The 57,377-nt window shown below is 59.4% G+C and carries 52 protein-coding genes and 1 tRNA gene (1 of these 53 cut by a window edge); 22 read left to right on the forward strand and 31 right to left on the reverse strand.

What is annotated here, in order from left to right; translation table 11 throughout:
• Window positions 1–16: 16 nt before the first annotated feature.
• Both HEP89_RS26220 and HEP89_RS26225 read right to left on the reverse strand, forming a co-directional pair.
• Window positions 17–772 (reverse strand): SDR family oxidoreductase, encoded by a 756-nt coding sequence (locus tag HEP89_RS26220; protein ID WP_209014850.1) that lies wholly within the window; start codon window positions 770–772, stop codon window positions 17–19.
• A 44-nt stretch (window positions 773–816) separates the two neighbouring features.
• Window positions 817–2,343, reverse strand: a complete 1,527-nt coding sequence (locus HEP89_RS26225; protein WP_168693404.1) for an altronate dehydratase family protein — start codon at window positions 2,341–2,343, stop codon at window positions 817–819.
• Between the two features lie 205 nt (window positions 2,344–2,548).
• On the opposite strand from HEP89_RS26225, the gene HEP89_RS26230 reads away from it, so the two are divergent.
• From HEP89_RS26230 to HEP89_RS26240, 3 genes are all read left to right on the forward strand, one after another.
• The gene (locus tag HEP89_RS26230) at window positions 2,549–3,262 is read left to right on the forward strand and encodes a GntR family transcriptional regulator (RefSeq protein WP_168693405.1); all 714 of its coding nucleotides are present in this window, start codon (window positions 2,549–2,551) and stop codon (window positions 3,260–3,262) included.
• An 81-nt stretch (window positions 3,263–3,343) separates the two neighbouring features.
• The gene (locus HEP89_RS26235; RefSeq protein ID WP_168693406.1) at window positions 3,344–4,396 is read left to right on the forward strand and encodes an aldo/keto reductase; all 1,053 of its coding nucleotides are present in this window, start codon (window positions 3,344–3,346) and stop codon (window positions 4,394–4,396) included.
• The gene (locus HEP89_RS26240; protein ID WP_168693407.1) at window positions 4,386–4,817 is read left to right on the forward strand and encodes an RbsD/FucU domain-containing protein; all 432 of its coding nucleotides are present in this window, start codon (window positions 4,386–4,388) and stop codon (window positions 4,815–4,817) included. The genes HEP89_RS26235 and HEP89_RS26240 overlap by 11 nt, the downstream gene beginning before the upstream one ends.
• 50 nt (window positions 4,818–4,867) lie before the next feature.
• Here HEP89_RS26240 and HEP89_RS26245 read toward each other — a convergent pair whose 3' ends face one another.
• The gene (locus HEP89_RS26245) at window positions 4,868–7,225 is read right to left on the reverse strand and encodes a 1-deoxy-D-xylulose-5-phosphate synthase N-terminal domain-containing protein (protein ID WP_168693408.1); all 2,358 of its coding nucleotides are present in this window, start codon (window positions 7,223–7,225) and stop codon (window positions 4,868–4,870) included.
• A gap of 110 nt (window positions 7,226–7,335) precedes the next feature.
• Between HEP89_RS26245 and HEP89_RS26250 the strand changes: the two genes are divergently transcribed.
• Window positions 7,336–7,818 (forward strand): Lrp/AsnC family transcriptional regulator, encoded by a 483-nt coding sequence (locus tag HEP89_RS26250; protein ID WP_168693409.1) that lies wholly within the window; start codon window positions 7,336–7,338, stop codon window positions 7,816–7,818.
• A 206-nt stretch (window positions 7,819–8,024) separates the two neighbouring features.
• Here HEP89_RS26250 and HEP89_RS26255 read toward each other — a convergent pair whose 3' ends face one another.
• Window positions 8,025–9,227, reverse strand: coding sequence for a methionine gamma-lyase (locus tag HEP89_RS26255; RefSeq protein ID WP_168693410.1), 1,203 nt, complete (start codon window positions 9,225–9,227; stop codon window positions 8,025–8,027).
• A 113-nt stretch (window positions 9,228–9,340) separates the two neighbouring features.
• On the opposite strand from HEP89_RS26255, the gene HEP89_RS26260 reads away from it, so the two are divergent.
• A complete protein-coding gene (locus tag HEP89_RS26260) occupies window positions 9,341–9,799 on the forward strand; it encodes an Lrp/AsnC family transcriptional regulator (RefSeq protein ID WP_055659083.1) in 459 nt (152 codons plus the stop codon).
• Between the two features lie 16 nt (window positions 9,800–9,815).
• Here HEP89_RS26260 and HEP89_RS26265 read toward each other — a convergent pair whose 3' ends face one another.
• The 7 genes from HEP89_RS26265 to HEP89_RS26295 form a co-directional block, all read right to left on the reverse strand.
• Complete coding sequence (locus tag HEP89_RS26265) at window positions 9,816–10,766, reverse strand: branched-chain amino acid ABC transporter permease (protein ID WP_022997697.1); 951 nt, start codon at window positions 10,764–10,766, stop codon at window positions 9,816–9,818.
• Window positions 10,766–11,656 carry a branched-chain amino acid ABC transporter permease gene (locus HEP89_RS26270; RefSeq protein ID WP_022997698.1) on the reverse strand — a complete coding sequence of 297 codons (891 nt, stop codon included), beginning with the start codon at window positions 11,654–11,656 and terminating at the stop codon, window positions 10,766–10,768. The genes HEP89_RS26265 and HEP89_RS26270 overlap by 1 nt, the downstream gene beginning before the upstream one ends.
• Window positions 11,653–12,372, reverse strand: coding sequence for an ABC transporter ATP-binding protein (locus tag HEP89_RS26275; RefSeq protein ID WP_022997699.1), 720 nt, complete (start codon window positions 12,370–12,372; stop codon window positions 11,653–11,655). Before HEP89_RS26275 ends, HEP89_RS26270 begins: the two co-directional genes overlap by 4 nt.
• On the reverse strand, window positions 12,369–13,142 hold the full coding sequence (locus HEP89_RS26280; protein ID WP_022997700.1) for an ABC transporter ATP-binding protein: 774 nt from the start codon (window positions 13,140–13,142) through the stop codon (window positions 12,369–12,371). Before HEP89_RS26280 ends, HEP89_RS26275 begins: the two co-directional genes overlap by 4 nt.
• A gap of 17 nt (window positions 13,143–13,159) precedes the next feature.
• Window positions 13,160–14,362: an ABC transporter substrate-binding protein gene (locus HEP89_RS26285; RefSeq protein WP_022997701.1), complete on the reverse strand. Its 1,203-nt coding sequence runs from the start codon at window positions 14,360–14,362 to the stop codon at window positions 13,160–13,162.
• Window positions 14,363–14,436: 74 nt separating this feature from the next.
• On the reverse strand, window positions 14,437–15,525 hold the full coding sequence (locus HEP89_RS26290) for a cupin domain-containing protein (protein WP_168693411.1): 1,089 nt from the start codon (window positions 15,523–15,525) through the stop codon (window positions 14,437–14,439).
• A gap of 30 nt (window positions 15,526–15,555) precedes the next feature.
• Window positions 15,556–16,263: a GntR family transcriptional regulator gene (locus HEP89_RS26295; RefSeq protein WP_209014829.1), complete on the reverse strand. Its 708-nt coding sequence runs from the start codon at window positions 16,261–16,263 to the stop codon at window positions 15,556–15,558.
• 243 nt (window positions 16,264–16,506) lie between these two features.
• Between HEP89_RS26295 and HEP89_RS26300 the strand changes: the two genes are divergently transcribed.
• Complete coding sequence (locus HEP89_RS26300) at window positions 16,507–17,640, forward strand: aminotransferase class V-fold PLP-dependent enzyme (protein WP_168693413.1); 1,134 nt, start codon at window positions 16,507–16,509, stop codon at window positions 17,638–17,640.
• A 360-nt stretch (window positions 17,641–18,000) separates the two neighbouring features.
• Here HEP89_RS26300 and HEP89_RS26305 read toward each other — a convergent pair whose 3' ends face one another.
• From HEP89_RS26305 to HEP89_RS26325, 5 genes are read right to left on the reverse strand one after another with little or no spacing between them, the layout of a single operon-like run.
• Complete coding sequence (locus HEP89_RS26305) at window positions 18,001–19,551, reverse strand: indolepyruvate oxidoreductase subunit beta family protein (RefSeq protein WP_168693414.1); 1,551 nt, start codon at window positions 19,549–19,551, stop codon at window positions 18,001–18,003.
• Window positions 19,551–21,701: an indolepyruvate ferredoxin oxidoreductase subunit alpha gene (locus tag HEP89_RS26310; RefSeq protein WP_062489304.1), complete on the reverse strand. Its 2,151-nt coding sequence runs from the start codon at window positions 21,699–21,701 to the stop codon at window positions 19,551–19,553. The genes HEP89_RS26305 and HEP89_RS26310 overlap by 1 nt, the downstream gene beginning before the upstream one ends.
• Before the next feature lie 23 nt (window positions 21,702–21,724).
• A complete protein-coding gene (locus HEP89_RS26315; protein WP_022997707.1) occupies window positions 21,725–22,219 on the reverse strand; it encodes a MarR family transcriptional regulator in 495 nt (164 codons plus the stop codon).
• Window positions 22,216–23,772 (reverse strand): NAD(P)/FAD-dependent oxidoreductase, encoded by a 1,557-nt coding sequence (locus HEP89_RS26320; RefSeq protein ID WP_168693415.1) that lies wholly within the window; start codon window positions 23,770–23,772, stop codon window positions 22,216–22,218. The genes HEP89_RS26315 and HEP89_RS26320 overlap by 4 nt, the downstream gene beginning before the upstream one ends.
• A gap of 11 nt (window positions 23,773–23,783) precedes the next feature.
• A complete protein-coding gene (locus tag HEP89_RS26325; protein WP_031268066.1) occupies window positions 23,784–24,575 on the reverse strand; it encodes a cyclase family protein in 792 nt (263 codons plus the stop codon).
• 120 nt (window positions 24,576–24,695) lie between these two features.
• Here HEP89_RS26325 and HEP89_RS26330 point away from each other — a divergent pair, with 120 nt between their 5' ends.
• The 9 genes from HEP89_RS26330 to HEP89_RS26370 all read left to right on the forward strand — a co-directional run bounded on the left by HEP89_RS26330 (window position 24,696) and on the right by HEP89_RS26370 (window position 34,393).
• Window positions 24,696–26,255 (forward strand): NAD(P)/FAD-dependent oxidoreductase, encoded by a 1,560-nt coding sequence (locus tag HEP89_RS26330; RefSeq protein ID WP_168693532.1) that lies wholly within the window; start codon window positions 24,696–24,698, stop codon window positions 26,253–26,255.
• A gap of 50 nt (window positions 26,256–26,305) precedes the next feature.
• Window positions 26,306–27,835, forward strand: a complete 1,530-nt coding sequence (locus HEP89_RS26335) for an ABC transporter substrate-binding protein (protein ID WP_031268068.1) — start codon at window positions 26,306–26,308, stop codon at window positions 27,833–27,835.
• Window positions 27,836–27,935: 100 nt separating this feature from the next.
• Window positions 27,936–28,946, forward strand: a complete 1,011-nt coding sequence (locus tag HEP89_RS26340) for an ABC transporter permease (RefSeq protein ID WP_022997712.1) — start codon at window positions 27,936–27,938, stop codon at window positions 28,944–28,946.
• Entirely contained in the window at window positions 28,939–29,790 is an 852-nt protein-coding gene (locus HEP89_RS26345; RefSeq protein ID WP_062489309.1) for an ABC transporter permease, read from the forward strand. The genes HEP89_RS26340 and HEP89_RS26345 overlap by 8 nt, the downstream gene beginning before the upstream one ends.
• Window positions 29,787–30,665: an ABC transporter ATP-binding protein gene (locus HEP89_RS26350; protein ID WP_168693416.1), complete on the forward strand. Its 879-nt coding sequence runs from the start codon at window positions 29,787–29,789 to the stop codon at window positions 30,663–30,665. The genes HEP89_RS26345 and HEP89_RS26350 overlap by 4 nt, the downstream gene beginning before the upstream one ends.
• On the forward strand, window positions 30,662–31,465 hold the full coding sequence (locus HEP89_RS26355) for an ATP-binding cassette domain-containing protein (protein ID WP_022997715.1): 804 nt from the start codon (window positions 30,662–30,664) through the stop codon (window positions 31,463–31,465). The genes HEP89_RS26350 and HEP89_RS26355 overlap by 4 nt, the downstream gene beginning before the upstream one ends.
• Window positions 31,466–31,732: 267 nt before the next feature.
• Window positions 31,733–32,287, forward strand: a complete 555-nt coding sequence (locus tag HEP89_RS26360; RefSeq protein ID WP_168693417.1) for a thioredoxin family protein — start codon at window positions 31,733–31,735, stop codon at window positions 32,285–32,287.
• A complete protein-coding gene (gph, locus tag HEP89_RS26365) occupies window positions 32,284–32,946 on the forward strand; it encodes a phosphoglycolate phosphatase (protein WP_168693418.1) in 663 nt (220 codons plus the stop codon). Before HEP89_RS26360 ends, gph begins: the two co-directional genes overlap by 4 nt.
• A gap of 115 nt (window positions 32,947–33,061) precedes the next feature.
• On the forward strand, window positions 33,062–34,393 hold the full coding sequence (locus HEP89_RS26370; RefSeq protein ID WP_168687880.1) for a tetratricopeptide repeat protein: 1,332 nt from the start codon (window positions 33,062–33,064) through the stop codon (window positions 34,391–34,393).
• Between the two features lie 44 nt (window positions 34,394–34,437).
• Here HEP89_RS26370 and HEP89_RS26375 read toward each other — a convergent pair whose 3' ends face one another.
• From HEP89_RS26375 to HEP89_RS26410, 8 genes are all read right to left on the reverse strand, one after another.
• Entirely contained in the window at window positions 34,438–37,080 is a 2,643-nt protein-coding gene (locus HEP89_RS26375) for a hypothetical protein (RefSeq protein ID WP_168693419.1), read from the reverse strand.
• 2 nt (window positions 37,081–37,082) lie between these two features.
• On the reverse strand, window positions 37,083–37,910 hold the full coding sequence (locus tag HEP89_RS26380; RefSeq protein ID WP_168693420.1) for a hypothetical protein: 828 nt from the start codon (window positions 37,908–37,910) through the stop codon (window positions 37,083–37,085).
• Entirely contained in the window at window positions 37,907–39,616 is a 1,710-nt protein-coding gene (locus HEP89_RS26385; RefSeq protein WP_168693421.1) for a 4Fe-4S dicluster domain-containing protein, read from the reverse strand. The genes HEP89_RS26380 and HEP89_RS26385 overlap by 4 nt, the downstream gene beginning before the upstream one ends.
• Window positions 39,617–39,628: 12 nt before the next feature.
• A complete protein-coding gene (locus HEP89_RS26390; RefSeq protein WP_168693422.1) occupies window positions 39,629–40,648 on the reverse strand; it encodes a cytochrome c family protein in 1,020 nt (339 codons plus the stop codon).
• A gap of 52 nt (window positions 40,649–40,700) precedes the next feature.
• Window positions 40,701–41,975: a 2Fe-2S iron-sulfur cluster-binding protein gene (locus HEP89_RS26395; RefSeq protein ID WP_168693423.1), complete on the reverse strand. Its 1,275-nt coding sequence runs from the start codon at window positions 41,973–41,975 to the stop codon at window positions 40,701–40,703.
• 43 nt (window positions 41,976–42,018) lie between these two features.
• The gene (locus HEP89_RS26400) at window positions 42,019–43,416 is read right to left on the reverse strand and encodes a hypothetical protein (RefSeq protein WP_145903751.1); all 1,398 of its coding nucleotides are present in this window, start codon (window positions 43,414–43,416) and stop codon (window positions 42,019–42,021) included.
• Between the two features lie 116 nt (window positions 43,417–43,532).
• A complete protein-coding gene (locus HEP89_RS26405) occupies window positions 43,533–45,815 on the reverse strand; it encodes a multiheme c-type cytochrome (protein ID WP_168693424.1) in 2,283 nt (760 codons plus the stop codon).
• Between the two features lie 420 nt (window positions 45,816–46,235).
• Window positions 46,236–46,325, reverse strand: a tRNA-Ser gene (locus HEP89_RS26410).
• Window positions 46,326–46,662: 337 nt separating this feature from the next.
• Here HEP89_RS26410 and HEP89_RS26415 point away from each other — a divergent pair.
• Together HEP89_RS26415 and HEP89_RS26420 are read left to right on the forward strand one after the other, a co-directional pair.
• Window positions 46,663–47,457 carry a DUF1796 family putative cysteine peptidase gene (locus HEP89_RS26415; RefSeq protein WP_168693425.1) on the forward strand — a complete coding sequence of 265 codons (795 nt, stop codon included), beginning with the start codon at window positions 46,663–46,665 and terminating at the stop codon, window positions 47,455–47,457.
• A gap of 162 nt (window positions 47,458–47,619) precedes the next feature.
• Window positions 47,620–48,399: a DUF930 domain-containing protein gene (locus tag HEP89_RS26420; RefSeq protein ID WP_168693426.1), complete on the forward strand. Its 780-nt coding sequence runs from the start codon at window positions 47,620–47,622 to the stop codon at window positions 48,397–48,399.
• A gap of 112 nt (window positions 48,400–48,511) precedes the next feature.
• Here HEP89_RS26420 and HEP89_RS26425 read toward each other — a convergent pair whose 3' ends face one another.
• Complete coding sequence (locus tag HEP89_RS26425; RefSeq protein ID WP_022997753.1) at window positions 48,512–48,781, reverse strand: hypothetical protein; 270 nt, start codon at window positions 48,779–48,781, stop codon at window positions 48,512–48,514.
• A gap of 538 nt (window positions 48,782–49,319) precedes the next feature.
• Here HEP89_RS26425 and HEP89_RS26430 point away from each other — a divergent pair.
• The 3 genes from HEP89_RS26430 (at window position 49,320) to HEP89_RS26440 (ending at window position 50,761) form a co-directional block, all read left to right on the forward strand.
• On the forward strand, window positions 49,320–49,742 hold the full coding sequence (locus HEP89_RS26430; protein WP_022997754.1) for a DUF2147 domain-containing protein: 423 nt from the start codon (window positions 49,320–49,322) through the stop codon (window positions 49,740–49,742).
• A gap of 115 nt (window positions 49,743–49,857) precedes the next feature.
• A complete protein-coding gene (locus HEP89_RS26435) occupies window positions 49,858–50,331 on the forward strand; it encodes a DUF2147 domain-containing protein (RefSeq protein WP_022997755.1) in 474 nt (157 codons plus the stop codon).
• Between the two features lie 31 nt (window positions 50,332–50,362).
• Window positions 50,363–50,761 carry a DUF4440 domain-containing protein gene (locus HEP89_RS26440; RefSeq protein WP_168693427.1) on the forward strand — a complete coding sequence of 133 codons (399 nt, stop codon included), beginning with the start codon at window positions 50,363–50,365 and terminating at the stop codon, window positions 50,759–50,761.
• Between the two features lie 4 nt (window positions 50,762–50,765).
• Here the strand turns inward: HEP89_RS26440 and HEP89_RS26445 are convergent, their stop codons facing one another.
• The 6 genes from HEP89_RS26445 to HEP89_RS26470 all read right to left on the reverse strand — a co-directional run bounded on the left by HEP89_RS26445 (window position 50,766) and on the right by HEP89_RS26470 (window position 56,145).
• Window positions 50,766–51,242, reverse strand: coding sequence for a GNAT family N-acetyltransferase (locus HEP89_RS26445; RefSeq protein WP_168693428.1), 477 nt, complete (start codon window positions 51,240–51,242; stop codon window positions 50,766–50,768).
• Between the two features lie 35 nt (window positions 51,243–51,277).
• Window positions 51,278–52,822: a glycosyltransferase family 39 protein gene (locus HEP89_RS26450; protein WP_168693429.1), complete on the reverse strand. Its 1,545-nt coding sequence runs from the start codon at window positions 52,820–52,822 to the stop codon at window positions 51,278–51,280.
• A 108-nt stretch (window positions 52,823–52,930) separates the two neighbouring features.
• A complete protein-coding gene (locus HEP89_RS26455; RefSeq protein WP_022997759.1) occupies window positions 52,931–53,719 on the reverse strand; it encodes a transporter substrate-binding domain-containing protein in 789 nt (262 codons plus the stop codon).
• Window positions 53,720–53,758: 39 nt separating this feature from the next.
• The gene (locus HEP89_RS26460; RefSeq protein ID WP_168693430.1) at window positions 53,759–54,469 is read right to left on the reverse strand and encodes an amino acid ABC transporter permease; all 711 of its coding nucleotides are present in this window, start codon (window positions 54,467–54,469) and stop codon (window positions 53,759–53,761) included.
• Complete coding sequence (locus tag HEP89_RS26465; RefSeq protein WP_062489369.1) at window positions 54,466–55,146, reverse strand: amino acid ABC transporter permease; 681 nt, start codon at window positions 55,144–55,146, stop codon at window positions 54,466–54,468. Before HEP89_RS26465 ends, HEP89_RS26460 begins: the two co-directional genes overlap by 4 nt.
• 387 nt (window positions 55,147–55,533) lie before the next feature.
• Complete coding sequence (locus tag HEP89_RS26470) at window positions 55,534–56,145, reverse strand: TetR/AcrR family transcriptional regulator (protein WP_082809785.1); 612 nt, start codon at window positions 56,143–56,145, stop codon at window positions 55,534–55,536.
• Between the two features lie 100 nt (window positions 56,146–56,245).
• Here HEP89_RS26470 and HEP89_RS26475 point away from each other — a divergent pair, with 100 nt between their 5' ends.
• Together HEP89_RS26475 and HEP89_RS26480 are read left to right on the forward strand one after the other, a co-directional pair.
• Entirely contained in the window at window positions 56,246–56,983 is a 738-nt protein-coding gene (locus HEP89_RS26475; RefSeq protein ID WP_168693431.1) for a 3-oxoacyl-ACP reductase family protein, read from the forward strand.
• Window positions 56,983–57,377, forward strand: the 5' end (the start) of a protein-coding gene (locus HEP89_RS26480; protein ID WP_168693432.1) for an MFS transporter. The gene runs 772 nt beyond the window's last position; the window shows 395 of its 1,167 coding nt (coding positions 1–395); the start codon lies at window positions 56,983–56,985; the stop codon falls past the right edge of the window. The genes HEP89_RS26475 and HEP89_RS26480 overlap by 1 nt, the downstream gene beginning before the upstream one ends.

The following is a 57,377-nucleotide window of genomic DNA, read 5'->3' on the forward strand; positions in this document are numbered from 1 at the left end:
GCGACAGGGGCCACCGTCAGATGGTGACACCTCCATCGACCAGAAGTGCCTGCCCGGAAACGAACCGGCTTTCGTCGGACAACAGGTAGACGATCATCGGCGTCATATCGTCGACGGTTGCCAGACGGCCCATGGGCTGCCGGGCGATGAAATTCTTTTCCGCTTCCACCGGATCCGGTGCAGAAGCAATGCGGCCGCGCAAAGACGGAGTATCGACAGTGCCCGGGCATAGCGCGTTGCAGCGGATGCCTTCCTTGACGAAATCCGCTGCGACGCCCTTTGTGAGGCCAATCACGGCTGCCTTGGTGGCGCCGTAGGCCGTGCGCATCGGAAAGCCTTTGATGGACGATGCCATCGACGACATGTTCAGGATCGATGCCGTGCCGGTCGCCTTGGCGCGTTCGCGCATGCCCGGCAGGAAAGCTTGCGTCATCCGGTACATGGAGGTGACGTTCAGCTCGAAGCTGAAGGCCCAGTCATCTTCGGTGATATCGAGGACAGAGCCGTTGTGAACGAAGCCCGCACAGTTGAAGAGCCCATCGAGCGCCGGCAGTTTTTTTGCCAGATCGTCAACGGCTGCGCGATCACAGACATCCAGTTTGTGGATCTCGATACCGGGGCATTCGCCCGGGAGCGTCGACAGCGTTTCCTCGTTGATGTCCGCGGCGTAGACCTTTGCGCCTTCCCTGGCACAGGCAATCGCGCTTGCACGGCCGATACCCTGCCCGGCTGCCGTCACCAATATTGTTTTATCTTTCAAGCGCACTGATATCCTCCCGAAAGTCCGCGCATCGTCACAACTTCTGCCGGATGCGGCTACATCACCGCACCGATCTGCCACGGCACGAACTCCACTCCGCCGAAGCCGAGTTCCTCGCTCTTCGATTGTTTTCCGGAGGCAACGGCTATGATCATTTCGAAGATCTCCTCGCCCTTGGCTTCCAGGCTGACATTGTCGGAGATCACGTCACCGCAATTGATGTCCATGTCTTCCGACATCCGGCCATACATCTCGCTGTTGGTGGCGAGCTTGATGCAAGGGGTCGGCATGTAACCGGATACGGAGCCGCGTCCGGTCGTGAAGACGATTATATTGGCGCCTGAGGCGATCTGACCGGTCACCGAACATGGGTCAAAGCCTGGGCTGTCCATGAAGACGAACCCCTTCTTGTCGACGGGTTCGCCAAACTTGTAAACATCCACAAGGGGGGCAGAGCCTCCCTTGGCCGCTGCACCAAGAGACTTTTCCAGGATTGTAGTCAATCCGCCGCGCTTGTTGCCGGGCGACGGATTGTTGTCCATCTCGCCGCCATTGCGGGCAGTGTAGTCTTCCCACCAACGCACACGCTCGATCAGCTTCTTGCCGACATCGACGGAAACCGCCCGGCGGGTCAGAAGGTGCTCCGCGCCGTAGATCTCCGACGTTTCGGACAGGATCGTGGTACCGCCATGACGGACCAGAAGATCGGAGGCAATCCCGAGTGCCGGATTGGCAGTGATGCCGGAGTATCCGTCCGAGCCGCCGCACTGCATTCCGACGGTGATTTCGGAAATCGGCACCGGCGTGCGCTCAGCCCTGTTGGCAAGTTCGGCAAGCGCCCGCAACTCTTTCAGCCCGGCCTCGATGGTCTTGCGCGTGCCCCCTGTCTGCTGAATGGTCATGTAGCGCAGGTCGCCATCAGGGCGGATCTTGCGGTCACCGACGAGATCGGCAATCTGCATGACCTCGCAGCCAAGACCTATCAGCAGGATAGCTGCGAAATTCGGATGCTGGGCATAACCGGACAAGGTCCGGAACAGCGTTGCGTAACCTTCGTCCTTGCCGGACATGCCGCAGCCGGTTCCGTGAACGATTGGCACGATGCCATCCACATTCGGAAACTCGTCCAGCAGACCGGACTTCTCGGCAGCTTCCGCAATGAATTTTGCGACAGACCCCGAGCAGTTCACCGAGGTCAGAATGCCGATGTAATTGCGCGTGCCTGCTCGCCCCGTTTGCCGGCGGTAGCCGAGAAAGGTGCGCTCTTGCGTTGCGGGCTCAAGCGGGATCGAGGCTTCGGCGTGCTGATAGTCCTGGCTGTGATCGCCCATGCCAAGGTTATGAACATGGACATGCTCCCCCGGCTTGATGTCTGCCTTCGCCTGCCCGATGATTTGACCGTACCGAATGACGTTTTCGCCAGCGGAGATCGGCTTACGGGCAATCTTGTGGCCGCGCATGACCTGCCCGGGCAGCGGACAGTCAACATGGGCAACGCTTGCGCCGGCCGCAATATCCTGAAGGGCGATGACCACATTGTCATCGGCATTCAGAAGGATCGAATTGGCATGAGGCTGCAACACGTCTCTCTCCCCGCTACGGCCGCTTCGGTTGGTCCGCCTTGTCATTTCAAGATGACAAGACCCTTCTCAACCCGCTGACATCAATCAGCTTTTCACTCTTCTCCGAGCTCTCTCCATGGAGCATCGGCACGGCCGGTCTTTCTTCACGATTAGCTTGACAGGGTAACTGTGTCAACTAACATGTTAGCATTCAATCGAGTTGACAATGTCCCTGACCAACGAACAAGATTTTCCCGAGATCACCCTGCCCGACATTGGCAAACTGTCCGGCTCGCTGGCACAGCGTGTCTATGAGGCGCTGCGCTCGTCCATCCTGGCGATGGACCTGCCGCCGGGCACCCTTCTCAGGAAACAAGTCATCTGCGAGCAGCTTGGTGTCTCCCGCTCGCCGGTGACGGAAGCGATCACCCGGCTAGCAGGCGAAGGCCTTGTCGAAGTCATTCCCCAGTCCGGCTCCCGCGTGACCAAATTCTCCATGTCGGAAATCCGCGAGGGCGCCTTCCTGCGGGAAGCCATCGAACTGGCGGCGGTTTCCAAGGTGGCGGCGGAGCGCACCGAAGAGCAGTTGACGGAGTTGAACCGCAATTTGCGGCTACAGACTCTTTGCCTGGAAGATCACGACGAAACCGGCTTCTACCGGGAAGACGAGCGCATGCACGAGCTTATCTTCTCCTTCACCGGCTACCCGAAGCTCCACAACCTGTCTGCCACCGGTTGGATGCAGGTCAACCGGGCACGGCAATTGCTGTTGCCCATGCGCGGCAGAGCCTTTGAGGCCTATGACGAGCACCGGGTCATCGTGGAAGCAATCCGCGACCGCGATCCGGAACGGGCACGCCAGGCAATGCAAAAGCACCTGAGCGAACTTGTCACGCGCCTGGAACCGCTCGCGGAGACCAGGCCGGACCTGTTCGACTGAAAACCTGGCACTTGGCCCGACACCAGACCGCAGATCATGCGGCGTTCAAACTGATCCTGAGGAAACATCCAGAGGAAACACATGACCGCCTTGAAAACACAGCGGCTGAACGGCAGAACCGCAAGACCCATTGACCTGACGGAGATGGGTTTCGGCGGCGCGCCGCTCGGCAATCTCTACCGCAAGGTTTCGGAAGAAGATGCCCAGGCTGCCCTTCAGGCGGCCTATGACAACGGCATCCGCTACTTTGACACGGCGCCGCAATACGGCCTGGGCCGATCGGAAATGCGCTTTGCCACTGCCATCAAGCGTTTTGGCCGCGAGAACATTCAGCTTTCCACCAAGATCGGCCGCCTGCTGCTGGATTGCGAGCCGCACGAGGTGACCCCGGAAGCCTTTGTCGATGTGCCGCAAAAGCGGATCGTCTTCGACTACAGCTATGACGGCGTCATGCGCAGCTACGAGGCAAGCCGTCAGCGACTGGAGGCCGCCAACGCGGACATCCTTTTGGTGCATGACGTCTGCGCCTTTTCGCAAGGCTCTCAGGAAGCCAGCGATGCCCGCGTCCGCGAGCTTTTCGATCTTGGTGGCTACAAGGCGCTTACCGAGTTGAAAGAGGCCGGAGACGTTGCGGCCATCGGCGCAGGGGTAAACGAATGGCAGGTTTGCCAAAAGCTGCTCGGCCTTGCCGATTTCGACTGTTTCCTGCTTGCCGGCCGCTACACGCTTCTGGAACAGGACGCCCTTGAGAGCTTCCTGCCCGTTTGCGAGCAACGGGACGTCGGCATCATTCTGGGCGGGCCCTATAATTCCGGCATTCTGGCAACCGGGGCCGTTCCCGGTGCGAAATACAACTACGCCGATGCACCGCCGGAGATCCTTGAGCGCGTGCGCAAGATCGAGGATGTCTGCCGCAGCCATTCAGTGCCGCTGATCGCGGCCGCGCTGCAGTTCGTGCTTGGACACCCAAGTGTGAAGACCGTCATCCCCGGTGCAGTCAACGCGGCCGAGGTTGAAGCCAATATTGCTCTCTTGAAGACCGATATCCCTGCCGCACTCTGGTCAGACCTCAGGTCTGCTGGCCTGATCCGCCCCGATGCCCCCTTGCCGAGCGAGACCTCCCATGTTGCGTAACCTTCCCCCAATCCTGAGCCCTTCGCTGCTTTATGCCCTCAGAGCCATGGGGCACGGCGACGAGATCGCCATTGTCGACGCCAATTTCCCGGCGGAAAGCTCCGGTCCCGATTGTGTTCGCCTCGATGGCATATCGGCAACAGACACGCTGAAGGCGATCGTGTCGGTTATGCCGCTCGACACGTTCGTCGCCGCCCCCGCCCGGACTATGCAGGTGGTCGGTGATCCGGACGCGGTGCCGGAGATTGTCGCCGAGTTCCAGACCATCATCGATGACACCGCCGACAAGCCGGCCAGGATATCAACGCTGGAACGCCACGCCTTTTATGAAGCGGCCAGCCATGCCTTTGCCGTGGTCCAGACAGGCGAGAACCGCCTCTACGGCAACATCATTCTGACCAAAGGCATTATCGAGCCATGACCTACAGACATCACGTGCCATCCAGCCCCTGCCTTTAGCTTCAGGCGCATTTAGACTCGCCGCCCCGGTGTCAATCCATTCACCTTCTCGATAATCGACGCGGCGTCGATACCGAAATGGCGGTAGAGATCGCCAATCGTACCGGTCTGGCCGAAATGTTCGACACCGAGCGGGATGGTCTGGTGGCCGGCGACGCCGCCAAGCCAGGCGAGCGTTGCCGGGTGGCCGTCAATCACGGTGATCACTTTGCAATGACCGGGCAGATCGCCCAGCAGTTGCTCGATATGGGACCTTGCAGCCGCATTGCCACGAGACCTTGCTCTTTGCGCCGCTGTCCAGCCCGCGTTGAGGCGGTCGGCGGACGTAACGGCAAGAACGCCGACATCCCGCCGGTTACCGGCGAGTTCTCCCGCCGCCTTGATGGCTTCGGGCGCAACGACGCCCTGATAGGCGATCACAACTTCGCAGTTGGGGCCGGGTTTGCGAAGCCAGTAGGCACCGTCAATGGCGCCCTGGCGGAAGGCATCGTCGGCCCGTTTGACGGGCTGTTCGATCGGGTTGGTCGACAGGCGCAGATAGACGGAGCCGCCGGTCTCGTCGCGCAGCCAGGTGCGTTCGTCCGGATCGCCCTCACCGTCGCGTTGCAGGTAATCGAAGGCCCATTCCATGATCACGGCCAGTTCGTCGGCAAAGGCGGGTTCGAAAGCGGCCAGTCCGTCCTGGCTCATGCCGATCAGCGGTGTGCCGATGGACTGGTGTGCACCGCCTTCCGGGGACAGGGTCACACCGGACGGCGTACCGACAATCATGAAGCGGGCATCCTGATAGCAGGCATAGTTGAGCGCATCGAGCCCCCGGCAAACAAAGGGATCATAGACTGTGCCGATGGGGATCAACCTTTCGCCAAAAAGCGAATGAGAAAGACCGGCAGCCCCCAGTAGCAGGAACAGATTCATCTCGGCGATGCCGAGTTCGATATGCTGGCCTTCCGGCGTGAACTCCCACTTCGCAGTCGAGGGAATCCTGTGCTCGATGAAGGCATCCGCCATGGCCTTGCGGGCGAAAAGCTTGCGCCGGTTGACCCAGGGACCAAGGTTGGTGGTGCCAGTGACATCCGGTGAGGTCGTAACGATACGCTCGGCCAGTTTGCTGTCGCCCTTGGAGAGATCATCCAGCACCTTGCCGAAGGCCATCTGGGTGGAAATATCCCGGTCGGAGGCAAGCTCGATGGCAGGTACGGCGATCTTGTCGTCAGAGAAACGGCGGGTGCCTTTGGCAAAGAACGGCACCTGATCCAGAAACGCCTTCAGCGCTCCAACGTCCGGCACTGTCGCGAAGGGCTCCCATTCCTCGCCTTCCGCAACGCCCATGTGTTTCTGCCATTCGGCCATCTGGGTCTTGTTCATCAGGCCGCCGTGATTGTCCTTGTGGCCGGCAATCGGCGTGCCCCACCCCTTGATGGTATAGGCAAGGAAGCAGGTCGGCTTGTCGTGATCGATGGCGGCGAAGGCTTCCGCCATGGTCTCGGTGCAATTGCCGCCGAGATTTTCCATGAGATCTGCCAGTTCATCATCCGAGCGACGGTCGATCAGCGCGGTGACATCGCCCTGATCACCCAAGTCGTCCATCAGGCGTTTGCGCCAGACGGCTCCACCCATGAAGGTGAGCGCGGAATAATCCTGGTTGGAGCAATCGTCGATCCACTGGCGCAGCTTGTCGCCGCCGGGTTCGGCAAAGGCCGCGCGCTGCAAGACCCCGTATTTGACCCGGACCACCTGCCAGCCGAAGGCATCGAAGATTTTCTCGACCCGGTCAAAGAGCCCCTCACGAACGATCCCGTCGAGCGACTGGCGGTTATAATCGATGATCCACCAGCAGTTTCTGAGATCGTTCTTCCAGCCCTCCTGAAGGGCTTCATACACATTGCCTTCGTCGAGTTCAGCATCGCCGACCAGAGCGATCATGCGGCCGAGCGGCTTTTCGCCCGACCAGCTCTTGGCAGCGATATAGTCCTGTACCAGCGACGCGAAGGAGGTAATCGCAACACCGAGCCCAACCGAACCGGTGGAGAAATCGACATCATCGATGTCCTTGGTACGCGAAGGATAGGACTGAACGCCTCCGTAACCGCGGAAGTTTTCCATCTTTTCGCGCGTTTGATTGCTCATCAGGTACTGGATCGCATGGAAGATCGGCGAGGCATGCGGCTTGACCGCCACCCGATCTTCCGGCCGGAGAACAGAGAAGTAGAGCGCTGTCATGATCGAAACCATGGAAGCCGAACTTGCCTGATGCCCGCCGATCTTGATGCCATCCACCTTCGGACGCACGTGGTTGGCATGATGGATCATCCAGTGCGACAGCCACAACAGGCGCTGTTCGATGGTCTTCAGGTGTTCGGTGCTCATGGAGGCGTTCCCGTTAAGTGCGTACTTGCCGTTACTCTAGCTTCGGGCAAGAACCGGTTTCTTGCTATTTCCTAATCTTTTCGGCTAAGTCTTGGAGAGTTTCACCAAGAATGAGGCCTTCCTTGGCGATTTTCGACACGCTCGACACATTTGATATCCAGATCCTGCGGGAGCTGCGCCAGAACGGCAGAATTTCAATTCAGGATCTTTCCGAACGCATCGGCCTGAGTGCGACACCTGCAGCCCGCCGCCTGAGGCACCTGGAAGACCGCGGCATCGTGACAGGATATTGCGCGCTGATCGACGAGGTGAAGCTCGGCTACGAGGTTTCGGTCTTCGTGTCCGTTCAGCTCGACAAGCAGATCGACGTCACCCTGGACCAGTTCGAAGCCGCCATTCAGGCGTTTCCGGAAGTCGTCGACTGCTGGCTGATGACCGGCAACCGGGACTATCTCCTGCGCGTGGCAACCACCGGGCTCGCCGCCTTCGAAACCTTCCTGACCGGAAAGCTGACCAAGGTGCCCGGTGTCGCCAACATCGAAAGCTCCATTCCGCTGCGGCGTGTGAAATCCGGCGTGGCACGGACGCCCTGATTTAGGCTGTCCACCACGTTCCCCGACTCTCATTTCCACCGCTCCCTCATCCCGAGGAGCGCGTTCGCGCGCGTCTCGAAGGATGGGCCACTTGCTCCGGAATGTGGGGCCCATCCTTCGAGACAGCGCTTCGCGCTTCCTCAGGATGAGGTTGAGAGGAGGAGAGGATCTAGTGGTCTTTGGCAAGACTTGGGCGTTGACTGAGCTCAGGCCGCCGCCGCAACAGGTACCTGCGGCATGGCCTGTGCCATGTCTTCCAGGATGTCGTCGAGGTCTTCCAGGCCCACGGACAGGCGCACGAGGCCGTCGCTGATGCCGTGGGCGGCGCGCTCTTCCGGGGTGTAGGTGGAATGGGTCATGGACGCAGGGTGCTGGATCAGCGTCTCGGCATCGCCCAGGGATACGGCTCGCTGGATCATCTTCAGGCCATTCATCATGGAAATACCAGCTTCCAGTCCACCCTTCAGTTCAAAGGCAATCATGCCGCCCGGCTGGCTCATCTGCCTGTTCGCCAGTTCGTGCTGTTCGAAGCTTTCAAGTCCCGGGAAGTAGACCTTTGAGACCGCCGGATGGTCTTGCAGCCATTCGGCGACTTTCTGCGCGGACGCACAGTGCCTGTCCATGCGCAGGGCAAGCGTCTTCAAACCGCGCAGGATCAGCATGGCGCTGAACGGAGCCATCACCGCACCGGTCATGTCCTTCATGCCGACGAGGCGGATCTCCTGGATCTGGTCGGCCCGTCCGGCAACCAGACCGGCCACAACGTCACCATGACCACCCAGATACTTGGTGGCCGAATGCAGAACGAGGTCGGCGCCAAGTTCGATCGGGCGGGTGAGATAAGGCGTGGCATAGGTGTTGTCGACGATTACCGTCGCGCCGGCCTCATGGGCGATTTCCGAAACGTGGCTGATGTCGACAAGGCGCATGTTCGGGTTGGCCGGGGTCTCGAAATAGACAACCCGGGTCTTGTCGGAAATGACGGTGCGCAGGTTTTCCGGATCGGTCAGGTCAACATGGGTGATCTTGATGCCGAACTTGGTCAGGCCATAGCGCATATAGGCAAAGGTGCAGCCGTAAAGGGTTTCGTCGACGATGATCTCGTCCCCCGGTGCTACGAGCGTCCAAAGGGTCGCGGTGATCGCGCCCATGCCGGAAGAAAGCGCGAGACCGGCTTCCGCTCCTTCCAGATCCGCAATGCGGCGTTCCAGAAGATCCAGCGTCGGATTGGAAATGCGGCTGTAGATATGCCCTGCCCGCTCGCCCGCGAACATCTCACCGCCGGCTTCCGCCGTCTCGAACACGAAGGTGGAGGTCAGATGCAGCGGTGGCGTCAGAGATCCCTCGTTTTCAAGTGGATTGTAAGCGAGGTGGATCGCACGGCTGGCAAAACCCTTGTAAGCACTCATGGCTGTCTCCCTGATTTCAGCCTGAGCAATATGATCTAATCATAAGGGTGATAGATTTCAAAATCTGTCAGTGTTAGCCTTCTGATTAGCATAATCTGCCAATCGAGCTTCAAATGGACAAGAAAGACAGACAGATCATCCGTGCGCTGCAGCGGGATGGCCGCATGACCAACCAGGACCTGGCGGAAGCGGTCAACCTGTCGCCCTCGCCCTGCTTGCGCCGGCTCCGGAACCTGGAAGCCTCCGGGGCAATCAAGGGGTTTTCGGTGGATGTGGATGCTGCCGCCTACGGCCTGCCGATCACCGTCTTCGTCCGCATCCGGTTGGAGCGACACAACGAGGAGGATGTGCGCCGGTTCGAAAGTCGGATGCAGACCATCGAGGAGGTTCTGGAATGCCACGTGCTGACCGGCGCGATGGATTATCAGCTGCGCGTGGTGGTGTCGGATCTTGAAGCCTATGAGACCTTCATCCGCAACCGCATTCATCCGATCGGCGGCATTGCGTCGATCGATACCAGTTTCGTTTATGGCACCGTGAAGAAGACGGCGGTGTTTCCACCGCTCGCCTGACCTGACGGCAATGTTGCTATTCCTGCCGGAATTTCACTGGCGGCGATTTCTCCGGCAACAGTCCGGACCGGAAACGCTGCAGCACCACCTGCAGAAGCAGACCCACCAGCAGCATGCGGATGAACGAACTGCGGGTCGCCCATTCCGGCGGCAGGCGGTTGGTGAAGATTTCCGTCACGGACCAAAGCGTCCAGATGGTCAAGGCGCCAAGGATGGCCCCCCTGTTGTTGCCGGAACCACCGGCCATCAGCATCACCCAGACAAGGAAAGTCACCAGCAGCGGATCGGTGGCCGTGGGCGACAGGAAGCGGAAATAATGAGCTGACAGGCCACCGGCGATCCCCATGATGGCGCAACCGATGACGAAGGTCTGGATCCTGAATTTCTCGACGTTCTTGCCGACGGCCGCCGCTGAAGCCTCGTTGTCGCGGATCGCACGCAGGCTGCGCCCCCACGGGCTGTCGTGCAGGCGCGAGGCTGCCAGATAGACCAGCAGCACCACGAACCAGACAAAGCCGAGAAACACGATGTCCCCCATGCGCCCGGTGGTGAGGTCCGCCAAAGGCCTTGGAATGCGGGACAGGCCCAGACTGCCGTTGGTGAGCCAGCTTTCGTTGACGATGACGAGCCGCAGGATCTCGGCGATCCCGATGGAGGCCATCGCCAGATAGTCGCTCTTGAGACGTACGCAGATCTTGGCCACCGCCCAGCCGGCAAGCCCGGCGAGTATCGCAGCCCCGATCAATCCAATCGGCACAGGCAGGCCAAAGCCTCCGAGATGCTTGGACGAGGCCGCGGTTGTCAGGATCGCCGAGGTATAGGCCCCAACACCGTAGAAACCGGCGATACCGGCGTTGAAGAGGCCGCCCATGCCCCATTGTACATTCAGGGCAAGGCACAGGATTGCGTAGATACCGCCCAGGATCAGAAGACTGACCGCATAGAAAAAGAGACCGGTGAGTTCCATCAGAGCAACCTCCCCTTGAAGAGACCCTGAGGCCGGAAGATGAGCAGGCCGATCATCAGGACGAAGGCAACCGCCGTTTTGTAGGACGGGGAGATGAGCGCATCGTCACCGATCCAGTGATAGGAAGAAAGTTCCTCGGCCAGGCCGATGATGAAACCACCTGCCATGGCCCCCATCGGCTTGCCGATCCCACCCAGAATGGCAGCGGCAAACATAGGCATCAGCAGGTTCCAGCCCAGATTGGGGTGAGCACTGGTGTTCAAAGCGGCAAAGGTTCCAGCGATCGCCGCCAGAGCCGCGCCGATGATCCACGTCCAGCGAATGACCTTGGCGGTATCCAGACCGGAAACTTCGGCCAGTTCCGGATCGTCGGCAACTGCCCGCATGGACCGGCCGGTTCTTGTGACGGTCAGGAAGTAGTGCAGAAGCACGGCAATGATCGCTGTCGAGATCACCGCCTGCAGATGCAGCACCGACACCCGAAAGGTATCGAACAGGACCAGCGGCGGTTTAACGCCTGTCGAAAACACCTGGTTTTGAGAACCCCAGACCAACTGAACGATCGAACGGAAGACCAGCGCAATGCCGAAGGACGAGATCACCGTGTAAATGGTCGGCAGCTCGCGCAGTGGCTTGTAGAAATAGCGGTCGACCAGCAGTGCCGAGACAATCGTGAGTGCCATGCCGAAGGGGATCAGCAGAAGCGGATTGACCGGGACGATGGCAGCCATGGCCAGCACACCGTAAGTGCCCAGGGTCATCAGATCGCCGTGTGCAAAATGGGCAAAGCGCAGGATGCCGAAGATCATGGAAATCCCGACAGCGCCAAGCGCGTAGATGCTGCCGATGGCCAGCGCCGGGAACAGATAGAAATTCACGAACTCGATCATGCAGCCGCTCCCCCGAGGAAGAGGCGACGCACGTCTTCATCCGCCAGCAGCTCCTTGCCGGTTCCGCTGGCATAGTTTCGCCCGTTCACCAGAATATGGCCGTGATCGGCAATCTGCAGAGCCTGGCGGGCATTCTGTTCCACCATCAATATCGTGATCCCGGTTTTGCGGATGTCGAGAAGCAGATCGAAGATCCGCTCCAGATAGGCAGGCGACAGACCGGCTGTCGGCTCGTCCAGCAGCACCAGCTTCGGGTCGCTCATCAAGGCGCGGCCCATGGCAACCATCTGCCGCTGTCCACCCGAAAGCTCGCCAGCAGGCTGTTTCAACTTGTCCCGCAGGTCGGGAAACAGGGAGAGCACACGTTCGCGCGTCGCCGCTTTATCCTTTGGTGGAGCTGCATAGGTTCCGACATCAAGGTTCTCGTCTACGGACATGGTCGCAAAGACGTTTTTCGTCTGAGGCACTGCCGATACACCGAGCGGAACAAGAGCGGACGTCTTGCAGCCTGCCAGTTCCTTCGCGCCAAGTTTGATCGACCCGGCGGAGACGGTGGTCAGTGCGAAGATGGTTTTGAGCAAGGTCGACTTGCCGGCGCCGTTCGGCCCGAGAATGACCGCGATCTCGCCAGGCTCAACGGTCAGCGAGACCTCTTCGATGATGGGCGGACCGCCATAGCCGGCGCTGACGTTTGTGACGGAAAGTCGCTCGGTCATAGCTGCGCCTCGTATTTTCCGCCGCCGAAATAGGCTTCGATCACACGTTCGTCGTTACGCACGTCTTCGACCGAACCTTCTGTCAGCAGCGTGCCCTGCGCCATGACCAGCACGTGGTCGCACAGCTTGGAAACGTAATCGAGGTCATGCTCGATGAGACAGAAGGTCAGGCCCCGCTCCCGGTTCAGCATCAGGATCTTGTCCGCCAGCTTGGACAGAAGCGTGCGGTTGATGCCGGCACCGATTTCGTCCAGCAGGATGATCTTCGGGTTGCGCATCAGGGCGCGGCCGAGTTCGACCAGCTTCTTCTGACCACCGGAAAGATTGCCTGCCTTCTCGTCGATGACATGGTCCAGTTCAAGCAGGCGGACAGTGTCCCGCGCGGTCTCATAGATTTCCTGCTCCTCGGCCTGGTAGTGGCCGCGGCGGAAGATCACGTTGAAGACATTCTCGCCTTCCGGCGCCGAGGCAGACGCCATCAGGTTTTCGAGAACCGAGAGATGCCCGAATTCGTGAGGTATCTGGAAGGTGCGTGCGAGGCCTGCCTTGGCCCGTTGATGGGGTTTGAGCGCAGTTATGTCCTTCCCGTCCAGAAGCACCCGGCCGGCACTGGGCCGGATTGCACCTGCAATGACGTTGAAGGCGGTTGTTTTTCCCGCACCGTTCGGCCCGATCAGGCCGGTGATGCGGCCTGCGCCGATCTTGAAGCTTGCATGGTCAATAGCCCGCAAACCACCAAAATCGACGCAGATTTTGTCCAGCTCAATCACGCTGTCGCCTTGTCGGCTTATTCGACAATTTCGACTTGCTTGTAGCCGTCGCCGTCCACGACGAACTTGCCGATGTAGCCACCGACATCGCCGTTTTCATCGAACTCCGCGGAGCCGCTGGCACCGTCATAGTCGATGTCCTTGCCTTCCTTGATCAGCGCAATCGCCTTTGCCCATTCACCCGGGCCGACTTTCTCGCCCGGAGCCATGGCGACTTCCTTTAGGGCTTCGGCAATCTTTGCGCGGTCAGTCGAACCGGCCTTTTCAACAGCCAGCAGGGCCAGGAAAGTTGCGTCATAGGTCTGGTCGACAAAAGCCTTGTCGGCACCTTCGCCAAATTCGGCGTTGAAGGCATCATGCAGAGACTGCTGGGCCGGGTTTTCAGCCGGAGACGTCGGTGAGGAGAAGAACGAGGTCTTCAGGGCATCTGCGCCAACGTTCTGGATCAGCAGTTCGTCACGAAGGCCATCCGTGCCGATGAATTTGGTGAAGAGGCCACCTTCAATGGCCTGACGGACGATCTTGCCGCCGCTGTCGCCGGCATAGGCGATCACAACCAGCGCCTCGGCATCACCCTTGGCCAGGCTTGCAAGTTCCGAACGGTAGGAATCCTTCTTTTCTTCGTGCTTCGCCTCGGCGACGATTTCACCGCCGGCTTCAGTGTAGGCGTCGATGAATGTTTCCCCGATACCGACGCCATAGTCATTGTTGACGAAGGTGAGCGCGACTTTCTTGATGCCTTCGTCCATCACCATCTTGGCGAGAATCTCACCCTGATAGTTGTCTGAAGGCACAATGCGGAACACCAGGCCGTTGTCTTCCAGGAAGGTCATGGCCGGAGAGGTCGCGGTCGGCGAGATCTGCGGCACGCCCGCCGGAATGATTGCAGCTTCGGCAGCGGCAATGGTGGTGCCAGACATGAGCGAACCCATGATGATCGGCACGTTTTCCACGTTCACCAGCTTCTGGGCAGCGTCGACCGCGCCCTGGGCGGTGCCGGTGGTGTCACCGTAGACGGCAACTGCCGTGCCACCCAACAGACCGCCCTGCTCGTTCACCTGCTTGACCGCGAGATCGGCTGCATTTTGAAGCGGCGGAATGAAATTGGCGATCGGCCCCGTGATGTCCATCAGGATACCGATCTTGGTGTCGTCCGCCAGTGCGGCGGTGCCCGTGCCCAGCAACGCTGCTGCGGCCACAATTGTCGTCAATTTTCTCATGCTGTCATCCCCTCATGGCTTGACCTTGAACTCCTGCACAGCCTGTTCTTTCCTCCTCGACAGGCTTTGTCTTTTCAGTCGCGCAGGACCTCCGTTTCGAACCGGCCCGGCAGGCTGACTTCCAGCAGTTCCAGGTCGGCAGTTGCTTCCGCGTATCGCGTCGCCATGTTCGGCGGGATCACGAAGGCGTCTCCGGCAGACAGGCGGTAAGGATCTTTGCCTTCGCCCTCCAGGGTCATTTCGCCTGCCAGCACAAAGTTGAATAGAATATCGCAGTCATGACGCGTCCAGGGAGAGGCCTCCCCGACCGGACGAGCCACCATAACAGATGCCACGCCTCGGGTGTTGTCACAGATGGTGGTGTCGCGTGCCTCAAAACCCGGAATGCGGAACGGTTCAAAAACGCCGTCCTGTGCCAGGCTGTGCACGAATTTCTGTCCTTGCCACTCCCGATCCGGCCGCTCATGGGGCGTCGGCAGGGTCATCTCGTGGTCGATCTCGGTAATGTGCTCAGCAGGGACACCGATCTCGATTACCTCAATCCCTTCGGCTGCTTGCATTACGCGGTGACGGATTTCCGGCGGCTGGATGAAACAGTCACCGGCCCTCAGACGGCGCATGCCGCCCTGATCTTCATAAAGAACGTCGACCCAGCCGTGGACACAAAAGATCAGCTGAAACCCGACCTTGTGGAAGTGAACCATGTCCGGAACCGGTCCGTCCGGCACCCGGATATGCGAGGCGATCATGGCGCCGCCGAGCCGTGTCGGCACAAGATCCCGATAGGACATGCCCGCCCGGCCGATCACCCATGGGGCCTGGTCTGCCAGACGGCGCACCACGAAGGCGTGCTCGGTTTCAGGCATCACCAGCGGTGGATTGAGTTCATCGATTTCGACACGTGTCCCGCTCGGGGAGACCAGCAGGCGCTCGCCATCTGCAAATTCATCCGGATTTTCCGTCAGAATTCGCAACGTGCCTGGTGCTTCGCTTGCACCCTTTTCCACCCGCACGCGCAAGCCGTGACCGGAGAACACCGCAATTTCCGGGCTGTCGGCCGGATAGATCATGTCCAGCCGCATGTTCAGCTTCTTGGTGAAGAACGGCAGGTCCTTGGCAAGGTCCTGGGTCGGTAGTCTGACTTCCGCGCGGGTTTCCGTCATGTCCTGTCCATCGCTCCCTTTACCCCCGCTTCAGCCTGCCTGTGCAGAGGATGTTGTGTTCTGATTGCCGGCATCCTCATGTGCTGCGAGGTAGGCCGCCTCCCCTTCAAAAACGAACCGCAGGATCCGGTCGCTTGCGGCAACCGCGTCCCGGCGGCAGAAAGCCTGGTAAAGCTGGGTGTTACCGGCAACGATCAACGGATGGTTCGCCTGATGGGCGAAGGTCATCAGGCGCACGGCCTGCACCTGGGTCATGTAGCGCTGCAGCGCCTTGCGCAACGAAACATTCGGCACGGCGGCAATCCAGCTGTTGCGGAAAATCTCGCAGGCCCGATGCAAATGCTCGGTATCCCCCGCCGCCATAGCCGAACCCGCATCCTTGAGGATGTCGTCCAGTCCCTTCAACTCGTCTTCCGACAGGCTGAGCGCTGCCATGGCGGCTGCCCGCGGCTCAAGAAGACGTCGCAGATCGAAAATTTCCAGAATTTCCCGGTGGTCGAGACGCGGCAGCACAAAGCCCCGCGTTGTCGGTTCCAGATAGCCTTCATGGGCAAGACGCATCAGGGCATCACGAGCCGGCATGCGGGAAACGCCGAATTCGGCCGCCACGGCGGTGTCGACAAGGCGGATATCCTGACCAAGCTCTCCACGCTGGATGCGCCCCATGAGCAGGTCGTGGATCTGTCCGCTGGTGCTTTGTGCACCCGATGTGGAGGCGATTGATTTTCCTGCTGTCACCGGCAAGCCTCCCTTGTCACGAACCTCGCCACCGCGGCAAATTCGTATACAGAACAATTCAAGCCTAAACAGACACTCAGCCTATTCAACCCATTTTCAGGCATTTGAAAAGTCCTTTAAGCTTGAACTATCTCAAAAACTGTATACGAATATTCCAGTGAGGGTCAATAGCGTGTTTGAGACGGAAACGGATCTGTTTCAGCACCCCGATTGACCGAAGCAAACGACATTTCGGGGGACCGCATGACGACCAGGGAAGACGGCTACTTCCTCTATCATTCCATCGGCCAGTATCCCGGCAAGGAAGCCGGATTGAGCGCCGCGATGGCGGAGCTGGCCGCCGTCTGGAGTGCTCCGAACGATCAGCAGTGGCCCTATCTGCTCGGCAAGCGCGGAGAGTTCATCGATTACTGGCGCGCGATCATCGATGCACCCGCCGGGTCCGCCACGACCTGCGAGAACGTTACCCAGGGCGTCGACATGGTCATGCGGGCGCTGCCGGACGGCCTGCTGCGTGGCCGCAAGGTGCTGGTGGCCGCAGACTGTTTCCCTTCCAACCACTTTCTTCTCACCCGCCTGCAGGAACGGCTCGGCTTCGAGCTGGTAACCGTGCGGGCCCGTCAGGGCGCAAATTTCGTCGCTGACGAAGACATGATCGCCGAGTGGGACCGCGATGTCGCGCTCTGCCTGATCACCTGGGTCAGCTCCACAACCTCAAGACGCTCGGATCTGGAAACCCTCGTTGACCATGGCCGCTCGATGGGCAGCATCATCGGCGTGGACATCACACAGGCCGCAGGACTCCTGCCCTATTCGGTTGAGGCGCCGAACGTGGATTTTGTGGTCTCGACCAGTCTGAAATGGATGTGTGGCACGCCTGGAGCCGGCATCTTGTATGTCCACCCGGACCTGATCCGGGATTGCAGGCCGGAGCTGTGCGGCTGGTTCAGCCAGGACAACCCTTTCAATTGGGATATCGACGCCTTCGAATATGCCCCTGACATCCGCCGCTTCGACAACGGCACGCCGTCGATCATGCCTGCGGCCGCCTCCGTGCCCGCCCTCAAGTGGCATGCCAGCGCCGACAGGGTGTCCATCCTGCGCAGCAACCGGCACCTTTGCGGCATCCTGATCGATGGCGCGGATGACCTTGGCCTGAAGCTGCTCACACCGCGATCAGAAGAAGATCGTGGCGGCAGTCTCATGTTCGGACTTGCTTCGCCAGAACAAGCCGTGCAGGTGCTGAACCATCTGCGTGATGCCAGTTTTTCCGCAGATACCCGTGGCGCAACCCTCCGGCTCTCCCCCGGCATCCAGACGAGCGAAGACGCCACACGCGAAGTCGTGGAGGAACTGGGGAAGGCACTGGCAGGATGAGCCGGGAGGCCGTTTCGCCGGAGCCAGCACAAGCGGCCCATCCTTCGAGACGGCCTGACGGCCTCCTCAGGATGAGGGTGTGGGTGTAGCAGCCCGGAAAGTTGCCTCTCTGAATCGCAAACTTGCTCCAACCTCATCCTGAGGAAGCGCGGAACGCTGTCTCGACGGATGGGCTGCAAACTCGGCAAGAGCCGACGCAAATCCGGGCCCCACTCGCCTGCTCTCTTCGCCAGGAACGAGGCGAAGACTTGCCTTGAAGCCAGGATACTCTGGAAATGAGTAGCCCCCGGGTCCCGCTATGCTCGCCAGGAGGATAATCGAGGGGTATGTCCCGTCATTGAGTTCCGGGACACCCTTTCCTCAAACGAAGCTCTCAACCGTCTTCAGCGCCCCATCGAGATCCGTGCCCTTTTCATCCTTGAGGGCAGCTTCGCGCAGGCGGGCAACCCAATCAGGACCATCGTCCCGGTTTTCCACCATCCTTGCGCCGGCCAGCACCTTGTCGAATTTCGACAGGCCTCGTGCATGGGTGTCGGAATAGCCCTTGATAAGCCTGCGGCAGCGCAGGGTTTCCACGGCCATGGCATAACGGTCCGGCAGGTAACCGGAGACCATCTTCAACCAGCTTTCCAGATGATCCTGCTCCATCCGGTGGCGCAAGGTCTTGCGGCGCCAGCCGCGCAAACCACCGAGGAAATAGAGCATTGCAAAGCCGCGCAGGCTATCGGTGCGGATGCGGCGACCACGATTGAACCAGCGGTCGATGCGGTTCATCCAGACTGGATCGTTCTCCATCTTCCGGCCCATCTTTTCCGGCAACAGGCCGACAATTTCTTCCGCACGCGGGTGAAGATAGTCGGTCAGGTGCATCAGCTTGCCGTCCTTCACCTGCATTTCCGTTTCAATCCGGTCGAAACGCTGCGACCGCGTTTTCAGGTCAGCAACCCGAATGACATCGTCATAGGCCATCGCATTGGCGATGTACTTGGCAGCCTCGCGGGAGAGCTCGTAATCCTTCTCCGCGCTATCCCGGCTGACGAGACTTTCCAGCCTGCCGAGATACTCCGCCCCATAGTCGGTATCCTGGAAATCGACGACTTTCTGCAGCCCCGCCCGTGCCATCTCGCGAACAGGCTCCGGCAGAGCCGCGACCTTTGCTTCCAGAGATGCCCAGGCCTTCTGCGCCATATCCGGCCCGGCCGGTCTGACAATTTCCTGCCTGGCCGATTTTGCGGCTTCAACCTTCGGCTCTTCGCCATTTTTCGCCAGATCGTAACCTGCGGCGAAAGCCCTGAGGCTTGCCTCAACGCCCTTGCCGCCAGCGCGAATGGCCTCTTCAAAAGCCGCCCGTTCGAAGGGCAAAGCGCCGGAGCCAGCCAGTGCGCCAAAAAGCGAAGCGGAAATCACGGATCCGACTTTCAGGGCAGCCGTATCCATATCAGCCAGAACAAGCTTCTGTGCTGCCAGTTCAGCTGCCGCTTTTACCTCCTCCGAGGACGCCATGCCGTCGCCCGGCACGGTTTTTTCAGAGACAGCAAGCATGCGGTGGGTCGAAGCGATCAGCGTGGTGCGATCGGGGGTCACGAAACCGCGAATGATCGCACGCCCGGCCTCCATCATTTCCGCGGCAATGATAATGTCGACATCGCCAGCAGATGGCGCGAGCGAAAAGACGGGGGCCGCGACATCGCCCGGCGCCATCTCCATATAGTAGATGGTCGCACCGGTTCTCTGGGCGACACCGGCCACGCTCGTTGCCTGGCAATGATAGCCTTGTGACCTGGCCAGGCCCTCGATCCAGTTGATCAGAACGCCACCGCCCTGACCGCCAACGGCCAGAATGGCGAGTTTGATGATCCCTTCGAGCGCCGGATCTGCCGGTCTGGCTTCCAGTGGCAATGAAAGCGACATCACACGCCCTCCCCGGTAAAGGTCAGACGGGAGCCGGCCCGCCGTGTCTGCAGCCAGGAAATGATCCTTGTGCGAAGCCCCGCATACCAGGCTTCAAAGCCTGTCGGGTTGTGAACCACTTTCGCTTCATAGAAGGACGGACACAGGATGGCGGCGTCGGCGACTTCGCCGCAGTTGCCACAGCCCACGCAGGACTGGTCGATATGTGCCACCGGATCATCCCGCAGCGGGTCATCGAGTTTCTTCAGCGAAAGCGACGGACACCCGGACAGACGGATGCAGGCGTGATCGCCAGTGCAGACGTCCTGATCGACGCCGAACCGCGGCACCTCGACCCGCTCGCCGCCTGCAATCGCCTTGTTGCGCTGGGGCTTTTCCCGGCGTTGGCGGTTGAGCATGCATTCGGAGGACGCGACGATCACCTTCGGACCATCATAGTCGGTCGTCAGTGCCTCGCGAATGGTTTCGCGCATCCGGGTGACATCATAGGTCCGGTCGATCTGCCGGATCCACTTGACCCCCGCTCCTTGCAACGCCTTGGTGATCGGGTTGTTTGTCGACTTGGTCTTGTTCTTCGCCCGGCTGGAGGGAATGTCCTGTCCGCCGGTTGCCGCCGAATAATAGTTGTCGACGATGATCGCGACGCTGTCGGACTTGTTGAACACCATGTTGCCGATGGAAGTGCTGAGGCCGTTATGCCAGAAGCCGCCATCGCCGATGATCGAAATTGCACGCCTCTCGCCGCCGCCGTCAAAGGCCGCGTTGGAGGCCGGCCCGAGGCCGTAGCCCATGGTGGAGCCGCCAATTTCGAAGGGCGGCAGGCAGGCAAACAAATGGCAGCCGATATCACCGGTGATCTGATGCTGGCCGACTTCCTGCTCCACCATCTTCAACGAGGCAAAGATCGGACGTTCCGGACACCCGGTGCAAAAACCCGGCGGACGGATCGGTACGGTCTTGGAAAGATCCGGCAGTTCCGGCTTGGGCGCGTTTGGTGCCAGCACCTTGCCCGGCAGAAGCTCGGGCGCGTACTGGCGAACGAAGGTGTCCAGACCGTCGAGCATGATCTGGCCGGTGTATTCACCCGCACGCGGGAAAATACCCTTGCCTTCCAGCTTCGTTGTCCGGCCTTCCTTGTAGAGCATCGCCCCGAGCTGCTGCTCGATAAACTCCGGCTGGCCTTCCTCGACCATCAGCACGGCTTCCTTGCCGGCGCAGAATTCAAGCAGTTCGGATTTCACCAGAGGATAGGTGACATTGAGCACATGAAGCGGGATGGATGTGTTCCCGCTGATATCGGCAAGTCCTAAGCGTTGCAGCGCCCGGATGACACTGTTGTAGATGCCGCCGAGACAGACGATCCCGACCTTGCCCTCTTCCGGGCCGAAATGCTCGTTCAGACGATTTTCCAGAATGAACTTTTCAGCAGCAGGCCAGCGGTTGTCTATCTTGTCATGCTCATGCGCATAGGACATCGGCGGCAGGACAACGCGCTTGAAATCGCGCATCGGACTGGAGAGCGCGTCGCGCACGGACAGCGGCGGCGGAACGTTGTCCCGGGTTTCGAACCGGCCAGTGACATGGCAGGAGCGGATGCGCACCATCAGCATGACCGGCGAATTGCTGGCTTCCGACAGGGCAAAGCCGTCGCCAACGGATTTGACGATGGATGCCAGGTTCGGGCGCGGGTCGAGCAGCCAGAACTGGGATTTCATGGCAAAGGCGTAGGAACGCTCCTGCATGATGGAGCTGCCTTCGCCGTAATCCTCGCCGACGATGACAAGCGCACCGCCGTTGACGCCGGACGAGGCCAGGTTGGCGAGTGCATCGGATGCGACATTGACGCCGACAGAGCCCTTGAAGGTGACGGCACCACGAATGGGATAATGCACGGAGGCTGCCAGCATGGCGGCGGCAGCAGCTTCCGAGGCATTGGCCTCGAAACGGATGCCGAGTTCGCCCAGAAGATCCTCCGCATCGGCCAGCACATCCATCAGATGGGAGATCGGAGCCCCCTGATAGCCGCCGACATAGCCGACACCGTTTTCCAGGAGTGCCTTGGTGATGGCCAGAATACCCTCACCCGTGAAGGTGTCTCCTGTTCCCTTGCGAAGATGCTCTACCTCAGCCTTGAACGACCTTTCGGCCATCGGCCCCTCCTTACGCGATCAACTCATATCGGGTGCTTGCGCACGTTCTTCAAAATTGCCTGCAGCGTGGCGACGAAGGCCCGCTGGTCCGCGTCGCTGATGCCCTTGAACATCTGCCGGTATGCACCAGCCAGATGCGGCCAGAGCTGCTCATGCGTGTCGCGCCCCTTGGGCGTCAGATGAATGCGGACGGCACGGCTGTCGTCCTTGTCTGCAACGCGCCGGACAAGCCCGTCCCGTTCAAGTGCGTCCAACGCCCGGCTGAGCGTCGACACTTCGACGACCGCATAAATGGCAAGTTCCCGGATCAGCAGGCCGTCGATCACGGACAAGACGGCAAGCGTACGCATCTTCGGCGTCGTCAGGCCCAGATTGGCCATTTCGTCACGCAGCGCCGCGTTGTAGCGGCCCATGATACGGTTCATCAGATAGGGCGGGAAATTCTCCAGCCCAATTTCGCCAAGCCGCTGCACACGTGCTTCTTCCGTGATGACGTCCGTCCGATCCTCGTTGCTCATGCACCCATCCATTTCGCCAGATTGTAGCCGGACCCGCCACCGAGCCCCGGCCCCGGATGGGTCGAAGCGCCGATCATGTGCAGGTTCCGGATTTGGGTGGCGCTATTAACGGAATGAGCAAAGGGGCGCCAGATGAAAAACTGATCGATGCTGCAGGCCCCGCCGTAGGGATCTCCACCGACCAGATTGATATTGATATCGTTCAGATCCGCTGGCGAATAAGCCCGCCGTGCAAGCTTGATCTGATCGAAGTTGCGGATATGCCGCTTCAGGATTTCTTCAAGCCGGTCTGCAAAGGCCTCCCGGGTTGCTTCGGTCCATTCCGGACCGGTCTCTATCTTGCCCGCGGCGTCGCCCTTGATCCTGCGCGGAGCGTCAGGGATCTGAAGCCACAACACCCCCTTGCCTTCCGGCGCCCTTGAGGGGTCCAGACGATGCGGCTGGCCAACACATATCGTGGGAACTTCAGGCAGAAGGCCCCGCTCGGCCTCGTTGGCGGACTTGGAAACACTGTCGATGCCGTCCGCAAGGTGGATCAGCGCAACATCCTCAAGCCCTTCGACGATCCAGTCCGGGTCACCATCCAGAGCATAGTGAAGCTGGAAATTGCCGCGGCCGTAGCGGTATTTCTGCGTGGCTTCCGGGAGTGCTTCCTGTTTCAAAAGCCGCTGATAGAGCTGCGTTGGCGTGACGGAGGCAATCACCGACCGCGCCTTGATGGTCTCACCGCTCGCCGTTTCGACGCCGACCGCCTTGCCGTCCTTCACCAGGACACGTTCGACATCGACACCGGTGCGGATCTTGCCACCCTTGGCCTCAATCAATTTTCGGAACGCCTCCGGCACGGAGCCTGAGCCGCCCTTCGCCACTGGTGCCCCGGCAGCTTCGAGCGCAAATGCAATTACCCGGCCCATCTGACCCGAATAGGTGCTTTCCGGCGTCAAACCGGTGTGCAGAACCCAGGGCGCCCAAAGTGCCTGCAGGGTTTCGCTATGATAATTCCCTTCCAGCCAGCCGCGAGCCGGCTGCAGGCAGGCACCGAGCCACGCCTTTAATCCGCCAAGACCACGTTTCCAGGCTTGGGCGAGCATCAGGCGCGCCATCTTGCCAGACCAGAGCGGGCTCCCCAGCAAGGCAAACAGAAACTCCGCATCGGCTTCGATACCGCCGACGTCGGCCGCATGCTGCTTGCCGTCGCCTGCCGCGAGGGCCTCGAAGGCTGCAATGTTGGCCGCGCGGTCCATCGTCACCTTCAGCGCCTCCCCTCCCGGCCGTAAAACGGCGGTCGGATGCGGCGTGTGGCAGAATTCAAGACCATGCCGGCCAAGATCTTCCGCCAACTCCGCATAGGCAGGTGAGGTTATGAAAAGAACGAAGGTGGCCGCCATCACATCGTGCCGGAATCCGGGCAGCGTGATTTCCTCTGTCCGCATACAGCCGCCAAGGACGTCTGAGCGTTCCAGAAGCAGAACCGGCTCCCCTCTGCGCGACAGCATTGCTGCCGCGACGAGGGCATTTATACCGGAGCCGACGATTACGTGCGGAGCGGCCATTTCGAGACGCCTCAGGCTTTCGGAACCAGAGCCAGTGCCCGGATGGGGCTACCAGTGCCGCGTTCGATTTTCAGCGGAGCGGCAATCAGGATCGCCCCCTTCGCCGGCAGCTTGTCGAGATTGGCAAGCGATGCCAAACCGAAGCAATTGTCCCTGTGCAACAGGTTATGTGCCGGGAACGGCGGCTCCATGCCACCGGCCTGACCGGCATCAGTGCCGATGCACTGGCTGCCCCAGCCTACGATCTTCTTCGACAGCAGATATTCAATGGCATCCGGTGTCGGTCCGGGGCTGTGCGGGCCCGCTTCGTCGGCATTGAGGAAGGCGGCTTCATCGCCGGCGCGCTTGTCCCAGTCGGTGCGCATCACAACCCATTCACCGGCACCGATCTCGCCGTGCTCGGCTTCCCAGGCCTTGATCAAATCCGCAGTCAGCAGAAAATCAGGATCAGCAGCGCTTTCCTTGGAACAGTCGATCACATTGACCGGCGCAATCAGACGCTGCACATCCAGCGTGTCCGTAAAGCCGTCGCTGTAGTCCTTCCCGGTAATCCAGTGATGTGGCGCATCGAAATGCGTGCCGGAATGCTCCCCCAGAACCATCCAGTTCCAGGCGAAGAAAGGACCGTCAGCGTCATATTCACTGATCTTGTGGATCTCGACCTTCGGCGTATTCTTTGCAAAATCAGGCGGAAGTTGCAGGATCGGCGTATTCGGACCCAGAACGCCCGTGCAATCCACCACTTCCACTTCTCCGGACAGGAGTTTAGCTCCAAGCCCGCTGAGCGCGCTCTCTGCAGACATAATCGTTCCCTCTGTACCTCTGTGGCCTGTCGGCTCGTTATCACAATTCAATGCTAGACAGATTTATTTGTATTTGCAATTATCTTCTGCGAACGACGGAGGGGATTGATCGTGACCGAGGTGTTGGACGGCGTCATTATCGGCAGCGGGCATAACAGCCTTGCCTGCGCTGTTCATCTTGCAGCTCAAGGCTGGAAGGTCGGTGTCTTCGAGCGCGCGGGGGAACCTGGCGGGGCGGTCAAATCGGGCGAGTACACGCTACCCAGCTACCGCCACGACTGGGCGGCCATGAACCTTTCCCTGTTTGCAGGTTCCGCCTTCTTCAAGCAATACTCCGAGGAACTGGGCAGCCACGGGCTGGCTTTCGCGCCAGCATCCAATTGTTTCTCTTCCGTTTTTCCGGACGGCACCTGGCTTGGCGTCAGCAATGACCTGGAAACGACGGCTTCGCGAATCGAAAAGATCTGCCCGGAAGACGCACGTGTCTGGCGGGCGCTGACATCGGAATTCCCGGGACGCGCAGAGACATTGTTCGCGCTTCTGGGCAGTCCGGCAAAAAAACGTGCATTTGCATATATATTGTTCAAGGAGTGGCGAAAAAGCGGTTCGGACGGTGTGCTGGACCTTGCCCGCTTTCTGCTATCCTCGCCGCGCGACTGGCTGAACACAACCTTCACATCGCCGAAGGTGCGTGCCCTTCTTGCGGCCTGGGGGATGCATCTGGATTTTGCACCCGACATTTCAGGCGGCGCGCTGTTCCCCTACCTGGAAGGCATGGTCAATCAGGCCTTCGGCATGGTTCTGGGTCAGGGCGGAGCGGATACGATCGTCAAGGCCATGGTTTCGCAGATCAAGGCTTCGGGCGGATCGGTGACCTGCAATGCAGAAGTCACGCGCGTGATCGTCGAGAATGGACAGGCACGCGGTATCGAGCTCAAGGACGGTCGGCAGATCATGGCCCGTAAGGCGGTGATCGCCAACGTCGCCCCATCCGCCTTGCTGAAACTTGCGGGCGAAACCGGCAACGCGCGGTATGACCTCGGCCTGAAGAAATCAGCACATGCGCCGGGCACGATGATGATTCATCTTGCCATGGACGCCCTGCCCGACTGGACCGCAGGCGAAGAGCTGAAAAAATTCGCCTATGTGCACATGGCTCCGGACCTCGATCAGATGGCACGAACCTATGCACAGGCCCAGGCCGGCCTTCTGCCGGAAGAACCGGTGATTGTCTGCGGTCAGCCAACCGTCGTCGACCCGAGCCGGGCACCGGAGGGCAAGCATGTTCTCTGGCTTCAGGTCCGCATGGCACCCGGCACCATCAAGGGTGATGCCGCCGGCAAGATTGCGGCCACCGACTGGACCGAAGCGGCGGAGCCATTCGCCGAACGCGCACTCGATATTCTGGAACGTTATGCCCCCGGCACGAGGGCCAAGATCCTCGGCCGCCATATCGTATCGCCCGCCCTGCTGGAGGCGGACAATCCCAACCTGGTCGGAGGAGACCAGGTCTGCGGAAGCCATCATCTGACCCAGCATTTCATGTTCAGGCCCGTACGCGGCTTTGCCGACGGAACGACGCCGGTTGGAAACCTTTACCACACCGGCGCGGCCGTCTGGCCCGGTGCGGGAACCGGCGCAGGGCCCGGATATCTGCTTGCACAAAAACTTGCCGGATAGCGACAAAAACAAACGCACCGGCACCAGAGGTAAAATGGGGAACAGTAACCATGAGAGTTTCAAGACGCACACTGCTTAAAAGTGCGGCCGCCAGCGGATTGCTGACAGCCGTCGGAACACCGGTAGCATTCGCCAGCGATATCGAAGAGCTGGTGATCGCCTATAACGTCAACCTGCCGAGCTGGGATCCGACAGTCGGCCCGTCCGCGGTCAACCCGACCATCCAGGGCATCTACCAGTCCGTGTTCGACATGTTCATTCATCAGAACACGGACCTCAGCTTTGCGCCGGGCATCATCACCGGCTGGGGCTGGAACGACGACAAGTCGAAGATCTGGATGGATGTGCGCGAAGGCGTCACCTGGCACAACGGCGATCCGCTGACACCGGAAGACATCGTCTGGTCGCTGGAACGCGCCGGCAATCCGGACACGGGCAATCCGATCCAGTTCATCTGGGGCAAGGTTGGCAACTTCCAGATCGACGGCAACAAGATCACCGCCGACGTCAAGGAGTACGAGCCCACCATCTTCAAGTGGATGAGCTTCCTGACCGGCTATGTGATGCCGAAGAAATACTATGAGGAAGTCGGCGCAGACGGCTTCGAGGCCAAGCCGATCGGCACCGGGCCTTACATGGTCGACAAGTTCGAGCGCAACGCCTTCGTCCGGCTGAAAGCCAACGAGAACTACTGGGGCGGCGCACCAGAATTCAAGACGGTCACGATCAAGTTCGTCACCGATGCGTCCAGCCGAACCTTTGAGGTGATGTCGGGCAATGCGCATGTCACGCTGGAAATGCCTTACGAGGAATTCGACCGGCTGAAGGAAAACGACGGCATCGTCGGCACCGCAGCCCCGATCTCCGACATCGGCATGATCTTCATCAACGATGTCGATCCGATGCTGGACGAAAACGTGCGCAAGGCGATGGCCTATTCCATCGACAAGAAGACCATCATCGAACGTCTCCTGTCGGGATACGGCGTGCCCATCGACACGCTGCAGACACCCGACTATTCCGCTTATGATGCCTCCATCACCGTTCCCTACGACCCGGACAAGGCAAAGGAACTGCTGGCGGCATCCGGCTTCGGTCCGGACAATCCGGTCAAGTTCAAGATCCAGACCACCCGCGGCTTCAAGCCGAAGGATTACGAGATCATTCAGGCCATCGTAGGCTTGTGGCGCAAGATCGGCATCGAAGCGGAAATCGAAGTCTACGAAATCGCCAAGCATTACGAATTGCGCGCGGCCGATACGCTGGCCCCGGCAGCCTTCTACAACTGGGGCAATGCCATTGGCGACCCGACCACCTCGACCGGCTTTGCCATGTTCGGCCCCTCGCCTCACTCCGTCTGGGATGGCGAAGAGCTAATGCAGAAGATCCTGCCGCTTTGGGGTGAGGCTGACGAGGACAAGCGCATCGAAGGCTGGAAGGAAGTCGATCGCCACATTGCAGAAAATGCCCTGGTCATTCCGCTCCTGCAGTACGTCCAGCCGATCCTGCACAGCGACAAGGTCAAGGTCACGCCGCACGCTTCCGGCGCGCTGCTGCCTGCGTTGATGACGCGTTCCTAAAAATCCGGAATTTTCGAACCCGCCTTCGCCGCAACACTCTCTAAAGCTTGCTCCCGGGGTGTTGCGGCGACTTTTTCCGATTTTTGGGCCAAATACCGTCATGCAAATCGTGCGCGCGCTGCTGACGCGCCTCATCACAACGCTTATCACCCTGCTTGGGGCCGCGATCATCGTGTTCGTGGTCATCCGGGTCGTTCCTGGCAACCCCATCGCCATGATGCTGCCGCCCGGGGCGACAGATGCCGACATTGACCGGCTGAAAGCGCTTTACGGGCTCGACAAGAGCATCTTCGAACAGTTCGTGATCTGGATCTCCAACGTGATCCAGGGTGATTTCGGCACGTCCATCACCCTGCGCCAGCCGGTCTACGACCTGGTGATCGGCCGTTTGCCGGCCACGCTGGAACTCTCGGTCATGGCCTTGCTGATCGCCGTCATCATCGGAGGCGCTGCCGCTCTTACTGCAACGCTCTACCGCGGTTCCAAGGTGGAAGGCGGGATCGACGTTGCCGGCGGCATCGCGCTGTCCCTGCCGGATTTCCTTTGGGGCCTGGCGCTGATCCTGCTGTTCGGCGTGCTGTGGCCGCTGTTTCACATTTCCGGCCGGATATCGCCTTCGCTCGGGTTCGAGTTCAGTTCCAACTTCTATCTCTTCGAAGCGCTCGCCCGGTTCCGGTTCGACGTGGTGCTGGATCTCATGGGGCACATGCTCATGCCGGCGCTCGCACTGGCAATCCCGCTGGCGGCCATTATCCTGCAGCTCCTCAAGCAATCCCTGAAGGAATGCATGCACGACGACTACATCACCCTGGCCCGCACAAAGGGCTATTCGGAAAGCTCGATCATCCTGCGTGATGCCTTGCCGAACGCGATCCTTCCCACGCTGACGCTTATCGGCGTGCAGTTCACCTTCCTCATCGGCGGTACGGTTATCATCGAACGCCTGTTTTCCTACGAAGGTCTCGGCAACATGGCGATCGACGCGGTGATCAACCGAGACCTGCCATTGATCCAGGGCATCGTCCTGATTTTCGCCCTGCTCTTCACGATGGTCAATCTGGTGGTGGACATGGCCTATGCCGCCCTGAACCCGAGGCTGCGCCATGCGTGACGCCAGAGGACATATCCGTCGCCTGCCTGGCATCAGGCTCTGGCTCAGTGGCGGCTGGCTCACCTTCCTGGTGCTGGCAGCCGTCTTCGCCCCCCTGATCAGCCCGCATGACCCGCTGGCACAGGATCTTTTCGCCGGACGTCTGCCACCCTTCTTCGAACAAGGCGCCGACCCGGCCTATTTGCTGGGAACCGACAGCCTCGGCCGCGACGTGCTCAGCCGCATGCTCTATGGCGCAAGACTTGCGCTGATCGTGGCGCTGGTTGCCGGGACGCTTACCTGTCTTATCGGGGCAACGCTTGGCCTGATCGCAGGGTACTACCGGGGCTGGGCGGATCTGGTGATCTCGCGCTTCATCGACATCTGGATGGCCTTCCCTCCGGTTCTCTTTGCAATCCTGCTGATTGCGGTTCTGGGAACCGGACTGATGTCCGTCATCATTGCCATTGTCGTCATTGACTGGACCCGCTTTGCGCGTGTTGTCCGGGCTGAAGCGATGAGCCAGGGAGCGATGGACTATGTGGCGTCGGCGCAGGTTGCCGGCCGCACCCGTTTCGGCACCGCCCTGACCGAGATCCTGCCGAACGTCCTGCCGACCATCGTCGCCCTCTTGACGCTGGAAATGGGTATCGCGGTGATCGTCGAGGCGATCCTGTCCTTCGTGAACCTGTCCATTTCCACGGACCAGCCGACATGGGGCGGCATGATTGCCGAAGGCCGTACCTCCATCTATCAGGCCTGGTGGGTGCTGGTGTTTCCCTTGTTCGCGCTTTTCCTGACGGTGCTGAGCTTTTCCCAGCTCGGCGAAGGCCTGAAGGACCATTTCGATCCGGTGCTGCGATGAGCTTTCTGTCCATTCAGGACCTGACGGTCCAGTTGAAGAACGGCATGCCGCTGCTCCGGCATGTCTCGCTTGATGTGGAGCCTGGTGAGGTGCGTGCACTTGTCGGGGAAAGTGGCGCAGGCAAGAGCATGATCGGCAAGGCTGTTCTCGGCATACTGCCGAAGGCCGCAAGGTTGACCGGGGGCAAGATCCTGCTAGACGGGGAAGACCTGCAGACGCTTTCCCAAAAGGCAAGACGCCAGCGGATTGGCGCCCGCGCGGCCCTGATACCGCAGGACCCGCTCACCGCGCTCAATCCATCCCGCCGTGTCGGGCCGCAGATCACGGACAGGCTGGTGGATATTCTAGGCTGGAAACGCCCGGATGCCGAGAAACGGGCGTTGGAGCTGTTGGAAGAGGTCCACATCCAGTCACCGGAACGGGTGATGAAGGCCTATCCGCACGAACTGTCCGGCGGCATGCGCCAGCGTATCCTGATTGCGTCCGCCTTTGCCGCCGAACCGAAGCTGATCATCGCCGACGAGCCGACGACAGCGCTCGACGTGACCGTTCAAAAGCAGATCCTCAAGCTGATCCGCGAAATGCAGCAGCGCCACGGCACTGCTCTGCTGTTCGTCACCCACGATCTGGGTGTCGTCTCGAAGATAGCCCAGTCGCTGACAGTGCTCTATGCGGGCAAGGTGATTGAAGAAACCTCCGTCGAGAAGTTCTTTGCCGCGCCTTCGCACGCCTATTCGAAGGCCCTGCTCGCGGCAACGCCGAAATACACAGACCCGCAAGGCTCACTGACACCTGTACCGGAAGGCGTGACGCAAGCGGTGGAAGCTGAAGTGGCTGCCTTCGACGCACAATTGAACGCAGGAGCCCGGCCATGAGCGATATCATCTACGAGCTGAAAGACCTGCACGTCTCCTTTCCGGACATGTCCCGCAAACCGCTTCTTGGCGCGGCACCGCGGATCGACGTTCTGAAAGGCCTATCCTTCGATATTCCCAAGGGCGAAGTCCTCGGCATCGTCGGAGGGTCCGGATCAGGCAAATCCACGCTCGGCAGGGCACTGATCCGCCTGATCGAACCGGACAGTGGCGCGATCCGGTTTGAAGGCACTGACATCACCCATCTTCATGAGGACAGCCTGCGGCCCTTGCGCAGGCGCTTCCAGATGATCTTTCAGGACCCGATGTCTTCACTCAATCCTCGCCGGCGTGTCGGCGGTATCATTGCCGGACCACTTCGCCTTCAGGGACTCGACAACATCAAGGGCCGGGTCGACGAAGCACTCGACATGGTTGGCCTGCCCCGGCATTTCGCGACGCGCTATCCACACGAGTTGTCCGGCGGTCAACGCCAGCGCGTCGGGATAGCAAGGGCAATCGCCCTGAAACCCGACTTTATCCTGGCCGACGAGATCGTGTCCGGGCTCGATGTGTCCTCCCAGGCCCAGGTGCTCAACCTGCTTGAGAGCCTCGTCAAGGACCTCGGTCTCACCCTGGCCTTCATCAGTCATGATCTCTCAGTGATCCGGCGGCTGTGTACCCGCATCCTGGTGCTCTACAAGGGCGAGATTGTCGAAAACTCCGAAACGGCCGAACTCTTCGCCAATCCGAAAGCGGACTACACACGCACTCTGCTCGACGCAATTCCGCTGCCTGATCCGAAACAGGTCTGGCTCTGAAACAACAGCCCGGCACCGGTCCGGATTGCCGGGCCGATGCCACAAATCCGGTCGGCCCGTGGAATGCGTCTTCGTTTGCCTGGGGTCGAGCCAGTGCGCTTTACCGGTCGTTGATTATCTCTTTCACCGCTTGCCATCTTGCCGGATGCTGGCGCTCCGGCCATTTGCTGTTGGCGAATTTCCTCCGTCCGGTCACTTCATTTCTTCCATGGGGTGACCTACTCTATCCTTTTGACAAAGCGCATCATTCCAAGGGGAGACGACACAATGGCCGCCATTCCGCCTGTTTGCGATTTTGGCTGGAAAGCACCCGATTTCGAATTGCCCGCGACCGACGGCAAGACCTACAAGCTGTCAGACATTGCCGGCCCCAAGGGCACGCTGATCATGTTCATCTGCAACCATTGTCCCTATGTGGTTGCCGTCCGTGACAGGATCCTGCGCGATGCCCGTGACCTGCAGGCGATTGGCATCGGCGTTGCTGCAATCAGTGCCAATGACGTCGAGAGCTATCCCGAAGACAGTTTTGAGAAAATGACAGAACTTGCACAGCGGGAAAACTTCCCTTTCCCTTACCTCTTTGACGAAAACCAGTCTGTCGCCCGCTCCTATGATGCGGTCTGCACACCGGATTTCTTCGGCTTCAATTCAGCGCTGGAACTTCAGTACCGTGGGCGACTTGATGCCTCCCGCAGGGAGACGGGACCAGCAGACCTTCGGCGTGATCTGTTCGAAGCGATGCGACAGGTTGCAGAAACGGGCAAGGGACCGGAAGACCAGATCCCGTCCATGGGATGCTCCATCAAATGGAAGGCTGCATGAATCCGATTCTGATTTTCGACCTCGATGGCACGCTGATCGACAGCGCCCAGGATCTTCATGCAGCGGCATGCCGCCTTCTGGAAGGCGAAGGTCTGTCGGCGCTGCCGCTTGAAACCATCCGCTCCTTCATCGGCAACGGTATTCCGACGCTGGTTGACCGTATCATCGATGCCACCGGCCTGCAGACGAGAGACCGCACACGTCTCATTTCGAGCTTCCTGGAGGATTACCAGGCACATGCGACCGATCTGACGGCCCCCTACCCTGACGTCGAAGCCACGCTCAACCACTTGCTGCAGTCTGGACACGCGTTGGCGATCTGCACCAACAAACCGCAGCGGCCCGCTGAGAAGATTATCGAGGACCTGGGTTTGTCCCGTTACTTCCAGGGCCTGGTTGGCGGGGACAGCCTGACGGAGCGCAAACCGGACCCGGCCGGGCTGCATTACCTGCAATCGTCCCTCGGCGGCGGTCCGGTCGTTTATGTCGGCGACAGCGAGGTCGATGCCGAAACGGCTGTCAATGCGGGCATGCCCTTTGCACTGTTCACCGAAGGCTACCGCAAACGTCCCATTTCCGAGATTCCACATGCTGTGTCCTTTTCGAGCTTCAAGGACCTTCCGGCACTTGCGCAGAACCTGTTGTCAGCCCCTGCCTGACACAGGCTTTCGACAAGTTTGCAGCCTTCAGTGCAGACATTGAGCTGGCGTGCCGGGGAAGCTATGATTGCCGCCGCACATGACGTGCGCCTTTCACCCGATTGACGGACCTGCGTTGACCAAGGCACTTCGACAGTTTCTCCTCCTTGCGATTGCCGGCACGGCGTGCCTTTCCGGTTTCGGGTCTTCCTACGCAGCGGAGCCTGCGGAAACGGTCATCATGGCACCTGTTCTTGCCGCCCGGGCGGCAGCCGAGACAGTACGCAAGGAACATGGACCGTTTTACACGGTCCGGGACGAGGCTGCCTTCCTGCAGCAGATGTGCAGCACCATCGAGGCGGCGGCAAATAAACAGGGCCTGCCACCGGGTTTCTTCGCCAAGTTGATCTGGAAGGAAAGCCGTTTCGACCCCAACGCCATCAGCCCGGCCGGTGCGGAAGGCATTGCCCAGTTCATGCCTTACACGGCCGCTAACTGGGGCCTTGAAAACTCATTCGAGCCAGTGGAAGCCATTGAAGCTTCTTCCCGCTTGCTGGGATATCTTTTTAAAGGTTACGGCAACCTTGGGCTGGCGGCCGCGGCCTATAATGCGGGGGAAGACCGTGTCGACAACTGGCGCCGTGGGCGCGGGCGCCTTCCTGATGAAACACGCAATTACGTTTATTCAATCACCGGGCACAAGGCATCGGACTGGAAACAGGGCAAAGGGCCGGACGTGGACTTTACCCTGGACCAGACGCAGGATTTTCAGACGGCTTGTCAGGACTTCCGCCTGATCGAGGCGCCATTGCAACGCCGACTTGCCAATACCTACTACAACCGGGGACTGGCACTGGCGAAGTCGAAAGATTATTCAGCCGCGCTGCTTCGCTACACTGTTGCCATCCGGCTTCGCCCCGAGTTTCCGGAAGCCTACAACAACAGAGGGCTGGTCTACCGCATGATGGGTGATTATGGCGCAGCCATAGCCAATTATGATGTCGCTCTGAAGATGCGGCCCGGATATGCCGCAGCCTACAACAACCGTGGATACGCCAAGCGCAAGCTTGACCAATACCGGGAAGCGATAGCCGACTACGACAAAGCCCTGGCGATCAATACCAATTACGCCGCTGCGCGTTTCAACCGTGGTTTCGCCCAGGCTCAACTTGAAAATTATACCGCGGCGATTGCCGATTACGACGTGGTCCTGAAGCTTGTCGCCAACCACCCCCTTGCCCTTTACAATCGCGGCAAAGCTCATCTTGCCGCCGGTCATCTGAACAAGGCGGAAGACGACTTCAACTCTGCGATCGCCCACAGCGACGGATTTGCCAAGGCCTATTACAGCCGTGCGAACCTGAGGCTGCGACTGGGCCAACGTGACCAGGCCAAAGAAGACTACCTGAAGTCCGTCTCACTCGACGCCGGCCTGGGGCGCGGCAAATACGCCATCGCTTTCGACTGACACCTGCGACTTGACGATTGCCTGCGGAGCACTCTTGCGAACTGCTATTCCTTAGGCACCTCGGTTCTGACCAGCGGCAGGCTGAACCCACCCGTGTGATACTGGTGGCAAAGCGTGCATTCTTCTCCAGCCGCACGTTCCGTGTGGCAGGTCGCGCAAGTGGCCTTGTCGATAGGGGTGAAGTTCGGTGCGTGGATGGCAGGGTCACCTTGCTCGTAGCTCTTCAGATAGGTGTCCGCCCCCGTGGTGAGCGCGTGGCACGTCACGCATCCTTCCGTTCCGACTGCGCTGATGTGCGGGTCGTGAGAAAAGCGCGTGAAACGTGTCGTCACCTGTGCGGGATCGAAGGGGTGCCAGCGCACGGCCTTTTCAACGCCAGCCGTGTCGACGCTGTGGCACTTGGTACAGCGTCCCACCGCGCCCGGGTCACTGAGCGAGGCAAATACGGGATCCCGCAGGGCCTTTTCCTGATCCGTTACCGCATGGCTCGAATAATCGAGCCATGTTTTCAGGAAGGGGTCTTCATGTCCCGTCGGACGATACCGGATCGTATGGTCCTGCCGGTACCAGCCGCCGTAAAGAGCCCAGTTTTCCGGATCAAACGGCTGCTCCCGGGTTTGCGCAGAGGGGGCGTCAGTTGCAGTCGATGTGTCGACAGGTTCGGCCGCGTCGCTCAACAGGCCCGTTCCGCCTTCGTCTGCCGCAAGGATGTCCTCACCGGCAAGAATATCGTCACCGGCAAGTATTTCCTCTCCGCCCGCAGGCTGGCCGAGAAGAGCGTCCCCATCGGAACTGCTCGAAGCGTCGTCCTCCGCCAGGATGTCCAAGCCGTCCGACTCGTCGGCGCCTGCGTCATCCGCTATGGCAAGACCGTCTTCAACCAACGAGCCTTCGTCTGCAAGAATGTCATCGTCGGTATCTGTCTTGCCTGCCAATGCGTCATCGGCTCCTGCAGGCGCCAGCAACAGGTCCTCGGAAGCCAGCTCTGCGCCATCATCCGTTCCGCCGCCAAGGATGAGGCTATCGGTACCATGGCCTTCGCTGGCGGCTTCGTCTGTCCCGGCAAGAATATCGCTGTCGTCCACCCCGGAAAGGGTGTCCGGCGCGGCCTCTTCGGCTTGTACTGCTTCGTTCTCTTCAACCTCCTGCCGGGCTTCCTCGAACGCGCGGGTTGGCGTTCCGTCGGCGCGGCGGGCAAGGTCCTGGGCGAGATCCGGCAACCATTCCCGGTTGGCGGCGGCGATCACGTCGTGTGGCATCACACCGACCATCAGCGCCATTTGCCTGTGGTCCGTCATGGTTTCGCTGTCCGCTGCCCCGGCGCCCATGGCGGCAGGAAGGCCATCACGCTCGATATTCGCGAGCAACTGCTTCACCGCCCAGGCCAGCGTTTGGACCCTTGCCAGAGCGTCCTCATCAGCCTCTCGCAGATCCAGAAGATCCAGGTCCGACACTTCTCCCACGATATCCCGGCCGTCCAGCACCAGCGCCAGAAGCGCTCGCATGAAGGGAGTAATTCCTGCCTCGGACCCTTCCGGCCAGGACCCGACGTCGATCCCCCGTTCCGCAAGCGTTTCGACATCCAGGCCCGGAACAGAGAGGAAATTCGTGCCCTTCGGTCCGCTCACGATGGTCTGACCGAGAATGTCGCCACTGTGACAGGTCGCGCACATGCCTTCGAAATCTCGAACTGCCATGTAGCGGCCGTCGTTCCCCGCCTCATGGCAGGTCTCGCACATGGCCGGAACCTTGCCGGCACCATCGGGCTTCTCGGCGGTATCCGGGAAGTGCTTTCCGAAATGCGACTTGTGGTCAAAGATGATGCTGGTGCGCTGGTAAAAGGGATAGCCTGCGAATTGCGGATGACTGTCCTCGAAACGCCCGAACTTCTCGACATGGCAGGTCTGGCACCTGTCATTGGAAACTTCGGTCAGGTTGCCCAGGCTTCCCTGGTGCTCCTGGTGACAGGTGGCACAATAGATGTTCTGCGACCCGGCATCCGCGCTACCTTGCGTCTTCCCTGCCATCGGCAATGAGAACTTGATCCGGTTTGTCCAGCTCTGATCACGCCCGGTGCCGACTTCCGCCGTGCGGGCAAGTGTCATCTGCCGGAGCTGTTCAACCGGCGTTGTATGTGCCGTGAAAGGCTGCGAACCAACGTCGTGACAGGTGGTGCAAAGCGCTGCTGTCTGTTTCGGTCCTGCAGCTGTCGCGGCAAGGCCATGAAGCCAGCCAAGGCCTTGCGGACGTGCGTCGGCGTGGCACGACTGGCAATCTGTCAGGTTGGCGTGCTGGGCTGCAAGCCGGCCCGGCATCAGATAGTTCTTTGCCACCCCGCCGGAAAGAATGATCGCCACGAGCCCGGCAGTCAGCGCAGTGAGCCAGACTGCTGCCCGCCGCCTGCGCTTGCGCAGGCTCGGCTTCGGAACGCAGGGTTCCTGGTTCAGACAGCAACTTCCGTCCGGCAGCGGACCATCTTCGCAAGGTCCGCCTTCCTGGCTCGAGCGCCGGCAAATCCAGCGGTCACCGTCCTGTACAGGCTGGCAGGCAGGCCCCGCCCTGCAGTTTCCTTTCCGGTCCGGTCCCAGACGACACGGACACCCGTCGGCAAGATGTCCGCAGACCCAGTCGTCCTGCGGCCGTTCATAGCGGCGTTCCTGAACACCAATTCTGCGTAACAGGCTCATGGTCAGGCAATTCCGCTCGAAAAGGCATAGGCAACAACGACATGCGCCAGGATTGCCAGGATCAGGGCATAAGTTGGCGGTACATGCACAAACAGCCAGAGTTTCAGCAATCCGCCGTTGGCATACTGGAAATCAAGGTCGTTCTTGGCGCGCACCAGCTGGCGCATCCGTTCCAGACGCTCCTTGCCCTTGCCGTCCAGATACCGCTCGATCGATTGCAACTCGCCCATGATCCGCGAAATCGGCAGGTTCGACTGGCGCAGATGCGCGAATACATACCGCGGCCGCGCAAAGAACCGGCCGAGCTCCCGCTGGTAGACATTGGCAAGGCTGACGGAACTGCCGTCTTCCAACGAGGCTAGCGCCAGAGTTTCCGCCTCGTCCGCGATTTGCGCGCGCAACACGGGAATGCGCTCGAACAGGACCCGGTCACCTCTGCCTTCCAGGCGCACGGGAACGATCCGGGCCAGAAAACCGCCGACACAGCCGCTTGCCGAAACCAGCACGAACAGGATCCACAAGAGCCATTCCAGCGGCGCATTCGGAAACCGCAGATGCGTATGCACCAGAAAGACGCCGATGGTCAGGAACCCGAGGTAATAATGCACCTGCAACCAGTGGCGCACGCGCCCGAGCGGCAACGTGCTCAACTGCTTGCGAAACGTCAGCAGCAGCATGCCGGCCATGACCGCCACCAGAACCCAACCGTTGAGGAACTGGCTGTCGCGCAACGAGATCCGGTAAGCCTGGTTTACGGTCATGAAAACCGCGAGCAAAACAGCGGCCGCACCAAGCTTCAACAGGATGTTGCGATTGAGGAGCCAGCTCATTTCAGCCACTCCAGCAGTCTTTCGGTGTCGCGCATGTTGACGCGCGCAAGCGCGTCATGCGGACAGGACTGGACACAGGCTGGGCCCGTCAGCTGATCGGCGCACAGATCGCATTTGGTCGCCCGGCTGATGGGCTGCCCTTCGCGATCCGTCACGAACTGCCCGTTCTCGTCACGGATCTCGACCATCCGGATATTGCTGTACGGACAGGAATTGGCGCAGGTCGCACAGCCGATGCAGGTGTTGTCGTCAATGACGACAGTCCCGCTGTCCTCGGCCCTGTGAATGGCGCCAGTTGGGCAGCCGATCAGGCAAACCGGATCGGTGCAATGCATGCAGGCGCTCGCGATCATCGCGTTCTCGAACCGGCTCCCCTGCCGAACGAAGCGGGGGTTGTTGTCATGGGCGGTCGCGCAGGCGCGCACGCAATCGTCACAGCCGACACAGCGCTCCAGGTTGATCAGCATGGCTTCCTCACCGTTGATGAAACGGTGATCGACGAGGAAGTCCATCATGCCCTGGCGTAGTTCCCCGCGCGTGCCGTCACGATCATCCGGCCTGCCCTGCCGCAGGAAGGAAGGATCGAGCCCCGGCAATACATGTTTCTGGACCAGATGCGTCGGAATGCGGATGACGTCGACATAGCCGATGGCGCGCAGGCTCGTATCCAGAACCGGAGAAACCTTGTCCCGCGCAAACGCCGCAATCGCATCCAGTCCGAAAACGTCGTTTTTCGACAGATGGCCAATGGTCCTGTCGCCGTGATCGATCCGTTCGCTGACCCGGGCAAAGCCACTGTTGATCAGCAACAAACCGTCGACGTGACTGCCCTGTTCACAAATCACCGGCTCGTGCTGGATGATGTGCTGCGCACCGTCTTCCTTGGAAATTTCAGTCTTGAATCGGTGGGTCCAGTTGAAATTGCCATAGGTTTCGAACAGGGCCTCTTCTGCGATTTCCGCCAGCGCTGTGCTATCGACATGGGCAAAGACCGGGCATTCCTGCAAACGGGTCAGCAAACCGCGTTCATGGTAAAGCTGGTCGATCTGCTTGCGGAAGCCATCCGACCAGTCTCGAATTTCGCGCAGCCCCTGCCAGCGCAGCTCGAACAGGACAGTGTCGTCCTCAAGGGCATAGATGGTCGCGCGCCTTGGGCTTCGGGTCAGGGCGGCCAGCTCGCCGAACATCTGCGGGGCTTCCAGCAGGAAAGTCTCATGCTTCGCGATCAGCTCGTCCGCGTCGACACGCAAGGCAGCTTCCACCGCATTTGCTCGTGTGCCTTCACTGATTGAAGCGGCCGCGGACGAAGGTCTGCGAGACCGCCGCCGCGCAGGGCGGTACTCTGGCGGACGCTTGCGCGCGAACAGTTGCGCAAGCGACCTGCGCCAGGATTTCTGTTGCTTGCGGCCCGAGCCGGCAGTCGGCGCAGACGCAGTCAGGCCGAACACGGATCCGGACAGAATGATGAACAGCGAACTTCCATAGTCACCCTTGCGCAGGACAGTTTCGCCCTTTTGAAAGGTCCTGATCCGGCCATCATTCGCAATGACGCTTGCAACCGGCAGCCACGAGGGAAAGTCGGCCGGATTGACGTCGGCAAACGCCGGCAGGGCCAGGACACGGTCCACCGTCTCCCGGTCCAGCGGTTCCTTGCCGAATGGCTCGTCCCAGCGCCGGTTTCGCTCGTCGCGAAGCTCCTGATCCAACAGTCCGGCTCCCTACTGCGTCACGGGTCCCTTGAACTTGTCGGCTCCCGGAATGTACTTGTCGACCGCGGCGAACGTCGTCCCGTCGTAGGTGTCGGCAAACTTGAGGCCGAGCACGGAGATCTTTGCCGCGGCATCGGTCAGCTCATCCTGGTTGTTCAGCTTGAGCTTGGCACCGCTTGCGATTTCCTGGATCTCACCCAGTTCGGGCGCTTCGGGCAACAGCTTGGCAAGACTTGCTATGACCTTCGTGGCATTGCTTGCCCGCTTGGCCATCTTCACGGCGTAGTCCTTCTTCTCGGTCGCCTTGCTGACACCGATCAGTGCCGTTTCCAGCTCGACGATACGCCCGACGAGGAACAGCATCCGCTTGCGTTCGATGGACGCTTCCGGGTTGGACTTGCCCTTGTTGTACCAGGTGTTGTGACGCACCTCGCCCTGGCTCCAGCTAACCAGTTCAAACGCACTGCCGGGCGTGTGACCGCCGACATTCACCAATTCCTCGTTCGGCACCAGGTGACAGCTGAAACAGTTTTTCGCCAGTGCGTAGGTCATCTTGGGGCGGATCATGCCGGCTGCCTCGGCCTTTTCCCAGCGTGCGGCAATTTCCGCCTCGGTTTCCTGACCTTCCTTCTTGCCGCTGAAATCCGAATGCACCTTGTACCATTCCTTGGCAGGACCATGGCAGGACTCGCAGGAATTGCCGGCAATCGCCTTTTCCTTGCCGTCCACCGTCTGCATGGTGAAGTGACAGTTGGTGCAGAGGCTTTCCGCCTTAAGTCGCTTCACGCCCATGTTGGCGGCGATCTTTTCGGCATCCTCGCTCTTGGGCAGATCCCTGAAGGTGCTGAAGTGATGCGTGTTCTGCCAGATCGAGGTTTCCTTCTTGTGGCATTCCGCACATTCGTTCGGTCCGACAATCATGCTCGGGTCGGCCTGAGCCGGGGCAATTCCGGCCAGCACGAGATATCCGACAGCGCACACGGCGAGGCAGGACGCCGCCTGGCGCAAGCCCTTCAGTAATCCAGCCATATCCAATCCCTCAATCCTTTGATCCAAAAATGATGGGCACCCTCTCGCGTCGTCAGGCGTCCAGAATGACATTGCCTCCCGGGCAAGCGATACACATGAGCACGGACCCTTGCGCCGGGCTGCTGGCGGGCCGCGTGACATAGGTCACGTCGCCTTCCTTGAGCGCTGTTGCGCAGGTTCCGCAGTTGCCCGCCCGGCAGCCGGAAGCGACCCGGATGCCGTTGCGTTCGGCCAGATCCAGCAGCGTTCCGTCCTGCTCGTGCCAGGAAACCTTCTTGCCGGAGCGCGAAAATTCCACCTGCACGCTTTCAGCCGCGTCCCGTGAACTTGCCGGCGACTTGACGGTTTTGACGGACGCAGGCCCGAATGCCTCGAAGTGGATATCGCTGTCCGGTACGCCCCAATCGCGCAGCTGCTCCGTCAACGAAGACATCATCTGCGGAGGGCCGCAAACATAGAACTCGTAGTTGGAAGATGTCAGATACCGCTTCAGGACATCAACTGTCAGGAAGCCCGGGCAATCGTAATCCCGTCCCTCAACGCAAGCATCGGTCGGTGCGCTGTAGAGCACGCGATAATGGACGTTGTTCCGCCGCTCGGCGATCTCCCGGATTTCGTCGCACAACACAATGTCATCGCCGCTACGCGCCGCGTGGAAGAAATGCACTTCGCGGTGGCTACCGGCATCGTCAAGCGCTTTCAGCATGGACAGCACTGGCGTCAGGCCGACACCACCACCAATCAGGACTACCGGCCGTTCCGATTGCAGGTCCAATACGAAACCGCCCCTGGGCGCTTGCACATCGACGACATCGCCTTCCTTGAGGTTGGCATGGAAATAGGTCGAGGATAGCCCGCCGGGTACGGTTTCACCGGCATCCGGCGGCGGTGGCAGTTTCTTGATCGTGACCCGGTACCGGTCCAGACGGGAGGGACTGTCGGACAGGGAATAGCACCGGATAACAGGTGCAGGCTGATCTGAAATCGGCAGTTCGAACGTCAGGAACTGGCCCGGCAGAAACGGTGGAAGCTCGCCTCCGTCATGCGGCTGAAGATAGAACGAGCAGATATCGCCGCATTTGTTTTCGACACGCTTTTCGACAATCCGGAACTTGCGTTTGCCGGCCCAGGTCGTTCCGGACTTGAGCCTGTCGACTTCCGCATTGCGCAGGGCAGCCTGTGCCAGATCGTTGAAATGCTGCAGGTGCCTGGCGTCCAGACGTCTTTCGCGAAAGACGGCCGCCACAGATGAATAAACCCCGAGGCAGAGCTGAAACAGGGCGAGCGCAACAATCGTACCACCGCCGATTTGCAGTGCCAGGATCATAGGCAGGCCGCCTTTCCGACCAGAAATGAGCCGATGTTTCTCATCAGAACCTCGTTCTCAGTTCCATTCGCAGTCCCGTTCCCGCCTTCCGGTCCTGTCCGGCGGAAACAAACCCGTCGACCTGAATGCTGCTCCTGTTGTTGAGGGCATGCAAGAGTTGGCCGCCGAATGCGACCACACCGGCGTCGCTGCCGTCGGTATCCTTGCGACCACCGAGTTCCATAACAAGCTGTGTCTTGTCCTCGTTGAAGAACATCTGGTGGCCGATAGATCCACCGAAGACGCTGTCTGCCCGGTTGGAAAGTGCAGACCCGCCCAGACCAACAGCCGGAGCGGCAAACAGGATGCCAACCTGACCCAGAGGACCACCCGTGAGGCTGTCGCGGGCAGCGGAGGTGTAGTTGCCGATAGCCCAGAAGGCATTGGCATAGACGACGTTTTCGGACGCCGTCACGGTGCGCGAAACTTCCGAAAACATCAGCACGCCGTTGTCGACGGCCGGGCCTCGCTTTTCGATCGCAGTCGAGGTGTTGATCCGGAACGCCGTATTGTAAAGCCCGAACCGCTGTACGGCGGACGCCCCGAAATAGAAGCCGTCTCCCCCCTCGTCCTCATCGCTGATGACATAGGCAAGATCCAGATTGGCCGTGCTCTTGCGGAAATCGGCCTCGGTGAACAAGCCGAGAAGGAAGGCACTATCGTCGAGTTCATTGTCGCCGCGGCGGATATTGTTCCAGCCGAAAACACCGGTTGCCCTCAGATCCGGCGTCAGGCCGGGAATGACGATCGTGTCGCGCGTGATGCCGAGCGCGTCGACACTGTCGTTGATCATCATGCCTTCCTGAAAGAACAGGGGCTGACGGCCGATGGAAAATCCGAAATCGAAATTGCGGTTGTCGTCCGGATCGAGGTTCGGGAAAATCTCGCCGAACTCCCCCTCGAAGAACAGTGTCGTCACATAGGGATTGAGCCCGTTGACATATTCAACGCCGCCTTCATCCGTATAGAGAATGCCCGTGTTCCGGCGTTTTTCCGTCAAGGGCGAAAACCCGATGAGGATCCGCTCGGTAGGTGTCAGTTTCAGATTTGCAAAGATGTCGATACGGCTCGCCCAGAACTGGCGCGGATCTTCAACGCCGTTGGCATAGTGGCCAATTGCGGTGCGCGCGTCGCCGAACACCCAAAGCGCCGGTTGCCAGATTGCCCCTGTCGGCAATTCGATACCGGGCGCAAGATTTCCGCTGGCGAGGAATTTCTCGCCGCGCTGGAAGATCGGTGGCGTCGGTTCGGGCTCCTCATCTTCCGCTATGATCGGAACTGCATCGGTGCTCAATTCGCTTGAATGGTGGTCACCGGCAATCAGGGGGGCAGGCCCGCTGTTTTCTTCCTGATGCTTGCGGACTTCCGCTTCCGTGACCATGGGAATGGGGTCGTCGCTCAAGGCACTGCCCGCTGCCCATACCTGCCCGCCGGCCTGCAGAAGAAGCGCAGCCGAAGCCACCGTCGTGATTGCCCACGCTCTGAACCGCCGTCCCCGAGTTCTGCTTGCCTGATACCTCATTTGAGCACGACACTCGCCTTGCGTGTCCACAGCACGGAGCTGCCCTGCACCACCTTGCGCGCGATACCGGCCGGGCTCATGCCGTAGTCGAAGCCCGCTCCCTGAATGGCCGCGATCAGGTTGACCGGCACCATCTGCGAAATCAGCTTCACCGAGATGAAATAGCGTTCACCCGGCTTCAGGTTTTCGGCGGGAACGGCATAGGTCGCGGTGCGGCTCGCTCCCGGTTCCAGGTTCTGCTTGTGCTTTCTGGCCCCGCGCGGTCGTCCGTAGATGGTGGTTGCCCGGCGTTCCGGCCGAACGAGCGGCAGAACGTCTGTTGAAGTGTTCACCGCCAGCACCTGTTCGCGTTCACCGCCACGCAGCAGCCGGACCACGAACTTGGATTGCAGGCTGAACAGGTCCTTGTCGAGCTTCAGCTCGCCATTGTGAACGTAAAGCGAGTGGGCATCGCGAACGTCGCCATTGGGGTCCCGGTCACCGGACACATAAACTGTGTTGCCGTTGCTGTCCTTGACCGTCACCTGAAGGAATATCAGCCGTTCGGCGTCAAACCCGGTCGGCACACCGTGTCCGTCCGTGCCGCTGCTGACATCGACGGAGAACTTGAGAGCCCGGCTGGTGTTGTCGACAATGGTGATGTCGCTCAGCTTGAAGCCGTTGCGCAGCACCTGAAGCCGTGCCTGACGCGCCTTTTCCAGCCGCTCGAACTGGGTATCCAGGATCTCGCGGCCATCATAACGATCATCGATGGACGACCAGGCTTCGGGAAACTTGTAGCCGTCCTTGACGTTGTCCTCGAACTTGTCCGTTCCCCAACCGGCGCCGACATTGAACTGCAGCCATTCAGCCAGCGTCTTGAACTCCGCCGCCTCGACGTTGTGCGGGAAAATGCCCGGATGAATGATCGAGTAATCAGGGCCTGCAAACATGTGGTTGGTCAGTTTGCGGTTACGGGTCGGGACATCACCAACGATTGCGGCGGGGCCGTAGTCATAGCCGGAGGCAACGCCCTGAACCTTGCCCATATGGCAGTCTTGGCAGGTCTCGCCCCGCTTGGCGGCCGGTGAGCGCTTGTATTCGGCAAAAGCCTCTTCCAGCTTGAAGCCGTTGAACAGCGTCACATCATGACAGGTGCCGCAAAAGCCTGGCTTGGTGAGCGCGAAGAAAGGCTTCGCCTCGGTATGGATGCTGCGTCCCGGATCATCCTTGCTTTGGGAAACCCGGTATTCCTCGGGCGTGTTCAGAACGCGCTTCAGCTCCTCGCCGCCCTTCGGGCCATAGACCGGCGAGAATACATCCCCCTCTTCCAGCGCGAACCGGCCACTGATCTTGCCGTAGTTCCGGCTGACGCGGTGGCAGGCAACGCAGGTGATGCCTTCCCGTGAGGTCGGATTGCGCTTCAGGTTTGAGACATAGAGCGACTCGCCAATGTTCATGCCGACCGGGTTGTGACAGCGAATGCAGAAGTCGCCATTGGTCGCGCTGGTCTTCATGTTGATGGTGGTCTGCATCGCCATGTAGATCGGGCTCAGCTGCGCATAGGCATGCTGAGACACGGACCATTGCTCATACTGACCAGGGTGGCAGGTCGCACAGGTGTTTGCAGAAGGATATTTGCTTTCCAGGAAGAGCTTTTCATGCTCCGCATTGGCTGTTCGCCGGATCGTTTCTTCTTTTTTCTTGCCTTCAACGGTTTCGGTCAGCCCGGTTCCGCCGCCGCTCAGCAGGTCGTCATCATCGCCAACTGTCAGAAGGTCATCATCGGAGAGAAGATCGTCGTCTCCGGCCAGAAGGTCGTCGCCGGAAACATCGGCCCCGTCGCCCGCAAGCAGGTCATCACCTTCAAGCAAATCATCCCCGGCAAGCAAGTCATCGCCAGCCAGAAGATCATCTCCATCAGCCTTGGGATCATCACCTGCCAGCAGATCGTCACCATCGGAAACAGAGGCGGCACCGGGTTCCTCTGCGGTCAGCAGATCATCGCTTCCGTCATCGGAAGGCAGCAGGTCGTCGCTGCTGTCCGTCAGAATCGCCTCATCCGAAACCGCGTCTTCGGCAGGCGTCAGCAAGTCATCATTCTGTTCGGCTTGCGCCAGGATCAGGCGATCGCCGGCGCTCCTGCCGTTTTCGAGTTGGGATACGAAATCGACCAGCGCCCGTACATCGCCAGATTGGATAAGCTGCTGGTGATACTGCCGAAATTCGTCTGAAAAAGCGGCTGCGCGATCAACACTGCCGGCGCCGGAAAGGATGAGTATTCCGAAAAGAGGCTTCAAAAACGGTCGAAAAAATTCCGATAAACGCGACATTCCAGATCCACACAAAACATGTTCTCAGGCCATCGCTTACACCGATCCCCCAACTCAAATTCACACTACGGAAACCTCAGGACAACATCAAAAGAAAACTGTTCACAAATTAGCCGCATTTTCGCATTGGTAAACTCGCGGCTAACCGCAGGAACAGACAGAGCAACGCACTTTCGCGTCGCTAACCGGTGGCTTCAAATTTCGGGCAATGGCGTGAATCAATTGCGTTGCCGGCAGCATTCGCCCGGAAGGTCACAAAGTTGCTGCAGCTGTGTTTCCGCTCGCAACAACACACTCTCGCAAAACAATGTTTGCGTCACACCAGCACACAGACTGGATTACCTGCAGCGCAGCGAAATAGGACTATGAAGGTGGGAAGAAGGAAAGTGGCGGAGAGGAAGGGATTCGAACCCTCGAGACGGTTGCCCGTCTACTCCCTTAGCAGGGGAGCGCCTTCGACCACTCGGCCACCTCTCCGGTAACGCCCGTGTACGAATAAAAGCCTCACAGTTCAAGGCGTTTTTTACGCCTTGTCACTTTTTCCACCGCGCTTGGCCTCGCAACTTCTGGAAGGTGAAGACAGGCATCGAGCGCTGAAATCCGGCATCGTCTTCACAAATCGCGGAACCAGACGCTTCGTTCGTTTGAAAATGAACCGCCTCTTTCCACCCGTCGCAAGTCGGGTTGGCAATTCGCTCGCCAGGTTTCGCTTTTTTCTTCCCTACCCGGCCACCGTCACATCTTAGAGTTGACTTTTGGCGCGCCACCGGCAAAACGACCCTCTTTCATCAATGAATTTGGCTTTGGGTGATACTTGAAAAACGTTTTTGTTTCGCTGGGTGGCGGATGTGACGCTGCGACAAACCTCAAGAAGCTGGGCCTGAGGCATGAGCAATACCCCTTCGACTGGCTCTGGAACCTTGATGCGGGCCTGGACTACGTCTCGAAAATCATCGCGACAGACTTCAAGGGCCTAACCAGCAAGCACGACTATACTTACGCCTCGCATCAAATAAATCCGGTTGAGAAGTTCCTCATTTTCAAGAACTACCCGAAAATCGCGCATCTGCACTCCAATCCACACGACAACAGTGACGTATTGGCGGACTACAAGGTTCGGATTGACAGATTCAGGAAACTCATCAAAGACACCGGTAAAAAAACGACCTTCATTTACTATCGCAACGCGGCAGTGGCGGAAGAAAATTCGATAAACGACTTTCATGCAGAAGTTTCGCATCTGAAAAGCGAAACAACTCTTTTTGAGGAGATGATGGCGCGTCTGCATCCAGACAAAACGTTTTCTCTGGTCAGTCTCCTTGCAATACCCGCGACCTGTTTTGACAATCACGCCCTCAGGGAAAATTTGCGGCGCACCTGCTCGTGCAACCGGTCTGCAAGAACGACGTTCGAAATTGTCCCGATGCGTGACGATCGCTACCCGGAGCAGTTCAATGCATGGACAGACGAGTGGACTGCGGCTCTCAGACGAACCAAAGCTGTTTCGCCACTGGACATAATGCGCGGAAAGATGTCGAAACGGAAAATTCGCACCCGCAAGAAACTGACCAGGCTTCTGCCTCGGGCTTCTGCCAGGCTGTTGGGTTAGGGAACGTTTTTCCAGAGGTAGTTCATCGCGCTACCAGAAAGTCTCAAACCCTTCTCGCATGATGATTGACTGGCCTGCCGCCGTCCGCGGGAACAGATCCAGTTCCCGTCTTCCCCTTCATAATTCAGCCGCAGTCCTCTGGTGCGATGGACATTCTTCAACTTGGCCGGGTATCGGAGAAATGCCATAGCCGAGCTCGCCCCTCCGACGCATCTGACACGGTTTGTCGCGGAAAGGTTTCCGTGGATCTGTGCGCTCTGGCTGCACCTTGCGCTCTATGCGTTATTGAGCGATGCCGCCCTTTGGCGGACGATCCTGCCAGAGCCGCCCGAGCCCGTCTCTGTCGAGATCATTCCCGAATACCTGCCGCCAAGTCTGCCGGAAACCGCGCTGGAAGAAATCAACGAGAGCCAGTCGCAAACTGCGGCAGTCTCCCCGCAACCCACTGCTGATCCGTTGTCAGGTTCGAACGCGTCTTCGGAACTGGCGCCTTCTTCGGATGCCACCTCGCCCGCACCCACGGACCCATCTTCTTCGAGGACCAGGCCCGAGCAGGAATGGGTTACTGCAAATGCCTATTTTGCCAATGATGTCCTGAACGACCCACGTTCCGCACAGGCACGCGAGTTTCTGCCAACCTTGACCAGTGAAGACGGACGCGAACAGATTTGCGCGCTGGAGGCAATGGAGCAGGTTCGCCATGCGCGGCCGGGATTCAAGCCGACACGGCTTGCGCCACATGCTTTCCGCAATTCATTTCAGAAGGAAGATATGATTGTTGTGCCCGCCGGAGCCCTCAGAAGCAACCGGGTCTGGTACGAGATCGCCTATCGATGCCGGCTGGACGCCAGCGGCAAGATCGTCAGCGGGTTCGAATATGCCCTTGGTGCACCAATCGACCGCTCGATCTGGGATGAGTACGGTCTGGCGCCGATCCATTGACTGGAGCGGTCCCGGCAAGGGGCCGGAAACTGGACGCGGCAGAAAACTGTGCTGCCGCGTCAGGTTGTGGATACCGGTTCAGGTGCCGTTCGGCCGGCAGCCTTCATCCGGTTCAATGCATCGAAAGCCATTCACGAGCCGACCGCTGAGCTTCGGCGATTTCGGAAGTGGACATTTCACCGGAAATTTCCTTGCGGTAGCGTGCTGCGTCCTTGTTGCCTTTGAGAGCGGCAATGTTGAACCACTTGTGCGCTGTGATGAGATCGGTCATGCCGTGACGGCCGCAAGCGCTATCCAGACCCATCTGGAACAGGATGTCCGCGGTAACCGGCTTTTCGCCCATGATGGCCATATCGGCCGAGTGCATTTCAAAACGAGCCATAACGCTCCCCTTTCGTCTGTCTGACTTCTGCGGAACAGCTCCGATCCTTCTGGATCCACCGTTCCGGTTCCCTACTGCCAACCGGTCACTTTGCAGAACACAATGGCTTGGCAAGGACCGATCTAAGAAACACAAGCTTTCGTGAAGCTTTCCCCGTTGTTTCTTGAGGTCTACTTCATCAGCAGCAGTTAAAAGGGGCGTTAAAAGACAGGTTTAACGTAATGCGAACAAAATTTTAAATAAGTCTGAAATTCATATTGCGGTAAGTATATGGTTGCGATTTTCCCTTTTTAATCAGTCACATTCTCCGAAAATTTGACAAGGCCCATCAACCTTCTGTTCACCATGGATTCGTTTCCACAATTCTTTGTCCGACTTTATTTCGTTCCCTTCCCTTCAGAAAACCAGACTTTGCCTCCCTTCGGCGTTCAGGAGGATTTTCGGACGACCTGACGTTGGGTGACGGCTTTTCAGCACGTTTCCCGGGCTATACATTCCCTTTCCGTAAACGGAAGGCATTCCGCTTTGGGAGGAACTTATGCTGAAAACCATTCTGTCGTCCGCACTTCTTGCGGGCGCCATCATCACCACATCCGCAACAATGTCTTTCGCAGGCGATGCCAAGGGAGACTGGGTCCGCCCGAACGGGGCATCCAAGATCCGGATAAGCTCCTGCGGCAGCTCCTTGTGCGGCAAGCTGATATGGCTGCGGGAGCCGCGAAACGACACCAGGAACCCGGACGCAGCCAAGCGGGACCGCCCGCTGCTGGGAGTACAGATCGTTCAGGCCATGAAACCCACCGACAAGGAAAACCAGTGGAAGGGCAAGGTCTATAACGCCGAGGACGGCAAGACCTATACCGGCTTCATCGAGCTGACGTCCGCCAACGCGTTGAAACTGGAGGGCTGCGTGATGGGCGGCCTCATCTGCAAGGGCGAAACCTGGAAACGGGAACAATAAACGGCTGAACAAAGTCCGAAATCGCCAGATCCTGTCGATTTGGCCTTTCCTCCGTCGCAATTGCCGGTCAGAGATTGTGGCGCAGTCGTCACCAGCATTGCGACGGGGGATAATCGTGGTTCCTGTTTCTTTCTTTGTTTCTGCGTTTCCGACTTCCAGACTGTTATCGAAAGCCGGTCTGTTCGCTCTCCTGCTTGCAGGCACAGGGGGCCAAGCCATTGCAGCCCCGGACATCAACGGCAAATGGCTGACACCGGCAGGTGCCGTCATCCAGATTCAAAAATGCGGCAAGGTGCCCTGCGGCAAGATTGTCCGGTTTCCGGCCCCCAAAGGCTATTCCATGGAAAACACGCCGGATCTCAAAAACAAGGACGAAAGCAAGCGCAAACGGAAGGTGCTCGGCCTGACCGTGCTCTGGCGCATGGCACCACAGAAAGATGGCTGGAAAGGCCGGGTCTATGATCCGCGTCGCGGCTTCAGCGCGGATGCCACCTTGCGCCCGAAGAACGCCTCCGCCCTGGAAGTACAGGGCTGCGTCCGCGTCGTTTTCAATGTCTGCGAAAAGGAAACCTGGCGACGGGTCGACTGACATCGCTGGTTCACCAACTCAGCCCGGATCCATGTCTGACACGAGCCTCACGCCCGACGATATCGAAACGCCCACCAGACTGGAGGAAAGCCTGTGGCGAGCGGAAACGCGGTACGATCCGGTCCTGATGGACCGGATTTTTTCGGATGACTTTTTTGAGTTCGGCCGATCCGGCCGTATCTATCCGCGTGAAGACCTGATCCTGCCCGCGCGTGCCGCACGGCCTATCGACGTACGCCTGCCCCTGCCCGGCCTCAAGTTCACCGTGATCGACACGAATTCGGTTCTCGTGACCTACGTCAGTGAAGTCAGGCGTGAGCTTGGTAACGTTGAAACAGCAAACCGCAGTTCGATCTGGAGCAGACGAGACGGAGCCTGGCTGTTACGGTTCCATCAAGGCACAGCGCGCCAGGCACCGACTGATCAATGATGGCTCAGACGAACATCTTCTTGTAGCCGTGATGGCTCTGGTCGTAGCCAAGCCGCTTGTAAAAGTGATGTGAGCCTTCGCGTTCCTTGTTCGACGTCAGCTGCACCATGCAGGCGTTGCCTTGCCGTGCCAGGTCTTCAGCCCTTGCCATCATCAGCCGCCCGACACCGGTGCCGCGCTGGTCTGCGCGCACGTGAACGCTTTCCAGTTCAACCCTCGGCCGCCCCTGGAAGGCGAGCCCCTTCATGAAATGGATCTGGAAGGTGCCGACCACTTCTCCGCTTTCGGCAAGCGCGACGTAGATATCGCACTCGGGTGCGGTGACAAGTGCGTCAAATGCCGGGCGGTAGTCCTGCCAGTCGGCAAATTCCCTGTCCTTGCGGACACTGGTCGCCCCCGCATTGATGATGGCGACGATCTCGCGAAGGTGCTCCGGGCGGGCTTTTTCGATGGAAACGGTCGAGGCAATTGTGTCCGGCATCTTCGGTTCGCGCCTTTGGTCAGGAAAGATTACGGTCAGCGGCAGATTGGGCTCTCGGGCGGGAGCTTCGCTACGCCCCACCAGCTTGTCCGCCAGCCGGGCGGCTTCCACAAATGCGGCCAAGCGCCGGTGAGATACGTTGCCTCAAGCGCCTCGCCGGCATCCCAGAAGGCGACCTGACTGAAGCGCTCCATTGCAGACGTGTCCGGCTCCTTGTCCCCCTCTTCCCAGATGAAAAAGCAGCTTTGTCGCGGTGGCGTTCTGGCCGGAATGGCCTTGGTCACCAGCCTGGCATCGGGAAACAAGACCCTCAGATTGCCGCCGGTATAGCCATCATCGGCAATCAGTGTGGCGTCGGCTGCTCCCAGGTCAGCCAGCGGTGCCTTCAAGTCCGCGTAAGGCTTCATGTGCCGGCACTTGCCACCGCACCATGTCTTGTCCGGCGCGACCAACCCTGGTACCCGGGCGAGAAAGGCAACCGCGACAACCGCCAGAACAACGGCCGTCAGCCAGCGCCATTGCTTTTCAAATCCGAAGCGTTCCAGGTCGGCGAACAGCCACACCGGCAGCAGCAGAAGCAGCGGGTGCATGTGCCGTTCCTTGACGTAGGTCGCACCGGTGATCGCAATCATCAGCGCCGTCAGCAGGATCATCAGGAGAACCGTGCGCCCGCACAGGCGCGCTGCGTCACTCACGGCAGGTGTTTCGGGCTTTTTGCGGCCAAGATAGCGCGGCCAGAACAGCAGGAGCAGCAGCGGGACCAGCGGAACCGAGAAACCGACAAGTCCGAAGCCAAGTTTCCCCAGCCCCTCGCCTGCGCGCATCAGATGCGATGTTTCAGCACTGACACCCATGGTGTCGGAAACCGATGCCAGCAGCTTCAGCCCTTCGCTGAAGATCCAATAGGCATAGGGGCTGTAGATCAGTGCCGCCGCGAAAGGCACCAGCAACAGGCCCGAAAGGCGCAGCCGGGTGCGCCATGCCGGGTCGCTGGCCGCCGCCAGGATCAGGGCAAGTACAAATATCGGGTAGGAATGCTTGCCCAGCAGTCCGGCACCGGCCGCCATGCCAAACAGCACGTAGTAGCCGAGCCGCTGTGTCTCCAGCGCTTTCAGGAAGAAGAAGCCGCTCATGGCGCAGGCTGCAGTCAACACCACCGTGTGGGTGACGCCTTCGTGAAGGTTCCAGCCGAACTGGTAGAAGAGCGAATAGGAAAAGACACACAGGGCTGCAAGGCGCGTGTCGTGAATGGCCTTGCGTGCGATCAGAAACAGAAACAGCGCGGCAACCGAGATCAGGGTGTATTTGACGAAAAGCGCTGCCCAGATTGTAGGACCGAACAATTGCTGCGCAGACCAGAGCAGCCACTCGTAAAGCGGCGGCTGACGCAGCATGTAACCGGGCTCCAGTGTCTGCACCAGAACGTTCTCGAACATATCGTCCGTACCAAGGACGGGCGTGTTCAACGCCCTCAGCAGGATATGCGCGAGCCCCCAAAGGGCGACGACGCCCCAGACCCCGAGGGGCGTGGCATAAAACGGAGCCGGCCCTGTACCGGCGGTCGAACTACGAAACATCATGGCAGGGGGATACTAGATTTTCGGAAGACTGTAACCTCGCATTTTCCCTTGCGAAAACAAAAACGCGCGGCTCGACGCCGCGCGCTTCAAGCGTTCAGCCGGCAGGTCTTAAAGTGCAGGCAAAGGCGGCAGCGGCGTCTTCAGCCACTTCTCTGACAGCTCGCCCAGCTTGCCGTTCAGCTTCTTGTGCAGAACGAAAACGTTGACCCATTGCAGAAGGTCGATGTTGCCCGTCTTCACACCGATGAAAGACGGCGAATTGGCGATGATGAACTTGTTTTCCAGATTGAAGTCCGGGTTGTCATTGGAAATGCCCAAAGCCACCATGTTGCCGGTCACGATAACGTCGGCCTGGCCGGAAACATAAGCCGCAATGGTGGCGGCGTTGTCGCCAAACCTGATGATCTCCGCATCTTCCGGTGCATCCGCCGTGATTGCCAGATCTTCAAGCGTGCCGCTGGTCACTGCTATTTTCTTGCCGGAAAAATCCGCGATGGTGGACACGGCCACGTCAGGCTTGGCAAAGGCTCCGGAAAAGAACGGAGCATAGGCGTGAGAGAACCAGATCGACTTTGCGCGTTCCGGATTGGCGCCGAGTGTTGCAATCACGAGATCGGCCTTGTCGGTTTCCAGAAACGGAATGCGCTGCTTGGACGTGACGGGCACCAGCTCCAGCTCCACGCCAAGGTCTTCCGCGATCATCTTTGCGACGTCGATATCGTAGCCTTCGTATTCGCCTTCACTGCCCAGCGAGCCAAAAGGCGGAAAATTCTCCGGTGTAGCAATCTTGATCTTGCCGGCTTCCAGAATGTCCTTCAGCTCTGCAGATGCAGGACTAGCAATCATCAATGCGGCAGACACTGCCAAACCTGTCAGCCCCAAAATTTTTTTCAACATTACGCTACCCTCCTTCGGTTGTTCTTGAAGCGCGATTTGTCAGGCGGCGGCGGCAGCCCCGCCCTTGGACGATGTGGACCCGAGTCGCTTTTCAAGGCGCCGCGACCACACAGACAACGGAAAACAAAGAGAAAAATAGATCATCGCCATCAGCGGATAGATGACGAAGGGTTGGGTGCCCGGCACGGGCGCATTCGCCCAGCGCTTGCCGACCGTCATCAGGTCATGAAAGCCGATGATATAGGCAAGCGACGTGCCCTTGATGATCTGCACCATGAAGCCGACCGTGGGCGCAATGGCCAGGCGAAACGCCTGTGGCAGAATGATCAGGAACATGATCTGGGCGAAGGTCATGCCCAGCGCCTTGCCGCCTTCATGCTGGCCTGCCGGTATGGCCGTCAGTGCCCCGCGCCAGACTTCGGCCAGGTAGGCGCTTGTATAAAGCGTCAGGGCAATGCCGGCCGCTCGCCACGGGTCAATCTGGATTTCGAAAAGATGCGGAATACCCAGCCCGAGTAGAAACAGCAGCATCAGCAAGGGCACTGACTGGAACAGCCAAGTGTAGACGGTAAAGATCTTCCGCAATATCTTGACGGGTGAGACACGCGAAGCGGTTACGCATGCGCCGATCAAGCCCCCACCGATGAAAGCGATCAGAGACAGATAGATCGTGTATTGGGTGGCTTCCAGAAGCTGGAACAGGACGATGCCGAATGGTTTGCCAAGGATGGCGACGAAGGCGTCTTTCATCGAACCACCTTCCATTTGAACAACCGGTCATGCAGCAGCGCCAGAAGGGTTTTGAAACCCAGTGACATCAACAGGTAGATCACCGTCAGGGTGAAGAAGATCTCGAACGAGCGAAAATTCCGGCTGTCGATGAAGAGACCTGCCCATGTCAGGTCCGTCACGCCGATTTCCGAAATGATGCCGGTTGTCAGGAACAGGAAGATGAACTGGCTGTTGAGCGAAGGATACATGGCGGCAACCGCCTGCGGCAGGCACACTTTCACGAAGCTGAGCCAGCGCGGCAGACCGAGTGCATCGGCGGCTTCCGTTTGCCCCGCGCCGAGGGACGCCAGGCCCGCGCGCAGGATCTCCGCAAAATAGGCGGAAAAATTGATGGAGAGCGCCAGCAGCGCATGGGCCCAGAAGGGCCATTGGTACCCAAGAAGCAGCGGCAAACCGAAGGCCACGAAAAACATCTGCACGATCAATGGCGTGTTGCGGATGAATTCGACATAGGCTGCCGCCAGTTGGGCGAGAACCGGCACCCTGTAGTGGCGAACTGCCGCCAGCAGCACGGCGAGGAGAAACCCCAGGATGCCGCCGCCGATTGTCAGCGCAGCGCTGATCAATGCACCCTTGGCGAGCAGCCATAAATATTCCGGATTCCGGTAGATCTCGAAAAATCTAAGGTTGGACATTGATACCAACCAGAGAAACAAGGCCGTGCTTCATCAAAAACTTCCAATGGTTCAAACCAGAGTTGGAAGAGCAAGGCTTGTGCCAAAGGAAAGAATTGCAGGCGTTCGCCATGAACCTGCAGCTGAACTTAAGTGATGCGCGAACAACGGAGGCACTTGCCTCGATATTGGGCAAATTTACAAGGCAGTCCGACCTGACAACCAGGCATGACTGGTGGTCACGCAGATACCGAACTGCCTGGAACAACTGATCAAGCGCCGGGTTCGTGGTGTGCATCGTGCAGCTATCACGACTTCAAGGCCGCGGGAGATGCCTGGACGATTAATCTGGACCGCTTGCCTGATGGACACTGCCTCGACGGATGCGACAGGCTTGCTAAACCGCTGTTATCGGGGCCGGTTTGCCATTGCCCTGAAGGCCTCGACACATTGGTCGGCTGCAGCAAGCAAGGCGTCCTCGCACACGCCATCACGGGCCAGAACCGACATTCCCGTTTGCATCGAGAAGAGCATCGTTGCCGCGGCTGCGGTATCGAAGTCACCGGGAAGTTCACCTTCCTCCTTTGCCTGCTCGATGCGTGCCTGCAGTTGGAGAAGATTGTTCTTCCGCATCTCACTCAAGCCTGCCGGAACGGACTGGTCCTCGGTGCAACTGTGTTGAGCTCCCAGTACGACCATGCAGCCAGGTGGTTGTCCGGCCATGCAATAGGCTTCTGCAGAGCGTGTCAGGAAGGTCCGGACCGCATCGAAAATTGAGGGGGCCTCGTCCAAACCGGTCCAGATACCGTTGTGATAGTTCTCGACGTAGTGAGCCAGAGCTTCGCGGAAAAGCTCCTGCTTGCTGCCGAAGGCAGCGTAAAGGCTGGGCGTGTTAATCCCCATGGCCGATGTCAGATCGCTTAGCGATGTTCCCTCGTAGGTCTTGGACCAGAAAACACGCATCGCCCGTTCAAGAGCCTCTTCCCGGTCAAATTTTCTTGGACGGCCTCTCGTTGCCATTCAAACCCTTTCTGTATCGATCGATAAATAAATCACTTGACCCTTGAACACAAGCAGTCCATCTAATTTTGTATCAATCACTACAAAATAGGAATCGACGATGACATTGATTGGAAAAACAGCCTTTGTGACTGGGGGAAGCCGGGGCATCGGCGCAGCAATCGCCCGCAAGCTCGCCGAAGATGGAGCTGATGTAGCGATCAGTTATGCGTCAAACGAGGACGCGGCCGCAGGGACGGTTGCGGCGATCGAAAAGACGGGCCGCAAGGCACTGGCCATTCGCGCCGACAACAGCAAGGCCAATGAGTTGCAGGACGCGATCAACAAGGCTGCATCCACCTTCGGAAAGATCGATATTCTGGTGAACAACGCCGGCGTCTTTCTCGTTGGCCCGGTCGACCAACTGTCCCTGGAGGACTTCGACACATCCCTGGCGGTCAATCTTCGTGCAGTGTTCGTTGCATCAAAAGCCGCGGTCACGCACATGCCGGACGGAGGCAGGATCATCTCGATCGGCAGTAATCTTGCCGCTCAGGTGCCCATGGCCGGACTGGTGGCCTATAGCGCAACCAAGGCAGGCGTCACCGGATTGACCCATGCGCTTGCGCGTGATCTCGGCTCCCGGCGGATAACGGTAAATGCCGTGCATCCGGGCTCCACAGATACGGACATGAACCCTGCCGACGGTCCGTTTGCCGACGGGCAACGCGCCCTCATGGCGCGGCAAGCCTATGCACAGCCTGAAGAAATTGCCAATGTTGTCGCTTTTCTCGCCTCGGACGCTGCACAGTCTGTTACAGGAGCGGACTGGTTGATCGACAATGGTGCCAACGCTTGATGACAAGAGGTTCTTCCAAAGCCACAACCCTGACAATCGGGCTGTCGGCACTGGTGCTGGTGGCGACGGAGTTCGTCGTCATCGGCCTTGCGCCTGCAATGTCGGCGCAGCTGAACATGAGACCCTCGCAATCCGGCTGGCTGGTGACGTGGTTTGCCATTGGCTCCGCCCTCGCCGCGCCGTTCCTTTCCGCGTATCTGTCTGATACCTCTCCGGCGAAGGTGCTCGCCTGGATGATGCTGCCCAACTCCGCCAACCTGATATTGATCGTATTGCCGAATTTCGAGCTTGCCGCCGCTCTCCGGGTCGCTCAGGGAGCGGCATTGCCGGTCTATATCAGTTTCGCAAGCTCTCATCTCTCCCAGGTGTATGGCGCCGGCAAAGGCGTCGCGAA

Origin of the sequence: Labrenzia sp. 5N, from assembly GCF_012395805.1 — a bacterium.
GTDB classification, from domain to species: Bacteria; Pseudomonadota; Alphaproteobacteria; order Rhizobiales; family Stappiaceae; genus Roseibium; species Roseibium algicola.

Bases quoted from the DNA above. Each gene is read 5' to 3' on its own strand.
- HEP89_RS26470 (WP_082809785.1), bottom strand. From the start codon at position 56,145: ATGGCAACGAGAGGCCGTCCAAGAAAATTTGACCGGGAAGAGGCTCTT.
- HEP89_RS26460 (WP_168693430.1), bottom strand. From the start codon at position 54,469: ATGAAAGACGCCTTCGTCGCCATCCTTGGCAAACCATTCGGCATCGTC.
- HEP89_RS26360 (WP_168693417.1), top strand. From the start codon at position 31,733: ATGGCCGCCATTCCGCCTGTTTGCGATTTTGGCTGGAAAGCACCCGAT.
- HEP89_RS26455 (WP_022997759.1), bottom strand. From the start codon at position 53,719: ATGTTGAAAAAAATTTTGGGGCTGACAGGTTTGGCAGTGTCTGCCGCA.
- HEP89_RS26270 (WP_022997698.1), bottom strand. From the start codon at position 11,656: ATGATCGAGTTCGTGAATTTCTATCTGTTCCCGGCGCTGGCCATCGGC.
- HEP89_RS26250 (WP_168693409.1), top strand. From the start codon at position 7,336: ATGAGGCCTTCCTTGGCGATTTTCGACACGCTCGACACATTTGATATC.
- HEP89_RS26465 (WP_062489369.1), bottom strand. From the start codon at position 55,146: ATGTCCAACCTTAGATTTTTCGAGATCTACCGGAATCCGGAATATTTA.
- HEP89_RS26320 (WP_168693415.1), bottom strand. From the start codon at position 23,772: ATGGCCGCTCCGCACGTAATCGTCGGCTCCGGTATAAATGCCCTCGTC.
- gph (WP_168693418.1), top strand. From the start codon at position 32,284: ATGAATCCGATTCTGATTTTCGACCTCGATGGCACGCTGATCGACAGC.
- HEP89_RS26445 (WP_168693428.1), bottom strand. From the start codon at position 51,242: ATGCCGGACACAATTGCCTCGACCGTTTCCATCGAAAAAGCCCGCCCG.
- HEP89_RS26260 (WP_055659083.1), top strand. From the start codon at position 9,341: ATGGACAAGAAAGACAGACAGATCATCCGTGCGCTGCAGCGGGATGGC.
- HEP89_RS26450 (WP_168693429.1), bottom strand. From the start codon at position 52,822: ATGATGTTTCGTAGTTCGACCGCCGGTACAGGGCCGGCTCCGTTTTAT.
- HEP89_RS26305 (WP_168693414.1), bottom strand. From the start codon at position 19,551: ATGTCGCTTTCATTGCCACTGGAAGCCAGACCGGCAGATCCGGCGCTC.
- HEP89_RS26375 (WP_168693419.1), bottom strand. From the start codon at position 37,080: ATGAGCCTGTTACGCAGAATTGGTGTTCAGGAACGCCGCTATGAACGG.
- HEP89_RS26355 (WP_022997715.1), top strand. From the start codon at position 30,662: ATGAGCGATATCATCTACGAGCTGAAAGACCTGCACGTCTCCTTTCCG.
- HEP89_RS26425 (WP_022997753.1), bottom strand. From the start codon at position 48,781: ATGGCTCGTTTTGAAATGCACTCGGCCGATATGGCCATCATGGGCGAA.
- HEP89_RS26230 (WP_168693405.1), top strand. From the start codon at position 2,549: ATGTCCCTGACCAACGAACAAGATTTTCCCGAGATCACCCTGCCCGAC.
- HEP89_RS26350 (WP_168693416.1), top strand. From the start codon at position 29,787: ATGAGCTTTCTGTCCATTCAGGACCTGACGGTCCAGTTGAAGAACGGC.
- HEP89_RS26345 (WP_062489309.1), top strand. From the start codon at position 28,939: ATGCGTGACGCCAGAGGACATATCCGTCGCCTGCCTGGCATCAGGCTC.
- HEP89_RS26440 (WP_168693427.1), top strand. From the start codon at position 50,363: ATGTCTGACACGAGCCTCACGCCCGACGATATCGAAACGCCCACCAGA.
- HEP89_RS26340 (WP_022997712.1), top strand. From the start codon at position 27,936: ATGCAAATCGTGCGCGCGCTGCTGACGCGCCTCATCACAACGCTTATC.
- HEP89_RS26240 (WP_168693407.1), top strand. From the start codon at position 4,386: ATGTTGCGTAACCTTCCCCCAATCCTGAGCCCTTCGCTGCTTTATGCC.
- HEP89_RS26475 (WP_168693431.1), top strand. From the start codon at position 56,246: ATGACATTGATTGGAAAAACAGCCTTTGTGACTGGGGGAAGCCGGGGC.
- HEP89_RS26300 (WP_168693413.1), top strand. From the start codon at position 16,507: ATGACGACCAGGGAAGACGGCTACTTCCTCTATCATTCCATCGGCCAG.
- HEP89_RS26285 (WP_022997701.1), bottom strand. From the start codon at position 14,362: ATGAGAAAATTGACGACAATTGTGGCCGCAGCAGCGTTGCTGGGCACG.
- HEP89_RS26315 (WP_022997707.1), bottom strand. From the start codon at position 22,219: ATGAGCAACGAGGATCGGACGGACGTCATCACGGAAGAAGCACGTGTG.
- HEP89_RS26310 (WP_062489304.1), bottom strand. From the start codon at position 21,701: ATGGCCGAAAGGTCGTTCAAGGCTGAGGTAGAGCATCTTCGCAAGGGA.
- HEP89_RS26290 (WP_168693411.1), bottom strand. From the start codon at position 15,525: ATGACGGAAACCCGCGCGGAAGTCAGACTACCGACCCAGGACCTTGCC.
- HEP89_RS26380 (WP_168693420.1), bottom strand. From the start codon at position 37,910: ATGAGCTGGCTCCTCAATCGCAACATCCTGTTGAAGCTTGGTGCGGCC.
- HEP89_RS26235 (WP_168693406.1), top strand. From the start codon at position 3,344: ATGACCGCCTTGAAAACACAGCGGCTGAACGGCAGAACCGCAAGACCC.
- HEP89_RS26265 (WP_022997697.1), bottom strand. From the start codon at position 10,766: ATGGAACTCACCGGTCTCTTTTTCTATGCGGTCAGTCTTCTGATCCTG.
- HEP89_RS26430 (WP_022997754.1), top strand. From the start codon at position 49,320: ATGCTGAAAACCATTCTGTCGTCCGCACTTCTTGCGGGCGCCATCATC.
- HEP89_RS26390 (WP_168693422.1), bottom strand. From the start codon at position 40,648: ATGGCTGGATTACTGAAGGGCTTGCGCCAGGCGGCGTCCTGCCTCGCC.
- HEP89_RS26325 (WP_031268066.1), bottom strand. From the start codon at position 24,575: ATGTCTGCAGAGAGCGCGCTCAGCGGGCTTGGAGCTAAACTCCTGTCC.
- HEP89_RS26245 (WP_168693408.1), bottom strand. From the start codon at position 7,225: ATGAGCACCGAACACCTGAAGACCATCGAACAGCGCCTGTTGTGGCTG.
- HEP89_RS26395 (WP_168693423.1), bottom strand. From the start codon at position 41,975: ATGATCCTGGCACTGCAAATCGGCGGTGGTACGATTGTTGCGCTCGCC.
- HEP89_RS26335 (WP_031268068.1), top strand. From the start codon at position 26,306: ATGAGAGTTTCAAGACGCACACTGCTTAAAAGTGCGGCCGCCAGCGGA.
- HEP89_RS26255 (WP_168693410.1), bottom strand. From the start codon at position 9,227: ATGAGTGCTTACAAGGGTTTTGCCAGCCGTGCGATCCACCTCGCTTAC.
- HEP89_RS26275 (WP_022997699.1), bottom strand. From the start codon at position 12,372: ATGACCGAGCGACTTTCCGTCACAAACGTCAGCGCCGGCTATGGCGGT.